This is a genomic window from Marinobacterium ramblicola (assembly GCF_019084545.1).
Classification (GTDB): Bacteria; Pseudomonadota; Gammaproteobacteria; order Pseudomonadales; family Balneatricaceae; genus Marinobacterium_D; species Marinobacterium_D ramblicola.
In genome coordinates this window covers 57,672-115,342 of sequence record NZ_JAHREP010000011.1, presented here as the reverse complement: position 1 = coordinate 115,342, position 57,671 = coordinate 57,672, and the positions used below count along the sequence as shown (strand labels likewise).

Annotated in this window: 50 protein-coding genes and 1 riboswitch (2 of these 51 cut by a window edge); of the genes, 17 read left to right on the top strand and 33 right to left on the bottom strand. The window is 60.7% G+C overall.

The genetic code is table 11. The features are described 5' to 3' along the window. Both KQ940_RS10340 and KQ940_RS10335 read left to right on the top strand, forming a co-directional pair. Nucleotides 1-534: the 3' portion of a helix-turn-helix domain-containing protein gene (locus KQ940_RS10340; protein ID WP_217413491.1), read on the top strand. The gene continues 519 nt to the left of window position 1, outside the view; only the last 534 of its 1,053 coding nucleotides appear in the window; its start codon lies off the left edge, out of view; the stop codon is at nucleotides 532-534. Beyond that, on the top strand, nucleotides 535-915 hold the full coding sequence (locus KQ940_RS10335; RefSeq protein WP_217413490.1) for a PIN domain-containing protein: 381 nt from the start codon (nucleotides 535-537) through the stop codon (nucleotides 913-915). 110 nt (nucleotides 916-1,025) lie between these two features. On the opposite strand, the gene KQ940_RS10330 is transcribed toward KQ940_RS10335, so the two are convergent. Beyond that, the gene (locus tag KQ940_RS10330; protein WP_217413489.1) at nucleotides 1,026-1,916 is read right to left on the bottom strand and encodes a LysR family transcriptional regulator; all 891 of its coding nucleotides are present in this window, start codon (nucleotides 1,914-1,916) and stop codon (nucleotides 1,026-1,028) included. Nucleotides 1,917-2,152: 236 nt separating this feature from the next. Between KQ940_RS10330 and KQ940_RS10325 the strand changes: the two genes are divergently transcribed. The 3 genes from KQ940_RS10325 to KQ940_RS10315 all read left to right on the top strand — a co-directional run bounded on the left by KQ940_RS10325 (nucleotide 2,153) and on the right by KQ940_RS10315 (nucleotide 4,830). Next, a complete protein-coding gene (locus KQ940_RS10325) occupies nucleotides 2,153-3,262 on the top strand; it encodes an S-(hydroxymethyl)glutathione dehydrogenase/class III alcohol dehydrogenase (protein WP_188748848.1) in 1,110 nt (369 codons plus the stop codon). 77 nt (nucleotides 3,263-3,339) lie between these two features. Then, nucleotides 3,340-4,206, top strand: coding sequence for an S-formylglutathione hydrolase (gene fghA, locus KQ940_RS10320; RefSeq protein ID WP_217413487.1), 867 nt, complete (start codon nucleotides 3,340-3,342; stop codon nucleotides 4,204-4,206). A 73-nt stretch (nucleotides 4,207-4,279) separates the two neighbouring features. Beyond that, nucleotides 4,280-4,386, top strand: a riboswitch (SAM-I-IV-variant riboswitch). A 63-nt stretch (nucleotides 4,387-4,449) separates the two neighbouring features. After that, nucleotides 4,450-4,830: a hypothetical protein gene (locus KQ940_RS10315; protein ID WP_217413485.1), complete on the top strand. Its 381-nt coding sequence runs from the start codon at nucleotides 4,450-4,452 to the stop codon at nucleotides 4,828-4,830. A gap of 46 nt (nucleotides 4,831-4,876) precedes the next feature. On the opposite strand, the gene KQ940_RS10310 is transcribed toward KQ940_RS10315, so the two are convergent. Then, entirely contained in the window at nucleotides 4,877-5,353 is a 477-nt protein-coding gene (locus tag KQ940_RS10310; RefSeq protein WP_217413483.1) for a peroxiredoxin, read from the bottom strand. A 102-nt stretch (nucleotides 5,354-5,455) separates the two neighbouring features. Next, on the bottom strand, nucleotides 5,456-5,905 hold the full coding sequence (locus tag KQ940_RS10305) for a 3D domain-containing protein (RefSeq protein WP_246589950.1): 450 nt from the start codon (nucleotides 5,903-5,905) through the stop codon (nucleotides 5,456-5,458). Between the two features lie 90 nt (nucleotides 5,906-5,995). On the opposite strand from KQ940_RS10305, the gene KQ940_RS10300 reads away from it, so the two are divergent. Then, nucleotides 5,996-6,646, top strand: coding sequence for a 2OG-Fe(II) oxygenase (locus KQ940_RS10300; RefSeq protein ID WP_217413481.1), 651 nt, complete (start codon nucleotides 5,996-5,998; stop codon nucleotides 6,644-6,646). 169 nt (nucleotides 6,647-6,815) lie between these two features. After that, nucleotides 6,816-8,195, top strand: coding sequence for an ATP-dependent RNA helicase DbpA (dbpA, locus tag KQ940_RS10295; RefSeq protein WP_217413479.1), 1,380 nt, complete (start codon nucleotides 6,816-6,818; stop codon nucleotides 8,193-8,195). Between the two features lie 45 nt (nucleotides 8,196-8,240). Here the strand turns inward: dbpA and KQ940_RS10290 are convergent, their stop codons facing one another. From KQ940_RS10290 to KQ940_RS10245, 10 genes are all read right to left on the bottom strand, one after another. Further along, on the bottom strand, nucleotides 8,241-12,089 hold the full coding sequence (locus tag KQ940_RS10290; RefSeq protein WP_217413477.1) for a type I restriction endonuclease subunit R, EcoR124 family: 3,849 nt from the start codon (nucleotides 12,087-12,089) through the stop codon (nucleotides 8,241-8,243). Next, entirely contained in the window at nucleotides 12,086-12,496 is a 411-nt protein-coding gene (locus tag KQ940_RS10285) for a nucleotidyltransferase substrate binding protein (protein ID WP_217413475.1), read from the bottom strand. The genes KQ940_RS10290 and KQ940_RS10285 overlap by 4 nt, the downstream gene beginning before the upstream one ends. A 19-nt stretch (nucleotides 12,497-12,515) precedes the next feature. Beyond that, nucleotides 12,516-14,018: a restriction endonuclease subunit S gene (locus KQ940_RS10280; protein WP_217413473.1), complete on the bottom strand. Its 1,503-nt coding sequence runs from the start codon at nucleotides 14,016-14,018 to the stop codon at nucleotides 12,516-12,518. Next, nucleotides 14,002-14,421 carry an HI0074 family nucleotidyltransferase substrate-binding subunit gene (locus tag KQ940_RS10275; RefSeq protein WP_217413472.1) on the bottom strand — a complete coding sequence of 140 codons (420 nt, stop codon included), beginning with the start codon at nucleotides 14,419-14,421 and terminating at the stop codon, nucleotides 14,002-14,004. The genes KQ940_RS10280 and KQ940_RS10275 overlap by 17 nt, the downstream gene beginning before the upstream one ends. A 23-nt stretch (nucleotides 14,422-14,444) precedes the next feature. Continuing rightward, nucleotides 14,445-16,028, bottom strand: a complete 1,584-nt coding sequence (locus KQ940_RS10270; protein WP_217413471.1) for a type I restriction-modification system subunit M — start codon at nucleotides 16,026-16,028, stop codon at nucleotides 14,445-14,447. 65 nt (nucleotides 16,029-16,093) lie between these two features. Beyond that, nucleotides 16,094-17,011, bottom strand: coding sequence for a restriction endonuclease (locus KQ940_RS10265; protein WP_217413470.1), 918 nt, complete (start codon nucleotides 17,009-17,011; stop codon nucleotides 16,094-16,096). A gap of 118 nt (nucleotides 17,012-17,129) precedes the next feature. Further along, the gene (locus KQ940_RS10260; RefSeq protein WP_217413469.1) at nucleotides 17,130-20,036 is read right to left on the bottom strand and encodes an HD domain-containing phosphohydrolase; all 2,907 of its coding nucleotides are present in this window, start codon (nucleotides 20,034-20,036) and stop codon (nucleotides 17,130-17,132) included. Nucleotides 20,037-20,175: 139 nt separating this feature from the next. Then, complete coding sequence (locus tag KQ940_RS10255) at nucleotides 20,176-21,180, bottom strand: serine/threonine protein kinase (RefSeq protein WP_217413468.1); 1,005 nt, start codon at nucleotides 21,178-21,180, stop codon at nucleotides 20,176-20,178. 103 nt (nucleotides 21,181-21,283) lie between these two features. After that, nucleotides 21,284-21,571, bottom strand: a complete 288-nt coding sequence (locus KQ940_RS10250; RefSeq protein WP_217413466.1) for a hypothetical protein — start codon at nucleotides 21,569-21,571, stop codon at nucleotides 21,284-21,286. Between the two features lie 59 nt (nucleotides 21,572-21,630). Then, entirely contained in the window at nucleotides 21,631-23,079 is a 1,449-nt protein-coding gene (locus tag KQ940_RS10245) for a TrkH family potassium uptake protein (protein WP_217413464.1), read from the bottom strand. A 738-nt stretch (nucleotides 23,080-23,817) separates the two neighbouring features. Between KQ940_RS10245 and KQ940_RS10240 the strand changes: the two genes are divergently transcribed. Continuing rightward, a complete protein-coding gene (locus KQ940_RS10240) occupies nucleotides 23,818-25,278 on the top strand; it encodes a TrkH family potassium uptake protein (RefSeq protein WP_217413463.1) in 1,461 nt (486 codons plus the stop codon). A gap of 68 nt (nucleotides 25,279-25,346) precedes the next feature. On the opposite strand, the gene KQ940_RS10235 is transcribed toward KQ940_RS10240, so the two are convergent. From KQ940_RS10235 to KQ940_RS10195, 9 genes are all read right to left on the bottom strand, one after another. Further along, nucleotides 25,347-26,372, bottom strand: coding sequence for an FAD:protein FMN transferase (locus tag KQ940_RS10235; protein ID WP_217413462.1), 1,026 nt, complete (start codon nucleotides 26,370-26,372; stop codon nucleotides 25,347-25,349). Between the two features lie 30 nt (nucleotides 26,373-26,402). Next, on the bottom strand, nucleotides 26,403-27,095 hold the full coding sequence (locus tag KQ940_RS10230) for a response regulator (RefSeq protein ID WP_343222646.1): 693 nt from the start codon (nucleotides 27,093-27,095) through the stop codon (nucleotides 26,403-26,405). Further along, nucleotides 27,092-28,645 (bottom strand): ATP-binding protein, encoded by a 1,554-nt coding sequence (locus KQ940_RS10225; protein ID WP_217413461.1) that lies wholly within the window; start codon nucleotides 28,643-28,645, stop codon nucleotides 27,092-27,094. The genes KQ940_RS10230 and KQ940_RS10225 overlap by 4 nt, the downstream gene beginning before the upstream one ends. 4 nt (nucleotides 28,646-28,649) lie before the next feature. Further along, entirely contained in the window at nucleotides 28,650-30,026 is a 1,377-nt protein-coding gene (gene trkA / locus KQ940_RS10220) for a Trk system potassium transporter TrkA (RefSeq protein WP_217413460.1), read from the bottom strand. A gap of 215 nt (nucleotides 30,027-30,241) precedes the next feature. Further along, nucleotides 30,242-30,814 carry a DNA-J related domain-containing protein gene (locus KQ940_RS10215; protein ID WP_217413459.1) on the bottom strand — a complete coding sequence of 191 codons (573 nt, stop codon included), beginning with the start codon at nucleotides 30,812-30,814 and terminating at the stop codon, nucleotides 30,242-30,244. A 35-nt stretch (nucleotides 30,815-30,849) separates the two neighbouring features. Continuing rightward, nucleotides 30,850-33,675: an HD domain-containing phosphohydrolase gene (locus KQ940_RS10210; protein WP_217413458.1), complete on the bottom strand. Its 2,826-nt coding sequence runs from the start codon at nucleotides 33,673-33,675 to the stop codon at nucleotides 30,850-30,852. Between the two features lie 194 nt (nucleotides 33,676-33,869). Then, nucleotides 33,870-34,583, bottom strand: a complete 714-nt coding sequence (locus KQ940_RS10205; RefSeq protein WP_217413457.1) for a DUF1223 domain-containing protein — start codon at nucleotides 34,581-34,583, stop codon at nucleotides 33,870-33,872. Nucleotides 34,584-34,720: 137 nt separating this feature from the next. Continuing rightward, on the bottom strand, nucleotides 34,721-35,644 hold the full coding sequence (locus KQ940_RS10200; protein WP_217413455.1) for a sodium-dependent bicarbonate transport family permease: 924 nt from the start codon (nucleotides 35,642-35,644) through the stop codon (nucleotides 34,721-34,723). A 36-nt stretch (nucleotides 35,645-35,680) separates the two neighbouring features. Beyond that, the gene (locus KQ940_RS10195) at nucleotides 35,681-35,854 is read right to left on the bottom strand and encodes a hypothetical protein (protein WP_217413454.1); all 174 of its coding nucleotides are present in this window, start codon (nucleotides 35,852-35,854) and stop codon (nucleotides 35,681-35,683) included. 363 nt (nucleotides 35,855-36,217) lie between these two features. Between KQ940_RS10195 and KQ940_RS10190 the strand changes: the two genes are divergently transcribed. Both KQ940_RS10190 and KQ940_RS10185 read left to right on the top strand, forming a co-directional pair. Then, nucleotides 36,218-37,144, top strand: a complete 927-nt coding sequence (locus tag KQ940_RS10190) for a LysR family transcriptional regulator (RefSeq protein ID WP_217413453.1) — start codon at nucleotides 36,218-36,220, stop codon at nucleotides 37,142-37,144. Nucleotides 37,145-37,557: 413 nt separating this feature from the next. Then, on the top strand, nucleotides 37,558-38,085 hold the full coding sequence (locus tag KQ940_RS10185) for a M48 family metallopeptidase (RefSeq protein WP_217413452.1): 528 nt from the start codon (nucleotides 37,558-37,560) through the stop codon (nucleotides 38,083-38,085). 5 nt (nucleotides 38,086-38,090) lie between these two features. Here the strand turns inward: KQ940_RS10185 and KQ940_RS10180 are convergent, their stop codons facing one another. After that, nucleotides 38,091-38,954: a PA4780 family RIO1-like protein kinase gene (locus KQ940_RS10180; protein ID WP_217413451.1), complete on the bottom strand. Its 864-nt coding sequence runs from the start codon at nucleotides 38,952-38,954 to the stop codon at nucleotides 38,091-38,093. A gap of 266 nt (nucleotides 38,955-39,220) precedes the next feature. Between KQ940_RS10180 and KQ940_RS10175 the strand changes: the two genes are divergently transcribed. The 5 genes from KQ940_RS10175 (at nucleotide 39,221) to KQ940_RS10155 (ending at nucleotide 43,913) form a co-directional block, all read left to right on the top strand. Continuing rightward, on the top strand, nucleotides 39,221-39,985 hold the full coding sequence (locus KQ940_RS10175; protein ID WP_217413449.1) for an NYN domain-containing protein: 765 nt from the start codon (nucleotides 39,221-39,223) through the stop codon (nucleotides 39,983-39,985). Nucleotides 39,986-40,062: 77 nt separating this feature from the next. Next, nucleotides 40,063-40,818, top strand: a complete 756-nt coding sequence (locus KQ940_RS10170; protein WP_246589948.1) for a TFIIB-type zinc ribbon-containing protein — start codon at nucleotides 40,063-40,065, stop codon at nucleotides 40,816-40,818. Between the two features lie 66 nt (nucleotides 40,819-40,884). Then, nucleotides 40,885-41,382, top strand: coding sequence for a DinB family protein (locus tag KQ940_RS10165; RefSeq protein ID WP_217413448.1), 498 nt, complete (start codon nucleotides 40,885-40,887; stop codon nucleotides 41,380-41,382). 86 nt (nucleotides 41,383-41,468) lie between these two features. Beyond that, a complete protein-coding gene (locus KQ940_RS10160) occupies nucleotides 41,469-42,698 on the top strand; it encodes a cystathionine gamma-synthase family protein (RefSeq protein ID WP_217413447.1) in 1,230 nt (409 codons plus the stop codon). Between the two features lie 105 nt (nucleotides 42,699-42,803). Beyond that, the gene (locus KQ940_RS10155) at nucleotides 42,804-43,913 is read left to right on the top strand and encodes an aminotransferase-like domain-containing protein (protein ID WP_217413446.1); all 1,110 of its coding nucleotides are present in this window, start codon (nucleotides 42,804-42,806) and stop codon (nucleotides 43,911-43,913) included. Nucleotides 43,914-43,994: 81 nt separating this feature from the next. Here KQ940_RS10155 and KQ940_RS10150 read toward each other — a convergent pair whose 3' ends face one another. Next, complete coding sequence (locus tag KQ940_RS10150) at nucleotides 43,995-44,879, bottom strand: LysR family transcriptional regulator (RefSeq protein ID WP_217413445.1); 885 nt, start codon at nucleotides 44,877-44,879, stop codon at nucleotides 43,995-43,997. Nucleotides 44,880-44,991: 112 nt separating this feature from the next. Between KQ940_RS10150 and KQ940_RS10145 the strand changes: the two genes are divergently transcribed. Next, nucleotides 44,992-45,633, top strand: a complete 642-nt coding sequence (locus tag KQ940_RS10145) for an NAD(P)-dependent oxidoreductase (RefSeq protein WP_217413444.1) — start codon at nucleotides 44,992-44,994, stop codon at nucleotides 45,631-45,633. A gap of 7 nt (nucleotides 45,634-45,640) precedes the next feature. On the opposite strand, the gene KQ940_RS10140 is transcribed toward KQ940_RS10145, so the two are convergent. Beyond that, nucleotides 45,641-46,360, bottom strand: a complete 720-nt coding sequence (locus KQ940_RS10140; protein ID WP_217413442.1) for an alpha/beta fold hydrolase — start codon at nucleotides 46,358-46,360, stop codon at nucleotides 45,641-45,643. 8 nt (nucleotides 46,361-46,368) lie between these two features. After that, the gene (gcvA, locus tag KQ940_RS10135) at nucleotides 46,369-47,286 is read right to left on the bottom strand and encodes a transcriptional regulator GcvA (RefSeq protein ID WP_217413549.1); all 918 of its coding nucleotides are present in this window, start codon (nucleotides 47,284-47,286) and stop codon (nucleotides 46,369-46,371) included. Nucleotides 47,287-47,414: 128 nt separating this feature from the next. Between gcvA and KQ940_RS10130 the strand changes: the two genes are divergently transcribed. Next, a complete protein-coding gene (locus KQ940_RS10130) occupies nucleotides 47,415-47,600 on the top strand; it encodes an RSP_7527 family protein (protein WP_217413440.1) in 186 nt (61 codons plus the stop codon). Between the two features lie 110 nt (nucleotides 47,601-47,710). Here the strand turns inward: KQ940_RS10130 and KQ940_RS10125 are convergent, their stop codons facing one another. From KQ940_RS10125 to tkt, 7 genes are all read right to left on the bottom strand, one after another. Next, entirely contained in the window at nucleotides 47,711-50,857 is a 3,147-nt protein-coding gene (locus KQ940_RS10125; RefSeq protein ID WP_217413438.1) for an efflux RND transporter permease subunit, read from the bottom strand. Beyond that, nucleotides 50,847-51,914 carry an efflux RND transporter periplasmic adaptor subunit gene (locus KQ940_RS10120; protein WP_217413436.1) on the bottom strand — a complete coding sequence of 356 codons (1,068 nt, stop codon included), beginning with the start codon at nucleotides 51,912-51,914 and terminating at the stop codon, nucleotides 50,847-50,849. Before KQ940_RS10120 ends, KQ940_RS10125 begins: the two co-directional genes overlap by 11 nt. Nucleotides 51,915-51,949: 35 nt before the next feature. Then, the gene (locus KQ940_RS10115; RefSeq protein WP_217413434.1) at nucleotides 51,950-53,326 is read right to left on the bottom strand and encodes an HD-GYP domain-containing protein; all 1,377 of its coding nucleotides are present in this window, start codon (nucleotides 53,324-53,326) and stop codon (nucleotides 51,950-51,952) included. A gap of 195 nt (nucleotides 53,327-53,521) precedes the next feature. Then, entirely contained in the window at nucleotides 53,522-54,586 is a 1,065-nt protein-coding gene (gene fba, locus KQ940_RS10110) for a class II fructose-bisphosphate aldolase (RefSeq protein ID WP_217413433.1), read from the bottom strand. Nucleotides 54,587-54,788: 202 nt separating this feature from the next. Next, nucleotides 54,789-55,952 carry a phosphoglycerate kinase gene (locus tag KQ940_RS10105; RefSeq protein WP_217413432.1) on the bottom strand — a complete coding sequence of 388 codons (1,164 nt, stop codon included), beginning with the start codon at nucleotides 55,950-55,952 and terminating at the stop codon, nucleotides 54,789-54,791. A 65-nt stretch (nucleotides 55,953-56,017) separates the two neighbouring features. Next, the gene (locus KQ940_RS10100; RefSeq protein WP_217413431.1) at nucleotides 56,018-57,037 is read right to left on the bottom strand and encodes a type I glyceraldehyde-3-phosphate dehydrogenase; all 1,020 of its coding nucleotides are present in this window, start codon (nucleotides 57,035-57,037) and stop codon (nucleotides 56,018-56,020) included. Between the two features lie 72 nt (nucleotides 57,038-57,109). Beyond that, nucleotides 57,110-57,671, bottom strand: the final stretch of a protein-coding gene (tkt, locus tag KQ940_RS10095; protein WP_217413430.1) for a transketolase. 1,433 nt of this gene lie beyond the right edge of the window; 562 of the gene's 1,995 nt are visible here — the last part of the coding sequence; its start codon lies off the right edge, out of view; it ends in the stop codon at nucleotides 57,110-57,112.

Here is a 57,671-nt window from a genome sequence, read left to right as displayed (position 1 = left end):
CTGCAGGCACAGATCGAAAGGCAACCGGTGATGGTGGTTTCCAGCCAATGGCCGGGATGCCGCCAGCGCTTTACTCTGGCCCATGAACTGGGACACCTGCTGCTGCATGGCCGCTTGCCCGGTCATCTCGATGAGGAGAAAGCATGCAACCGCTTTGCTTCCTCTTTCTTGTTGCCGGCCATTGGCGCATTCGAGCACCTGGGGCATAAACGTCAGAATATCGATTGGAAGGAGCTGTACCTGCTCAAGCAGGAGTATGGCCTGAGCATGGCCGGTTCACTGTATCGCTGCAAAGACCTGGGAATTATCTCCGCCGAGCGCTACAAGAGCTTAACTATCGAGTTCTCCCGCAGAGGTTGGAAAAGAGAGGAACCAGGTGAACCCTACCCCGCAGAGCGTACCCAGCTGTTTGAACAACTCGTCTACCGGGGTGCCGGCGAGGGCTTGATATCCGATTCGAAAGCAGCCGAACTGTTACTGATGCCGCAGGCGATGTTCCGAAAATCGAAAATGATGGAAGGAGCCGTCGCCTAGATGCAGGTGCTTATCAGCGACGCCAATGTCCTGATTGACATGGAGGCCGGACAGTTGCTGGAGCTGATGTTTCAGCTACCCTTTCAGTTCAAGGTGTCCGACCTGCTCTACCATGACGAACTCTCCGATCAACATGCCCATCTGCCTGGACTGGGACTTGTTATTTCAGAGCTGACGGCCGACGGCATGCTGGACGCTTTCAGGATGACCCAAACCTACGCAGGCCCCAGCCGATATGACTGTTTTTCCCTGGCCCTGGCCAAACAGGAGAACTGCCCTCTTCTGACCGGAGATGGCGATCTGCGCCAAGCAGCAGCACAAGAAGCCGTTATCGTGATGGGTACGCTAGGGTTGTGGAGCAACTTGTTGTCCACGACCTGATCAACAAAGACGATGCCAGAAAGTCCTACGCATTAATGAAATCAGCTGGCAGCCGTCTCCCTTGGCAACTCGCCTTTGCCCGGTTGGACCAGCTTTAACCCTTCCCCATATCACTGTACTCGCCAGGGCAGGGTCTCAAACTGCTCGGTCAGATAATCACAGAGCAGCTTCAACCGCGGCAGCTGCTGCCGTGCCTTGGGGTAGACCAGCCAGACGCCGGAGTGGCGATAGCGGTAGTTCTCCAGCAGGCTGATCAGCTCGCCGCGCTCCAACTGCGGCTCGACGTAGTAGTCGGGCAGTTGGGCGATGCCGAGGCCTGCCTGCACTGCGGACAACACGGCGGGCCCGGAGTTGGAGCGCCAGTTGCCGTGCACACGAAGCTCCCGGCGCTGGCCGCGATCCTGAAACAGCCAGGTGGGGCTGGTGCCGAGCAGGCAGTTATGGTGCGCCAGCTCGCTCAGGGTATGCGGCGCGCCGTGGCGCTCCAGGTAGTCGGGCGAGGCGCAGAGGTATTCGCGCCGGTCACACAGACGCCGCGCCAGCAGGCTGGAGTCCTCCAGCGTGCCGAGGCGGATCGCCAGGTCATAGCCATCGCGGATCAGGTCGACCAGCTGATTGCTCAGGTGAAGATCGATCTCCAGCTTGGGGTAACGGCGCATGAACTCCGGCAGCAGCGGGGCGATAAAGCGCTCACCGAAGGTGGCGGCGCAGGTCAGCTTCAGCAGCCCAGCGGGTTCGGATTGCTGACGGCTGATCCGCTCCTCGGCACTCAAGAAGCCCTCGAGCAGCTGGTGGCAGTGCTGGAAATACTGCTCGCCCGCCTCGCTGAGGCGGATCGAGCGGGTGGTTCGAAAGATCAGCGGCGTGCCCAGATGAGCCTCCAGCTCCGCCACCCGGCGACTGATATGGGAGGCCGACACACCTAGCTTGTCCGCTGCGCCGGAGAAACTGCCCTGCTGTACAACCGCCACATAGGCCTCAATTGCATCCCACCGCCGCACGCCGGACTCCTGCCAAAAATCAGATTTATGCCAGCATTATTGCTATATGGCAAAAATAATTTGTCATCTGTGCCGAGATGAAATCCGACTCATTAACTACACTTTGCATTCACATTCGTTACCCGCTCCTGCGTCCACATGCGCTCGCGGGATACCGTACATCCTGTAACCCCGCTCCTGCGCTTCCATGCGCTCGCGGGATACCGTACATCCTGTACATAATTTAGGAGAGAATCATGAAATCACGCGCTGCCGTGGCCTGGAAAGCAGGCGCACCGCTGACCATCGAAGAGGTGGACGTTCAGGGCCCGAAGGCCGGTGAAGTACTGGTACGCATCGTCGCTACCGGTGTCTGCCACACCGACGCTTTCACCCTGTCTGGCGCCGATCCCGAGGGTATCTTCCCGTCGATTCTCGGCCATGAGGGTGCGGGTATCGTGGAAGAGGTCGGTCCGGGTGTGACCACGCTGAAGCCGGGCGACCATGTCATCCCGCTGTACACCGCTGAGTGCGGCAAGTGCAAATTCTGCCTGTCCGGCAAGACCAACCTGTGCCAGGCGGTGCGCGCTACCCAGGGCAAGGGCCTGATGCCGGACGGCACCAGCCGTTTCTCGCTGAACGGCGAAACCATCTACCACTACATGGGCACCTCCACCTTCTCCGAATACACCGTAGTACCGGAGATCTCCCTGGCCAAGATCAGTATCGACGCGCCGCTGGAGAAGGTCTGCCTGCTCGGTTGCGGTATCACCACCGGTATCGGTGCGGTACTGAACACCGCCAAGGTTGAACCGGGTTCCACCGTGGCCGTATTCGGTCTCGGCGGCATCGGTCTGTCGGTCATACAGGGCGCCCGCATGGCGCAGGCCAGCCGCATCATCGCCATCGATATCAACGAATCCAAGTTCGAGATGGCCAAGCAGTTCGGTGCCACCGATTGCGTCAACCCGAAAAACTTCTCCGATCCGATCCAGCAGGTGATCGTCGATATGACCGACGGCGGCGTCGATTACTCCTTCGAGTGTATCGGCAACGTACAGGTGATGCGCTCCGCGCTGGAGTGCTGCCACAAGGGCTGGGGTGAGTCGATCATCATAGGTGTTGCCGGTGCCGGCGAAGAGATCTCCACTCGTCCGTTCCAGCTGGTCACCGGCCGTGTCTGGAAAGGCTCCGCCTTCGGTGGAGTCAAGGGCCGCAGCCAGCTGCCGGGCTACGTCGAGGACTACATGAACGGCAAGATCGAGATCGATCCGTTCATCACCCACACCATGGGCCTTGAGGATATCAACAAGGCGTTCGATCTGATGCACGAAGGCGAAAGCATCCGCTCCGTCATCCTGTTCTGATTGAATTGGTAGCAGCGCCGCCCAGTTCCGCGGGCGGCGCTGTGCTATCCGAGACGCTCCTCAAGGAGAATCGCCACATGTCTGATCTTTCTACCAATCCTGCAGCCCCTGAGCTGATCGCCTGCAACAAGAGCTTCGGCGGCTGGCTCAAGCGCTACAAGCACCAGTCCAGCAGCACCGGCACGGAGATGATCTTCGCCATCTACCTGCCGCCGCAGGCGCAGAATCAATCGGTGCCGGTACTTTACTGGCTCTCCGGCCTGACCTGCACCGACGAGAATTTCACCCAGAAGGCGGGCGCCCAGCGTCTGGCGGCCGAGCTGGGCATGGCGATCGTCTGTCCGGACACCAGCCCGCGCGGCACCGATTTCCCCGGCGAGCACGACAGCTACGACTTCGGCTCCGCCGCCGGTTTCTACGTCAACGCCACCCAGGCGCCCTGGTCCGCAAACTACCGCATGTACGACTATGTGGTGCAGGAGCTGCCGGCACTGATCGAGGAGCACTTCCCGGTCACCGACGCGCGCGCCATCAGCGGCCACTCCATGGGCGGTCACGGTGCATTGATCTGCGCGCTGAAGAATCCGGGCCGCTACAAGTCGGTATCCGCCTTCGCGCCGATCAGCAACCCGATCAACTCCCCCTGGGGCGAGAAGGCGTTCAGCGGTTACCTCGGCGATGACCGTGAAAGCTGGAAAGCCTGGGACAGCTGCGAACTGATCGCCAACGCGAAAGAGCGTCTGCCGTTGCTGGTCGATCAGGGCGAAGCGGATGACTTCCTGACGGAACAGCTGAAGCCGGAAGCGCTGAAGCATGCCTGTGAAGCGGCGGGCCACCCGCTGACCCAGAGATTGCAGCCGGGTTATGACCACAGCTACTTCTTCATCGCCACCTTCATCGGCGACCACCTCGAACACCACGCCAAGGCGCTGGGGCTCAAGTAAGACCCGATCGGAGCGGGTAATTCCCGCTCCAATCTTGATTTCGCCGCCACTCCCGGATAACTTATCCCCTGCTTTTATGCATCAAGAGAAGGGCTGACGTCCTCGCCAACCTGCCTACCTGGGCAAGGTGGTTGCCGCCAAGCGGCGATGCGGTCGATACCGACAACCAAACAGGTATCCGCACTCAAAACGTCAGCTCCCAAGACAGCCTTCGCCCCAGTGCGAAGACAAGAGGAGCAGGACATGTTCGAAGCACATTACTTTTCTCAAGAGCCATCTCAAGAGCTATATCACGCGCCATCTCAAGCGCTATCCCAACCCGGGTTCCCGCTATTCAGCGCGGCAGCCGAGCCAGCTCTGACCCGCCGTCTGCACAGCCATATCCACCAGTGCCCGCTGCACGTCTGGGCTGCGCAGGGCAAGCGCAAGAATGACCAGAGCATCCCGCAGCCGCGCTGGTTTCTGTACATCGAATACTGCCGCCGAAACGGTGCCCGTGACTGGGTGCTGATCGAGCGCTCACGCGCTCAGCCGCTTGATGACCTGTTCGCTGAAGTACCCTGGCTGGAGCTGCCCGGGATAGACCCCAAGCGTACAGGTGACTGGCTGGATCGGGTGTGTTGAGCCGTAGAAACAGATCGGCCCGCCGGAGCGGGCCGTCAGTGAGCGATCAGAGTGCCGCCAGAATGGTCTCTGCGCTGCTCTGATCGACTCCCTTGTCGTCGATATTGAGCAGTTCGACCTTGCCGTCGTTGACGATCATCGCGTAGCGCTTGCTGCGCACGCCCAGACCACCCGCCGTCAGATCCTTATCCAGCCCGACCGCCTTGGCAAACTCGGCGCTGCCGTCGGCTGCCATGATGATCTCGTCGGCGTTCTGCGACTTGCCCCAGGCGTCCATGACAAAGGCATCGTTCACCGCGGTGCAGACAATACTGTCCACCCCCTTGGCCTTGATCTTGTCGGCATTGACAACGAAACCAGGCAGATGGGTCAGGGTGCAGCCCGGCGTGAAGGCACCCGGCACCGCAAACAGCACCACCTTCTTGCCTGCGAACAAATCCCCGGTGGTCATCGACTCCGGTCCCTTCTCGCCCATGACCTTGAACGTTACCGACGGCAGTGTATCGCCAACCTGAATAGACATTTGAGACCTCCTTGAGCACAGCTATTGTTGACTGAGTTACTCGGGATTCTAGCAGTACAACGCTCTACTGCCCATTCCCTCACGCCACATCCTCTGCATGCGTCAGGGCTCGTTCTCGGCCACAACCCAGCTGATCTGCACCTTGCGCACACCCCATTGCAGGGCCGCCTCCAGATCCTCGCCCATATAGATGTCGATCTTGCGCTCCCAGCGTGAATGCATCCGGTCCAGCACCACATAGCGCCCCTTCAGGCCCTTGATCCGCACCTCGGTGCCATGAGTCAGCCCCTCGCGTATCAGATCGTCCGACACGGCAATCGCCTTCATGCCCGGCTTAAGCTTGTCCCCCCAGGCGGCGGTACGGGGCGCGGAGTTGGTCTGCTCGGGTAGCGAGTTGTAGGCTGATGCGGTCACCGTCATCGTGATCGGTTCCGATTCCGCGACACAGCGATAGACCGCCAGCATCGGCAGCAGGCAGAGCAGCCAACACCCGTAACGGATCGCTTTTTTTGCATCGGTTCGAAAACGCTCGATCACGACTGTTGATACCATTTGTTTGCAGGTTTAAAACATTTCGCGTGACTAGCACAGGATTTGGGGCTATATAGAGTTCCCCTTCCCGGAGTGTCGCCACGAACGCTCATGAACAGTATACCGAATACACCTGACGAGAGGTTGTTCGACCGCATCGCCGATGCGCTGGTCAACCAGGGTTACATCATCTGCGACCAGGCCCTCGATAGCGCACTGACCTCAGCCCTGCTGCACCGCGTTCAGCACCTCGACGACCAAGCATTTCAGCGCGCCGGGGTAGGCCGTGAACAGGCACAGCAGCTTAACGACCGCATCCGCCTCGACCAGATCCGCTGGCTCGAACAGCTGGATGCCAGCGAAGCCGCCTACCTGGCGTGGATGGAGCGGCTGCGCGAAGGGCTGAACCGACGCCTGTTTATGGGCCTGTTCGACTACGAATGCCACTTTGCCCACTACCCGCCCGGCGCCTTCTACAAACGCCATCTGGATGCCTTCCGCGGCCAGACCAACCGTATCCTGACCACCGTATTCTACCTCAACAGCGAGTGGCAGGACGACGACGGCGGCGAGCTGCTGATCTACCCGGGCCAGGGCGACTGCGTACTCGAGCGGGTCGCACCCCAGTCCGGACGGCTGGTGGTGTTCCTCAGCGATCGCTTCCCACACGAGGTACTGCCGGCGCGCATGGATCGATACAGCATCGCCGGCTGGTTCCGCGTCAATGCCAGTATCGGTAACCAGATCGACCCGCCGCGCTGAACCGACCGGTTGCACTACCACTACCCGATACAGTGCCGGATAGACCGCTCGGGGTCGATCCGGTTCAATACCATGACCACTAAACTGCGACGCATCTGCTATACTTCGCCGCTTTGACCCGCAGGCGCCACAGGCGTCCTGACCGCCAACCCCTTATCCCGGAACGCCCGTGACTCAGACTCGCTTCAGCAGCCTCGACCTGCCCGCCGCGCAACTCGCCAACCTCGAATCGATCGGCTATGCGCAGATGACGCCGATCCAGCAGCTGAGCCTGCCGGTGGTGCTGGCCGGGCAGGATCTGATCGCCCAGGCGAAAACCGGCAGCGGCAAGACCGCCGCCTTCGGTATCGGCCTGCTGACCCGTCTGATTCCGCGACTGTTCGCGGTACAGGCGCTGGTGCTCTGCCCGACCCGCGAGCTGGCCGATCAGGTCGCAAGGGAGCTGCGCCGACTGGCGCGCTACCTGGACAACATCAAGATCGTGACCCTCTGCGGCGGCACGCCGATCGGCCCGCAGATCGGCTCGCTGGAGCACGGCGCCCATATCGTCGTCGGTACCCCGGGGCGGATCAAGGACCACCTGCGCAAGGGCACCCTGGTGCTGGATCGGGTCCAGTGCCTGGTTCTCGACGAAGCGGACCGGATGCTGGATATGGGCTTCGCCGAGGATATCGGCGCCATCATCGACAGCACGCCGGCCTCACGTCAGACCCTGCTGTTCTCCGCCACCTACCCGAAGGATATCGAGCAGCTCTCCGCCCACTACCAGCGTGAGCCCGAGCGGGTCACCGCGCCGGAGCAGCACAGCGCGGTGGAGATCGAACAGCGCGCCTACCTCTGCGACGAACCCTACAAGGCCGACACCCTGATCGCACTACTGCAGCAACAGACACCCGACGCGGCGGTGATCTTCTGCAACACCAAGGCGCGTTGCGACGAATACGCCCAGGCGCTGAAAACTGCCGGTTTCCAGGTCGGCGTGCTGCACGGCGATATGGAGCAGCGCGAGCGCGACCAGCGCATCACCCTGTTCAGCAACCGCAGCCTGACCCTGCTGGTGGCCACCGACGTGGCCGCCCGCGGCCTGGATATCGACGCCGTCGACCTGGTGGTCAATATCGACCTGCCGCGCGACCCGGCGGTCTACACCCACCGCATCGGCCGCACCGGCCGCGCCGGGCGCAGCGGCACCGCGCTGAGCCTGGTCGGGCCGAAGGAGAGCCTGAAGCTGGAGCGGATCAACACCATGCAGTCGGCGCCGATCGAGGTGATCGAGCTGCTGCCGCAGCCCGATCACGACTTTCGCCCGCCGCGCGCACCGATGCGCACCCTGGCGATCGCCGGTGGGCGTAAGAACAAGCTGCGTCCCGGCGATATCGTCGGCACCCTGACCGCCGGCGGCCAAATCTCCGGCGATGATATCGGCGATATCGCCATCGGTGACTTCACCGCCTATGTGGCGGTGAAACGGGAGCTGTCGGAGATCGCGCTGGACAAGCTGAAGTCCCGTACCATCAAGGGCAAGAGCTACCGGGTGCGCAAGCTTTGAGGATAAACGGCAACGGCAGATTCCGGACAGCCGTCACCCTGCCCTTTAATTGCGTTCGCGTTTGATGCGAGCCAGTTCGGCGGCGATCTCGTCGGTCAGGATGACGCTGGATTCCGGGGCGTTGCCCTTTCGACCAAAACGCTTTTCCACATCGGCCCTGAGCTTCTCCAGTCCCTGCGCCGCTTTCGGGTAGGCGGCCAGGAAGGCCATGACCGGGCCGCCGACGGCGACCGTGTAGCCCCAGGCGTTGAGTACGAATTCGAGCACTGTGCTGCCTTCGCGCGCTTCCGACAGGGACCAGAACACGGCCTGCCCGTTGTCGGCGTTGGCTGAGCCGAACGCCAGGCCGTAGCTGCTTAGTTGCTGCTGGAAGTCGGTGGTCAGGGCGATGTAGTCGGTCAGTACGTCGTCGCTGACGATCCCGTGACCGAGCAGGTCGCCGGCCGGCGGATAGTTCTGCAAGCTGGTCAGTTGCCGACGGTAGGGGGTGTCCAACACGATGGTGAAGTGCACCAGCGGCGTGTTCTGTTGCGCACGTGCGACTTCGTCGGTGAAGAAGATCTCCAGATCGCCGATGCGGTGTGCCAGTTGCGCCAGGGTATCGACATCGTAGTCGGCCGGGTCCTCCGCCAGCGGCAGGCTGCCGGTGTCGTCGTCGTAGGTGTGGATGATCTCCTTCAGGTCGCCCAGCACGCGGGAGTAGAGCGTCTTGCGCTCCATCAGCTTCGGCTTGTAGGCCATCGCCGAGAACACCTGCTCGCGCAGCGGGTCCTTGCCGGTGAAGTTGTACTGGTCGATCATCCGGTAGACAGCCTCCTTGTCCAGTCCCTCCCGCTCGCACAGCCGGTGCACCGCCAGACGCCGCTCCTTGCTCCAGAAGCCGACGAAGATCTCCTGCAGGTCCTGCTCCGGCGTGAGGTCGGGCATATAGTCGAGGATGAACTTTTCGATCAGTTCGCGCTTGCTGCGCAGTTGCGCCTCTTTGCCCAAGGTATCGAGCAGCGACTGCATCGCCTGGCGGCTCTCTGCCGTATCGCCCCGGCTCTGTTTATGGCGCAGATCGTCGAGCAGCTTGAGGGTGTAGGCGACATTTACTTCGTCGCGGTGGATCAGTTCCAGCTCGAAGTCCAGATCGTCGATGATCGAGGCGCCCGGTTCGTTGCTGCGGCTGCGGTCGTGGATATCCAGATATTTGCTCTTGAAGTCCTCGAAGGTCTGCTCGGCCAGTTCCAGATCCTGCCAGTCGAAGTCGGTAAAAGGTTTCAGCTTGTTTAGGATCCGGATCAGCCGTCGGAACGCCTTGACGAACAGCGCCTGGTCGTCCTCGCTTGCCAGGTCGTCCACCGCCTCGGGGGTGGCGGCGATGCTGAACAGCTCCTGCAGCAGGCTGTTGAACTGTTCCACGTAGAACTCGTAGGGCTCCATCAGGATGGTGTCGGGCTGGTCGGTATCGCAGAACATCCCGATCGCTTCGTCGGTGTTGTCCTTGAGGTTGCGGAAGCAGACGATATTGCCCTGGGATTTCAGTTCGCCCAGTATGCGGTTGGTGCGCGAGAACGCCTGGATCAGGCCGTGGTGTTTCAGGTTCTTGTCTACGTAGAGGGTGTTCAGTTTCTTGGCGTCGAACCCGGTCAGGAACATGTTCACCACGAGCAGGATGTCGGCGCGATCGCGATCCTTGAACTGTTCCTTGTCGCGCTCCTTCATCCGCTTGGCGATGTCCTTGTAGTAGGTGTAGAACGCCTTGCTGTCCTTCACCGAGTGCGCCGTCTTGTAGAGGGCGTTGTAGTCGGCCACATACTGCGCCAACTTGTCGCGGCTGTGCCTGTTGGCCGGGTCGTCGGTCTTGATATCGAAGTCGGGCTCTTCGATCAGGCCGTTGGCGTCGGCGTCCTCTTCGTTGGTTCCGAAGGTGAATATGGTCACCACACGCAGATCGTGTTCGCCCGCCTCGCGCTTGCGCTTGAAGCAGTCGTAGTACTTGATCAGCTGCTCCTTGCTGCCGACGCACATCATCGCCGAGAACTGTTTGTCGTAGGTCTTGCGGTTGTGGTTGGCGATGATCCAGTTCACCACCCCTTCGATACGTTCGTCGCTCTCGAAAAACTCCTTGCGATTGATGGCGTGCACCTGCTCGTCGATCAGGCTGCCGTCCTTGCGCCGGAGCTTGCCCCAGTATTCGATGGCGAACTTGAGCACGTTTTCGTCCCGGATCGCGTCGGTGATCACGTACTGGTGCAGGCGGTCGCCGAACAGATCGGCGGTGGTGCGCTTGCCGTGTTCGTTGGCCGCCGCGTTCCCGGGGAAGATCGGCGTGCCGGTGAAGCCGAACATCTGCGCCTTGGTGAAGAAGCCGGTGATGTTCTTGTGGGTCTGGCCGAACTGGGAGCGGTGGCACTCGTCGAAGATGAACACCACCCGCTTGTCGCGCAGGGCATCCATCGCCTGTTCATGGCGGGTGCGGGAGATGGCGTTGTTGAGTTTCTGGATGGTGGTGACGATCAGTTTGTTGTCGCCCGCCATCTGTTTCACCAGAGAGGCGGTGTTGTCGGTGTTGTCCACGCAGTCGGGACTGAAGGCGTTGAACTCCTTGGTGGTCTGGTAGTCCAGGTCCGCCCGGTCGACCACGAACACGACCTTGTGCACCTTGGGCAGTTGGGTCAGGATCTGCGCCGCCTTGAAGCTGGTCAGTGTCTTGCCGCTGCCGGTGGTGTGCCAGATATAGCCGTTCTTGCGCCCCTCTTTCACCCGTTCGACGATCTTCTCCACGGCGTAGTACTGGTAGGGGCGCAACGCCATCAAGATCTTGTCCGACTCGTGCAGCACGATGTAGCGGGCGATCATCTTGGAGATATGGCAGGGTTCGAGAAAGGCGTCGGTAAAGGCGTCCAGCTTCTTGATCGCCCTGTTTTTCTCATCGGACCAGAAGAAGGTCTGCTTGTACTCTTGCTTGCGGTTGTTGGCGTAGTACTTGGTGTTGACGCCGTTGGAGATCACGAACAGCTGCACGTAGTTGTAGAGGCCGTTCTCGGCCCAGAAGGAGTGGCGCTGGTAGCGGTTGATCTGGTTGAACGCTTCCTTCAGTTCCATGCCGCGCCGCTTCAGCTCGATCTGCACCAGCGGCAGACCGTTGATCAGCAGCGTCACGTCGTAGCGGTTTTCGTAGCGGCCCACCTGGGTGACCTGGCTGGTGACCTGATAACGGTTGCGGCACCACTCCACGCAGTTCATGAACTGCAGATAGCAGCTCGAGCCATCGTCGAGGGTGAGTTGGTAGCGGTCGCGCAGGGTCTTGGCGCGCTGGAACACGTTGCCCTTGTCCAGATGGTTGAGCACCTTGTCGAACTCGCCGGCGCTGAGCGGTGTGCCCGCCAGCGCGGCTTCGTTGTGCAGCGACAGTTGTGTCTTCAGGTTGGCCTTGAGCTGTTCGGACGTATCGATACGGACACGCTCGTAACCCAGCCCCTGCAGACGCAGAATCAGGCTCTCTTCCAGCTGCGCTTCGGACTGAATACCGCTCTGCGCGTACTCCAGGCGCTGCTCCTGCATGCGTTGGCGGGCACGGTAGTCGTCGGCGTTGTAGAATTCGATGCCGACGCGCCGGATATGGTCCAGCAGTTTCTCGTTGTCGATATAGGCGACCAACGACAGATCGATACTCCAGGGGATGTGCAGCTCGTCCAGCTCACGCGACACCCGTGTCAGCAAGCTGAAGGTGGGTTCCTGTTTCAGATAGAGCGTCAGGTCGATATCGGAACCGGGGCGAAAATTGCCCTTGGCACGGGAGCCATAGAGTACGGCGCGCTCGATCTGCTCGTAACGGGCGAACACCGCCTGAATCGCGGCGATGGCGTCGGCGGGCAGTCCTGTATCGGCACCGGATAGATCCTTCATGATTCCTGCTCGGCCAGTTCGTTGAGTTTGCGGTTGAGACGGCAGAAGCTGTCGTAATAGTTGTCCACGATGGCGGTAACGATCTTGGCCGTTACCTCCTCGTTATAGGTGTGCGAACTGAGATTGCGGCTCTCTATCATCGCCAGCCACGCCTCGCCGTCATCGACCAGCCCCACTTCGAACGCCTTGCGCGCCACATTCTTGGAGCCGAACAGATCCGTATAGCCCTGATTTTCCAGAAAGTCCTTCTGGGTTTTCCAGGCCAGCTCATGGTTGTATTCGAACGACTGGATCAGCCCCTGCTCCTCCAGCTCGTTCAGCGACTCGCGCTCCATGAACTTGCCGAGCTGCGCCAGCGCCCGGTTCCAGTTCTGCAAACGCTGTATCCAGCGAATATCCTCGGTCATATCGTTCTCCCGCCACTACTCAGACAAACATCTTTTGCAGCAGGCCTTTTTTGAAGGTTTCCAGTTGGTTGATCTGTTTCGATGTTGATTTTATTTTTTTATCAAAAACAGCCAAGAAAACAGAAATTTTCTGTTGCTCTTCAAGGATAGGAATCTCTGTTTTCCAACTACATAATGTCTTGTAGTAAAGCCTAGTCCTTGTTCCACCTTTCTTTTGTATCGCCGCAAACCGTTTAAACTCAATACTATTGTTCAATTTATTAAGCAGAAAATCGTTTTCCATTCCAACCGCTTTGAATACAGGGTACTCTTTACTAACAGCGATATCGCCATCTGTTTTATTTACATTAAATTTAAAGGTGAGATCATCACTCATATGTCTGTATACAAAGCATCCAACAGGTACAACGCCGTATTCGCCATCATTGGCCAACTCTCTATCGTTATAATATTCACTTTGCGGTTTTAATCCTTCCCGTGTAGAACTATATACAGGAAGAGTGGTTTTGGCATCTACCCGGCGTGACACTTCCTCCAGCTGGGAGCCAATTTGCACCCTTTTCCAGTCTGAAAAATCAGTGCCGTCATCCTTTTTAAACCGGATCTCTTGCGAGAATACCTTTTGCATCAGGCCGCGTTTGTAGGTTTCCAGTAGTTCGCGTTTGCGGCGCAGAGAATTTAGCTTGTCGTCGATGGAGCTTAGGAAGGTGGCAATTTTTTTTTGTTCTTCTTCACTCGGACAGTAAAACCTAAACGAAGAGTACTCCTTTGCATTAATTCCGGGTTGGCCAGATCTGATCGACTCAATTTTAATCCATTTGGAGAAGCTTGACCGTAATGTTTGAAAAAAGACAAAGCCTGGGAATGCTCCATCTATATGAAAACGAATAAGAAATCCAGCAAAATACAGATTCCCATCCTTCGAAGTATACAAGTAACTTTTTCCCGTACTTGCACCTGTCCGCGTGAATAGAAGATCCCCTTCCTTAAGCTTATATGAATCGTCTACATTACCCATAGGCGACGTTACAGGGTTTGGTGAATACTGATGTGTTTTATCATCGATATCCGTGATTCGAATATATTTCCTGACTCCATCAAAATCTACTGCTGGCGTATTTAATCCATACTCTGCCTGAGAGGATATCTCACCTAATGATACAGATTTCCACTCTTCAAAAAAGCCTTTAAACCTCAATTCAGGCACATTTGACTGAATCGGGAACACTACTTTTTGCTTATCTATGATCCCTTTAAACCCCGGATCAACCTTCTGCATATCCACAATATCAACCCTATAAGGCAAAGGCGCTTCATCGAATGCCATCTCAAGCTGCATCGATGTCCGCTTGTCCAGCGGCTGTTCGCACTCGATCGCCAGATCCAGATCGGAGTTGAATTTGGCCTGGTTTTTGGCGCGACTGCCGAACACCCAGACCTTGCACCGGGCGGGCAGGTGTTGCTGCAGGATCTGCCGGATAATCTTCAGTTCCTGGGCGGTCACATCAAACTTGATCTTCATTCTTTTCCGTCAGCGCCTGCAGCAGGAAGTCGGCCTCTTGATAGAAGCGAGGCAGCCCTTCCACGATTTCGATAGCGGTATCCCGATTGTAGCCGTGGGAGGTCTTGTTGCGGTTGTCGCGATACTCCCACCACTGGTCCCAGCTGTTTTCGACGATGCCGAGCGTATAGGCTTCGCGGATCAGGCTCTGGAAGCTCATCTCCTGAACCTCGCCGGGGTTGGCGGCAACCAGGCTCAAGTAGCGCCTGATCATTTTGGTGGACAGGTCGTAGCTGTATTCAAAGCGTTGGATACAGGAGTCCCGCACGAATTCGTTGGACGGGTCCTTTTGGTACTCGTCCAGCGCCACTTTCAGTGTGGCGATCGCTCTTGCCAATACACTCAGGTCCAGTTTTTCCTGCATGGAGCCCTCCTTAACGGCAGCCCTTATACCGGCGCGTCTATGCCCAGCTCATCGCAATAGCCGCGAATAGCCTCGTCTATTTCGACCATATCCCGGTCCAGTTGCTTCAGTTCGGCCGCCACGGCCGCGAGATCCACCGGCTCCTCCTCTTCGAAGGTATCCACATAACGGGGGATATTGAGGTTGTAGTCGTTTTCGGCGATCTCGCTCAGCGGTGCGATATGGCTGTATCGCGCCTCTTCGCGCCGCTCGCGGTAGGTGGCGACGATCTTGGCGATATCCCGCTCGCGCATGATGTTCTGGTTCTTGCCCTTCTCGAAGTGGGCGCCGGCATCGATAAACAGCACATTGTCGGGGTGCTCGCGGCACTTTTTCATCACCAGTATGCAGGTGGGGATGGAGGTGCCGTAGAAGATATTGGCGGGCAGGCCGATTACCGCATCGAGCCAGTTGCCCTCTTCGATGATGTAGCGGCGGATATGGCCCTCGGCGCCGCCGCGGAACAGCACACCGTGGGGCAACACCACCGCCAGGGTGCCATTGTCGGCCAGGTGGTGCAGCATATGCTGGACGAAGGCGAAGTCGGCCTTGGAGGCGGGGGCCAGTTTGCCGTACTGGGCGAAGCGGTCGTCGGTTTCGAACTGCTTGTTGGCGCTCCACTTGGCGGAGAAGGGGGGATTGGCCACCACCGCTTCGAACTTCATCCCCAGGTGCTGGGGTTCTTCCAGGGTGTCCTCCTGCTTCAGGTCGAAGTTGCGGTAGTGCACGCCGTGCAGAATCATGTTCATGCGCGCCAAGTTGTAGGTAGTGCGGTTCATCTCCTGGCCGTAGAAGTCGCCGACATGCTCGACCTCTTTCGCCACGCGCAGCAGCAGGGAGCCGGAGCCGCAGGTGGGGTCGTAGACTGATTTCAGCCGGCTCTTGCCGCTGGTAACCAGTCGCGCCAGCACGGTGGATACGGCCTGAGGGGTGTAGAACTCGCCCGCTTTCTTGCCGGCCCCGGCAGCGAACTTGCCGATCAGGTATTCGTAGGCGTCGCCCAGCACGTCGCTGTCGCTGTCGCTGAGGGCGAAGTCGATGCTGTCCAGGTGCAGCATAATCTTGGCGATCAGGTCGTTTTTTGCCTTTTCGGTGCGGCCCAGTTTGCTGGAGGTCAGGTCCAGATCTTCGAACAGCTGGTCGAAGTCGTCCTCGCTCTCGGTGCCCATGGTGGAGCGCTCGATGCTGTTGAGTACGCGGGTCAGATCGTCGAGGATGAAGTTATCGACGATATCGGTGCCGTCGGCGCTCTGGTGCGCACCGCGCCGGGCGATGCTGCCGAACAGTTCGGAGGGTTTGAGGAAGTAGCCCAGTTCCTCGACCGCTTCCTCCTTGATCGCTTCCAGCATCGCCTTGCCTTCGTCGCTCTTCTCGTCGATATCGAGGTAGTCGATGCCGTCCTCGCCAAGCATTTCGTTGGCGAAGTTGTGCAGGTGTTCCGAGAGATACTTGTAGAAGATGAACCCCAGGCAGTAGTCGCGGAACTCGTCGGCGTTCATCTTGCCGCGCAGTTCGTCGGCGATGTTCCAGAGCTTCTGCTCCAGTTTTCGTTTTTGATCTTCGGTCATGCGTTATTTATCTCGGTACTGCGTATGTAGATTGGACACCGGCGTACTCGTTGGCGGCCAGCAGCCTAGTCATTGAAATAGTCGGTGTCTATCGCTTTCACCTGAAAGGATTGTCGGGTGGATACGCCCAAATTGTAGGCAATCATCAGCTCCGCCAGTTTGCGGCCATCAATCAGCACCACGCGCTTTTCGATCATGCGGCAGTACTCAACCGCATCACGGCTGAACTGGCTGGTGGTGATAAAGACACCCTTGCGCGCACGTTTCATCTCCAGCGCGCCTACAAAGGCTTGAATATCGGGGCGACCGACACTGTTGTCGCAATAGCGTTTGGCCTGAATATAGATGGAGTCGAGGCCCAGCGGATCTTCATTAATCACACCGTCGATACCGCCATCGGCGGTCAACTGTGTGGCGCTGCCGGACTCTTCGCTCCAGCCACCGTAATTCATCGCTTGCAGCAGTTGGACGACCAGGCTTTCCAGAAATTCCGGGGGTTGCTGCTTAACCAGCTCCAGCAACTCTTCGGCCAGGGTGGTCTCGATCTCCGCAAATGCCTGTTCCAGACGCTCCAGTGGATCCTGCTCTTCCACGTCATTATCGCTTTTCCCGGTGCCACTCTGCGATTCCGGCTTCGCTTTGACGGTATGAAACTCGACAAACTCGGGATAACGTTTCAGGTAACGAACATCCACCCGCTGCGGACACTCCTCCAGCGCTTGCAACCCGCGGGCCGTTATCTGGATCTGCCCGCGCCCCGGTGCCTGCGTCAGCCCTGCCTTGTTCATATAGGTGCGCGCCCAAGCCAGACGGTTGTGGATATAGGTCTGTTTCCCTGAGGGCAGCCGCTCGCGCTTCTCCTCTTCCGTCAGCTGAAAGGCATTGCAGAGGTTTTCAACCACCTCTTTGAAGCGGTAAACCTGCCCATCTTTAACCATTTCCAACAGCGGACGCATACAAGCTTGAAAATCGGGGATAGACACGCTCACTCCTTGACGAAAACTCCAACATCAGGGTGCTAATCTATCAGTTACCCCAAAGCCAGACCACAGAATGCACTCGGCTCAGGCGCTATACGCCCAAGGCGTTCGAACTGCCGCGTCAGGCCGGTGTCTTGTCACCGATCGGCTGCTTGCGGCCATCCTCATCGCGCCGTGCCAGCAGCATCAGCTGGCGCCGGTCGACATTGGCCTCGTCGATCTGCCCCGCACGCAGGAAGCGCTTGGCATAGGTCAGGTAGATTCGCGACTCCAGGAACAGCTCGAAGATATCGACATCGAGATGCTGGTTGCTGGCCATCCTGGCCATGATGCAGAGCGACTCGGACAGGGTCTTGGCTTTTTTGTAGGGCCGATCCCAGGCGGTCAGCGCCTCGAAGATGTCGGCCACCGCCATGACCCGCTCCGGGATACTGCGCTCACCGATCTTCAGCCGTCTCGGGTAGCCCTTGCCATCCATCCGTTCATGGTGGTTGCCGGCGATTTCCGGCACCCGCTTGAGTTCCGGCGGCAGCGGCAGATTGCTCAGCATGCAGATGGTCTGCACGATATGGTCGTTGATATGGAACCGCTCCTCCCTGGTCAGCGTGCCCGCATTGATCGACAGGTTGTACAGCTCACCCAGGTTGAACGAGTACTCGGGTAACTCCATATCGAAGCCCCAGCGGTTATTGGGGTTATCGCGCTCCACCGGCGGTCGGCGGTCGCCCCATTCGACCAGGTGATCGGGACGGTCATCCAGCAGCCTTTCGATCACCGGCAGCTCCTCCAGGTGCACGCTCGCCGGCAGGCGCTCATACTCCTCGCGCGACAGCCCCAGCCGCCGGTCGAAATGCCGCGTCCAGGTCTGCTTGCCGATCTGCTCCAGTCGCGCCCTGTTCTCCGCCCCGCCGAACTCCGCACCGATGTTGGCGGCGGCGATAAACCCGAAGTCATCCTGCAGTTGCTTCTGCTTCTCCGCCAGCGCGCGCTGCAGTTCGACCGGGGGCCGCCCCTCAAGCATCCCCTGCAGGTAGGCGATCTCGGCATCGCGCCAGATCACCTCGAAGCGGGTGCGGATCTCATGGATGCGGTTGTAGATGGTCTCGAGCTTGGTCGCCTTGTCGACCACATACTCCGGACTGGTGATCTTGCCACAGTCATGCAACCAGGCCGCGATCCGGAACTCGTCACGCTCGGCTTCGGTCATGGCAAAATCACTGAACGGCGGCTTGTCCGAACTCTCCGCCGCCTCGATCAGCATCTGCGCCAGCTCTGGCACCCGCTCACAGTGGCCGCTGGTGTAGGGTGACTTGGCGTCGATCGCATCCGCCAGCAGGCGGATCATGGCGTCCAGCAGCAGGCGCTGGCGGCGAATCAACTGGCGGGTCTCGATCGCCGTGGCCGCCGAACCGGAGAGCTCATCCACCGCCCGCTGCACCAGCTCCATACTGACATCGGCCTCATGGGGCAGATCCAGCGCCAGAATACCCAGCAGCTGATTCTTACGCCCCATCAGCGCGGTCATCAGCACATCGCTGTGACGGTCCTCGGTAAACGCCTTGAGCACCAGCTGCTTCATATGCTCGACGTCCTTGCGGTCGTGTCGCAGCGTGGTCGGTGCATCGGGCAAGCCGCTCATCGCCACCAGCCGCAGCGAGGCCTGCTCATCCTCGAACAGGTAGAGCACCGCCGAGGTTGCCGCCAGGCTGTCCTTCAGATGGCGCACCACGCCGTTGAGCATGTAGTCCAGGTCCGGCTCCCGCGACAGTGTCAGGCTCATCCGCTGAAAGTGATGGATGGTGCGCGACATGCTGGCGAACACCCGGCCCAGAGCATTCAACTCCTTGATGCGCGAGTTCACCCTGACCGGGCGGGTAAAGTCGAAGTTGGCCACCGCGCGCATCTCGCGCGCGAGTTGTCTCAGCGGCAGAGACACCAGCCTGCCGGCCAGGGCACCCAGCAGCACGAGGATGAAGATCACCGCCAGGGTCCAGTACACCTGCTGCAGGCTCTGCGCCTTGGCCTCGGCCAGTACCCCCTGTTCGGGGAAGGCCATCAGCAGTTTCAGCGATGCATCCGGAAAGGAGGACAGGGGTATCCAGACGCCGAAGTAACGGTTATCACCGATATCCAGGGTCTGCAACTCCCCCGCCAGTTGATCCCGGTAGGCAAGCCGTTCGATCGCCGGTGAGTCGAGTTCCTGAACACTGGCCTGGCGCACCCCGCTATCGGTCAGTTTCAAGCCCCAGTAACGGTCAGCGAACGCCACCACCAGATCGGCGTAATCGATGATTGCCAACTGCGTCCCCGGCTTGCCGGCGATCCCGGCCAGCTGCGCCGACAGCCCATCGATCGACGCATCCAGCGCAACCACAGAGGCACCGTCCGCACTGCGCAGCGCCAGGGTCACACCGAGCTCATCCACGTTGGGCAACAGGTAGGGCGCACTCAGTTGCACCGCCCGCGACTGCGCTGTCCGTTGATACCAGGAGCGCGGTAGTGGGATGCCCTGATCCTCAACCCCTTTCTGGGTTTCAAGCAGTTGCAGCTGCTCGTCGAAAAACAGCATGTCCCCTTTCGCCAAGGGTTCGTCGCGGGTATCGACGACGAACGCGGCCCGCTCAGGCACATGCAAACGACGCCGGATGTCGGCGCTAGCCGCGCGGACGCGCACGACGCGAGCATCCGGATCGCCGGCATAGACGGCAACGACATTGGGATAGGTACGCAGGATATCGACCAGCACAGGCAACCGCTGCAGTCGACTGCGCTGATTGCGGGCGGTGGTGAAGGGATCGTGTGCCAGCACCCGAAGCGCACTTTCCAGGGGGGAGACGAGATGGCTGATTCGGCTGTCGACATCGTGCGCCAGCCGCTCTGCCGACTCGATGGTATCGGTTAACAGCAGGGCACGCTTGTCCAGGTAGGATTTGCCCACCAGTACCGTACTGAGTAGCAACATGCTCAGCAGAATGGCAGCGGTGATCAGCACCTGCAGCCGTACCTCTGCTCCTTTGCTGCTCGTCATGAGCGACCCCTGCCAAGAGATGTGTATTTAGATCCGTCTACTTAACGCAAAATCACCACCATTTATAGCACGTCCCCCGCTCGAATAGTGAATAACGGGCAGCGAAACATGGCGAGCCGGGAGCGAGGACGCATCCTGTCTATATCAGCTCCAACACCGGCTCGCGCAGTTTGGCGAACTGTTCACGCAACTGCAGCAGGTGCTCGCCCCAGTAGCGCTCGGTATTGAACCAGGAGAAGTTACGCGGGAAGGCCGGGTCGTCCCAGCGTCGCGCCAGCCAGGCGCTGTAGTGCAACATGCGCAGACAGCGCAGCGGTTCGACCAGGTGCAGCTCGCGCGGATCGAACTCGGCGAACTCGTTGTAACCTTCGACGATCTCGTTCAACTGCAGCTGCAGCTCGTTGCGGTCATCGCCGGTGAGCAGCATCCACAGATCCTGGATCGCCGGCGCCATGCGGGCGTCGTCGAAATCGACGAAGTTGGGGGTGTCGTCACGCCAGAGGATGTTGCCGCCGTGGCAGTCACCGTGGGCTCGGATATAACGCACGTTACCCGCCTGCCGGAACGCCGCCTCCACTTCACGCAGCAGGTCGGCGGTCAGGCTGACATAGGCCTGGCGCAAGGATGCGGGAATAAAGTCACGGGCGATCAGCTCGACGCTGTCATGGCCATAGCTCTGGATATCCAGCCTGGGCCGATGCTCGAAATCACGCACGGCACCGATCAGGTGGATGCGGCCCAGGGTATGGCCGAGCCGGTACAGGTGTTCCGGGTCGCTCAGTTCCGGCGCTCGACCGCCATGGCGCGGATAGAGCGCAAAACGGTACTCGCTGCCGTTGGCCGGGAAGCGGAACAGGCTGTTGCCCTCTGCGTCGCGCAGCGGTGCCACCACCGGCAGCTCCTGCTCCGCCATCTCGAAACAGAAGGCATGCTCCTCCAGGATCTGCTCGTCGCTCCAGCGCAGCGGACGATAGAACTTGGCGATCAGCGGCTGCGCCTCCTCTATTCCCACCTGGTAGACGCGGTTCTCATAACTGTTCAGCGCCAAAATCCGACCGTCGCTGAGATAGCCCTGGGACTCCACCGCGTCGATCACGGTATCGGGCATGAGCTGGTAGAAGGGCTGGCTCGGATTGTCTGTCATGAAGGCTACCGCTGCTATGGCTTCAGCGGCATTTTAGCTGTGCAGCGCATAGCAAGCGAGCTGCGTTTATCAATCAGCCGGTATCAGTTAGCGTCGATATGCCTTACGGCATACTTCCCGCAACTTGTTTTCCAAGAGGCGTAATCCTATAGCGGCGTTCCAGAGGAAACATCGGCAACACCTGAATCGCGACTTCCACCAGCCCCATCTCTTGCAATCGTTCGAGAACACCCCGTCGGCAACTCTGTTCAACCTGACTACCGACGGAGACCTGCAGCAAACATCGCCGCTCCTCCTGAGTCAGTTCAATCGGCGTGCTCATCTCCGATCCTCTGTATTCCTGCTCTGTAATGAAATCCTGGACAACAACAGCGCAGATAGCAATATTCAACAATCGGCACTGTCTTTAGCTCTATGCGCCCTACTCGCCACATTTCGCCACATTGCTTCCTAACCCCGCCAGAACACCGGCGTGAACAGCACCATGATACTCAGCAGTTCCAGCCGCCCCAACAACATCGCGAAACAGAGCACCCATTTCGCGGTGTCCGAGAGCGGCTTGAAGTTTCCGGCGGGGCCGATGATATCGCCCAGGCCCGGGCCGACATTGGTCAGTGCCGTGGCGGCGCCGGTCAGGCTGGTCATGTAGTCAAGGCCGGTCATCGCCAGAATCATGGAGGTGAACACCAGTGTCAGAAAGAACAGGAACGAAAAGGCCACCGCGGAGAAAATGATGTCGTCTTCAACCTCCTTGCCGTTATAAAGGATCGAAAACTGGCCACGTGGATGCACCTGCATCTTGATCTGGCGGTGCAGGAATAGATAAGACAGCTGAAAGCGGAAGATCTTCATCCCACCGCTGGTCGATCCCGAACAGCCGCCGATAAAGGTGACAAAGAAGAAGAAGATCAGACTGAATCCACCCCATAGACTGTAGTCTGTCGACGCATACCCCGTCGTGGTGATAACCGAGACGATATTGAATGTCGCCTGGGTCAACGCATCGAAGGGTTCGTAGTAATCGTACTGGATCAAGTAAAACGTCATGATCACGGCCAGTACGGCCACTATGACCAGAAAGCCGAACACCTGTTCATCGGCCAGCGCTTTCGGCGAAGGGTTCGACATGAACCGAATGAACAGCACAAAGGGCATGCCGCCAAGCAGCATGAACAGGATCGACACCCAAAGGATACCGTTATCGAAGCGCCCCATCGAACGGTCGTCGGTGGCATAACCACCCGTCGATACGGTCGTCAGGGCGTGGCTGACGGCATCAAACAGGGACATGCCGTTCAACCAGTAGCCCAGAATACAGGCTGCCGTGATGATGCTATAGACACCAAGCAGTAAACGGGCCAGATTACCAAGACGCGGCAGGGATTTATCGGACCAGTCCGACGATTCGGTCTGGAACAGACGCATGCCGCCGACCCGAAGGAACGGCAGGATTGACACCGCCATACCGATCACGCCCAGACCGCCGATCCACTGTAGCAAGGCGCGCCACAGCAGCAGGCTGTGGGGCATGTTTTCGAGGCCGCTCAGCACCGTGGAGCCGGTCGTCGTGATACCGGATACCGATTCGAAGACTGCATCGGTAATACCGATCTCTCCATGTCCGAAGATCAGCGGCAGCGCGCCTGCGACCGATAACAGCACCCAGCTGCAACTGGTCATCAGGTACAGTTGGCGCGGGGTAAGCGAAAAATGGTGCGAACGACAGCTCAACACCAGCACGGTCCCGGCAACGGCCGTGACAATGGAGGAGAACACAAAGGCGTAGGTTTCGCTATCTTGCTGAACCCAGCCGGTGATAGCCGGTATCAACATCAACCCCGCCATCAGCAACGAGAGCAGACCACAGACATACAGCACGGGTTTGAACAGTTTGAGCATGATCTCTTCCCTCGGTCGACCCTTGCATTGTCCGAACGGCACGCGAAAACAGTCGAATTACGAAACGGCGAAGAGTGTAAATTCTTCGTAAACGTCCTGTCTACTTGACAGAGTCAAGAATAACTCCAACATCTTCAATCATCTGCGTGACGAGCAGACCATCTCTTGACCCAAAGAGTCAGTGCAACGACAAGGGACAGTTTCACATACGTCGCGACGGCCGCCCAAAACATATCGCTTTTGGCATGCTCCGTTAGATAGCCGCCAGGAAATGCCGCCAGAGTAGCCAGTGCGGAAACGAGAAACCCGAGCAGGATTCCATATCGCCAAGAGATGAACATCACCGGAAATGCATACGGAAAAATGGAGTAAACCGGCTGTTGACTTCTCTGATTTACGATTGCCAGACCCAGCAACCATATTGATACCAGTAACGAGTCAAGAGCCAATCGCCAATGAGCGCTATTTTTTAGTGACATCTACAAGGCCATCGATAAGAACCGAATAAGCATCCAACACTAGATTCAACCAGGGTATAAATTCAACCTTCCCTCCACCCGATATTCGTAAGATCGTCGCCGACAGAACGGTTATGCCCGGCATCCGTAACGGCCCCCGATTCGGCTTTACGTTTTCTTTACGCCATTCCCGCCCGGCCATCTAGATTCGTTACGGCGCCCGTCGCTAGCCTTGCGTCAAGAATCCGCACCCACCACTGCGAAAGACTCGACTCAGCCGATGCAACCGACAGCCCGACTCGCCACCATTATTCATCTATGCAGTTTTCTAGTGCTGTTGTACAGCCTCTCCATGTTCGGTCCGATTCTGATGGGTCTGGTCTTTGTCGAGGCGGACCTTTCCTCCTTTATCATCACGCTGGCCGGCTCATCGACGATCGGGCTTGCCGGTTGGCTAAGCACGCGCAACGCCGACAAGAACCTGCGCACTCGCGATGGTTTCATGGTCGCCGTACTGTTCTGGATCACCGTGTCCATTATTAGCGCCCTGCCGTTCCTGCTGGACAAGCGACTCGACCTGCGCATCGTGGACGCGGTGTTCGAAGGGGTTTCCGGCATCACCACGACGGGCGCCTCGATATTGAACGATATCGACAATCAGCCCAAGTCGATCCTCTACTACCGTGCGCAACTGAATTTCCTCGGCGGGCTGGGAATCATCGTACTGGCCATCGCCGTGTTGCCCCTGCTCGGCATCGGCGGTGCCAAACTCTACCAGTCCGAGTTGCCGGGGCCGTTCAAGGAGGAGAAACTGACGCCGCGCCTGGCCGATACGGCCAAACATCTCTGGCTGATCTATACCGGCCTCGGTCTGGCATGCGGCATCGCCTATTTCCTGGCCGGAATGGACTGGTTCGAGGCGCTCTGCCACGCCCTGTCCACGGTGTCGCTGGGCGGTTTTTCGCCGCATGGCGATAGTCTGGGCTTTTACGACAACCCGGCAATAGAGCTGGTCGGCGGCATATTCTCGATTCTGGCGGCGATCAACTTCGCACTCTATTTCGCGGCGATCAGCAAAGTCAGCCTGATGCCGATCCTGCGTAATTCCGAGTTCCAGTTTTTCATTCTGATGGTGACTCTGGTGGTCGGCTTCACCTGTCTGGAGCTTTACCGCACCGGAACCTTCGACGCTCAAGGCTCGGCGGTACACGGTTTCTTTCAGGCCATATCGATCATGACCGATAACGGCCTGGGGGCCGGCGGCTACCCCTCCTGGCCCGCTCATATTGTTCTGCTGCTGCTCGGAGCCAGCTTCTTCGGCGGTTGTGTCGGTTCGACCTGCGGCGGCATCAAGGCGATGCGCTTTCTGATGCTGCATCGCCAGAGCAGCACGGAGATCAAGAAACTGATCCACCCGAACGCGACCTTCGTCACCAAGGTCGGCGGTAATCCGGTATCGGATCGCATGATTCAGTCGGTCTGGGGACTGTTTTTCCTCTGGATCTTCTTTGCCTGCGTGTTCGTCTGGGGGCTGGTGGCGTCGGGGCATGACTTCGTCACCGCCTTCGGCACCGTCGCTGCCTGCATCAACAACATGGGCGTCGGCTACGGCGACACCTCGTCGGGCTTCGGCACGCTGACCGATCCGGGCAAATGGCTGATGGCCGTCGCGATGCTGTTCGGCCGCATCGAGATATTCCCGATTCTCGTGATTCTGTCCAAGACATTCCGGCGATTCTGACCGCCATGAAGATTATCCGGCCGGGCGCCGCCAGGTCGGCTTGACACTCTTCTGACACCGAGCCGTCGTTACTCGATGTGCACGGACCCAAGGCTCTGCAGCGCCCGGCTGTAGGCCTCGGTCAACCGATCGCCGTTCTGGTCGATAAACAACGCCGGTATGCCCTGCTCATTGGCCACTTTCAGCCCCTGCTCGCGCCCCAGACACAGCAGGGCCGTCGACCAGGCATCCGCGGCGGCCGGTTCCGGATAGAGCACGGTGACGGACACGGTGGCATGCTCGACCGGTCTGCCGGTACGGGCATCGAGGATATGGCTGTAGCGTTTGCCGTCGGCATCGAAGTAGTGGCGATAGGTGCCGGAGGTCATCACGGCCAGGGGATCCGCGGTCGCGATGGTGATCACCTTCTCGACCTTCCGTTCGCCGGGCACCGGCCGCTCAATCGCCACCCGCCACGGCTGACCGTCGGGTTTGCCGCCCCGCGTCTGCAGTTCGCCCCCGATCTCCACCAGGTAATCGCGGATCCCCCGCTGCTCCAGCACCCGCGCCACCCGGCCGACGCTGTAGCCCTGAGCGATCGACGACAGGTCGATCTGGAGATCCGGTCGGGTTTTGCGCAGGCCGTCGTCACCCACCGACTCGACCTTGTCCATCCCGGTGGAAGCCAGTGTCTGGCCGATCGCGCCGGCGGACGGTGGCGAGAACCGGTCGTCACCGAAGCCCCACAGATCGAACAGCGGCTTAATGCTGAGGTCGTAACAGCCCTCGCTCGCCTGACTGACGCTGCGTGCCTGTTGTACCAGCGTCACGATCTCGCGCCCCGTCGTATGAGGCGTGAGATCCCGGGCGGCATTGAACTGCTCGATCGCCGAATCCTGGCGATAGCCGGACATGGCCTTGTCGATGCGCCCCAACTCATCATCGACCGCCCGCCGAAGCGCCGGCAGATCGACCGGCTCGGCCGCCCGGAAGCTGACGTGGTAGGTCGTGCCCTGGGCAAACCCCTCGAAGGCGTGCATCCGCTCCGGCTCCGAGCAGGCGACGATCAGGGTGAACGGCAACAGGGCAGCACAGGTTCTCAGGTGTCTGATCATGGCAAGGAAGGTCCGTGTGTTACTGGGTGGTTATTGCGAGGCTTCGCGGAAAACCAGGCGATAGCCCACCCCGGCCTCGGTGCGGATATAGCGTGGTTCGGCCGGCTCGTCGCCGAGTTTCTGCCGCAGATGGCTGACAACGATGCGCAGATAATGGGTGTCCTGTTCGTGGCCCGGCCCCCAGATCTCCTGCAACAACTGGGTCTGGGTGATAACGCAGTTGGGTGACTGCGCCAGCCGTGTCAGGACAGCATACTCCTTGGGCGTGAAATCGATGAGTCGACCGGCGACGCAGACCTGGCGTTTCGCCAGATCGATACACAGGTGACCATCATCAAGCCGTTTCGGCGCATCGGGCTTGTTGTAATCACGCAGACTGGCCCGGATACGCGCCAGAAACTCCTCGACACTGAAGGGCTTGGTGACATAGTCCTGCGCCCCGGCATCCAGAGCCCTGACCTTCTCCCTGTCGCCGCTGCGGACGGACAACACGATCACCGGCACCCGCGACCAGCCGCGCAACTCTTCGAGCACATGATGGCCATCCATATCGGGAAGCCCCAGGTCCAGGATGACCAGATCGGGCTGATGGCGGACGACGGCCGCCAGCCCTTGTTCGCCGTTTTCGGCTTCGACCACCTCATAGCCGTCGCTTTTCAGCGCGATCCGCAGCATCCGGCGGATCTGGGCTTCGTCATCAATAATCACAATCCTGGCGTTCACCTGGGTTCCTCATCCGTTTCACGGCTATCGTCGAACGGTGGCGGCGAATCGATCGGCAATTCAACCACGAACCGACTCCCCCGGTGCCCAGTTCCATCCATGACATGGACCGTCCCCCCATGCGCACCGATCATGCCCCGGCAAATGGCCAACCCCATGCCGGTATTCTGTTTGCGCTCATCGCCCTCGGACATGACATAAAACATGTCGAAGACCTGTTCGCGCAACGACTCTGGAATCCCGGGTCCCTTGTCTTCGATCTCGATCCGGCACCGCCCCTGACGCTGTCCTGCAGTAATCCGAACGGGTTCCTCCGGAGGCGAGAACCTCACGGCATTTTCCAGAATGTTGTACAGCGCCTGCTCGATCAAGGCGGCATGGACATACAGCAGGGGTTGCGAATCCATCGGGTGATATTCGATCCTGACATCGGGCGAATAGCGCCTGAGACGGGCAATCGTACTGCCGATGATATCCGCCAGGGGGATCCAGTCACGCTCGATCTTGAGGGTCCCGTGACCTAAGCGGGTCATATCAAGCAAATTCTGGATGTAGGCTTCGAGACGCCGGCTTTCATGGCGAATGGTGTCCAGCAGTTCCTGCCGGTCCTGCGGCGCCAACTGAATTTCCAGCAACTGCAGGCTCTCGGCGGCGCCCATCATGGCCGCCAACGGCGATTTAAGGTCGTGGGACACCGACGATAGCAGTGCCGAGCGCAGCCGCTCGACTTCGGTCGTGACACGGGCGGATTCCAGATCGCCGACCAGTTGTATGCGTCGCCAGGTATCGGACACCTGCTGCAGCATCGCACCGATCAACTCCTGATCATAATGATCCAGCCGTTTTTTGCCGTCTGCCCACTTCATGGCCACGATCGCGATGGCATCGCCGCTGTGGATGGGAAACAGCGTCCAGGCGGCACCGCTCAGGCAGTCGGTCAACCGTCCCGATGACACCCGATGCCGTCGACTCCACTCGATGGCGGCTTCGTCGTCCCGGCCAAAAGCGGAGCCCGCAGCGAGAAACCGGTGACGCACGTTGTCTTGGTCCCAGGCCAGCACACAGCACTCCGCCTCCAGCGCCCTGCCCATCTCCCGCGCCACGGCCAGCCATGCGGCCTCAGCATCTTCCGCGACCGACAGTTGCTGTCCCAGCAGGCGCATGGATTCAGAATAGCGATTGGCCATCTTCAGCAGGATGAACTGGCGCCGGATAAGAGAGGCCGCCGATCCGCAGATCAGGGCGATCAAGAGCAGGAACGACAGGGTGGTCAACTCGTCCTGACGCGCCACTTCCAGGGTGTAGCGCGGATCGGTCATGAAGAAATTGAAGCTCAAGAACGCCAGCATCGACGCAAAGATCGCAGCACCGGAGCCATATCCCAGCCCTGTTGCCACGACCGCAAGCACATAGATCAGAACCAGGTTGTAGTTTTCCACCCAGTATTCCAGCGGCACAGCCAGGGCCGTTGCGGCCAGAACGGTCAGTGCCGCAACGGCGTAGCCACGCCAGGCCCTCGTTGCAGTCGGGGAACGCTCGAATACACTCATCGTTTCAGAACAGGGCCAGACCCACCTGAAACAGCTTCTCCACGGCCCCCAAGCTCTGCTTGTTGGTCATGAAAAAGATCAGGTGGTCCCCCTCGACGATGCGCAGTTCGCCTTTCGCGATCAAGACCTGCCCCTCGCGCACTACGGCGCCAAGCACGACGCCGGCGGGCTGGGGCAGATCGACGATCCGCCGTCCGACCAGCCGTGAGTTGCGGCCGTTGCCCCGCGCCACCCCCTCCAGCGCCTCGGCGGTACCGTGACGCAGCGAATGGATACGCGCCATCTCGCCACGCCGTACATAGGTCAACAGGCCGCCGATGGTGATCTGCTGCGGCGAGATGGCGATATCGATCACGCCGCCCTCGACCAGCTCGATATAGGCGGGGTTGTTGATGATCGTCATCACCTTTCGCGCTCCCATCCGTTTGGCCAGCATCGAGGCCATGATATTGGCCTCGTCGTCGTTGGTCAGCGCGCAGAACAGATCGACGCGGTCGATCCCCTCCGCCTCGAGCAGATCCGCTGCCGAGGCGCTGCCGTTGACGACCACCGTTTGCGTAAGCTCCGCCGTGATCTGGTTGCAACGGGCAATATTGCGTTCAATTACGGTGACACTGTGGCGCGCCTCGAGCCGCTGCGCCAGCGCCTTGCCGATATTGCCGCCGCCTGCGATAAGGATCCGCCCATAGGGTGGCAGTTCGCCACGGCAGCGCGTAATTGCCTGCTGTACATGATCTGCCGCGACCAGGAAGAACAGTTCGTCACCGGCCTCTATACACGTGCCCCCTGCAATATGGATCGGCTCGCCCAAGCGGTAGATCGCCACCACGCGAATCCGTACTTCGCCCAGTAGCCGGCTCAGTTCACTCAGTCTACGCCGGTAGAGCGGAGCCTGCGTGTCGACCCGAATTGACACCAGTTTGACCCGCCCGTCGGCGAAGTCGAGCAGTTCCGTCGCCCCCGGGTAGTCAAGCAGTTGCTCCATGTAGGCGGTGACCAGTTGTTCGGGGCTGATCAGCACATCCACCGGCACGGCGTCGTCGCCGAACAGGCCGGTGGCGTATTGCTGATACTGAGGGGAACGGATGCGGGCGATCTTGCGCGGGGTGTTGAACAAGGTGCTGGCGACCTGACAGGCGACCATGTTGATCTCGTCGCTGCCGGTCACCGCAATCAGCATGTCACTGTCGGCACAACCGGCCTGCTCGAGCACGCTCGGATGCGACGCCACCCCCTCCAGGGTACGTATATCGAGTCGGTCCTGCAGCAGCCGCAGACGTTCGACTTCGCTGTCGACCACAGTGATGTCATTGTCTTCGCTGGACAGCTTCTCCGCCAGGGTGGCACCGACCTGTCCGGCACCGAGGATTATGATTCGCATGATGGAACACCGCCGACCGATCGGCTTCGATGAATAACAGTCCGCTATTGTCACCCAATCCGATATGAAAATTCGAGTGTAAGAATTACGTCAACGCGTAAAAATTGCGTAAAGACTCGGCCATAACCGCCCAGCGTACCGCCAGGCTTTATACCAGAGGAGCCGATAGCCACGACAGCTTGTGGCGGTAAAAGCGCGCTGCGGCGGCATGATCGTCATGCCATCAGCAGCTCATAGGCTTCGCGCACACGGCGAAACTGTTCGGCATCGCCGCCACGATCCGGGTGGTGACGCGCCGCCAGGCGGCGGTAGGCCCGGCGAATCGCTTCGGGCGCGGCGCCCGGCTCCAAGCCCAGCACCTGACAGGCCTCGTCGATGCGGTTATCACCGCAGTAGCGGCGCCAGAAGGCATCAAGCAGCCTGCGCACATAGGCATTGCTGCTCTTCTCAAACTCGCTCCAGTCGAGATAATAGCTACGCAGGGGGTGGGGTTTCGCCGGCACCTGCTGTGCCGAGGTGCTTCTGTTCTCAAGCGGGTGGAGCTGAATATGCAGCGCCGATATCGATATCTCGTAGCCCTGTTCGTACAGCACGGGTTCCAGGCGGTAGAGCGCGTTCATGACCAGGAAATGCTTGCGAAACAGCAGCAGATCCGCGGTCACGTCAGGATCGGCGTCGAGTTCGAGACCGTCGAACTCGAGCTGCTTCATCAGTGCATACTCGCTCAACCCGTCGGGGTACTGGTGCAGCAGTCGCGCTATCGGTACGAGCAGTGGGTTATCGACCATCGGTTCCTCGCAGGGCACAGCGGCGCGGCGAGGCGTTACAGCAGCCCCGCCAACGCCAGCAACTGACGCTTGTCGATCGAGTCGATCTGTTCCGGTTGCAGATACTTCTCAGCGTATCGGAGATAGGTGCCAGACTCCAGAAATAGCCTGAACAGTTCGCCGTCTATATGCCGATCCCGGGTCATGAAGGCCAGGAGACGCAGCGATTCAGACAGCGACTTGGCATCCTTGTAAGGGCGGTCCGCCGCGGTCAGCGCCTCGAAGATATCCGCCAGTGCCATGATCCGCTCGGGGACGCTCAGGCTGCCCGCCGCCAGGCGGCGCGGATAGCCCTCGCCATCCATCTTCTCATGATGGTTGCCGGCAATATCGGGCACCCGGCGCAGATCGCGCGGAAGCGGCAACGCGCTGAGCATGCGGATCGTCTGCACGATATGATCGTTGATCGCAAAACGCTCCTCCTCGGTCAGCGTGCCGCGCCGAATCGACAGGTTGTACAGTTCGCCCTGATTGAACGAGTACGCCGGCAGCGCCATGTCGAAGCCCCAGATATTATCGGGGTTGTCTTTCTCTACCGGCGGCCGCCGACCGTCCCAGGGGATCAGATGCTCGGACTTGTCGGCCAGCAGATGCTCGATCACCGGCAGCTCCTCATCCTGATTGGCGATGCGGTTGTACTCATCGCGCGACAGCCCCAGACGCTTGTCGAAATGGCGCACCCAGCGGCGGCGGGCGATTTGGCGCAGGCGCTGCTGATCCTCGTCCGACATCTGCTCACCGCCGATATTGGCCTGGGCGACGAAGGCAAAGTCATTGCGCAGCTCCTGCTGGGTACGCTGGCGGCGGGCGCGCAGCTCCGCCTCCGGCTCCCCGGTCACCACCCCCTTCAGGTAGGCGATATCGGCATCGCGCCAGAGCACCTCGAACCGGGTGCGGATCTCGTGGATACGGTTGTAGATGGTCTCCAGCTTGGTCGCCTTGTCGACCACATACTCGGGGCTGGTGATCTTGCCGCAGTCGTGTAGCCAGGCGGCAATGCGGAACTCGCGCCGTGCCGCCGGGCTCATCTTGAACTCGGCGAACTCACCCCTGGTGGCCCCCTCGGCCGCGTCGGCCAACATCTGTGCCAGCTCCGGCACGCGCTCGCAGTGGCCGCTGGTGTAGGGCGACTTGGCATCGATGGCATCGGCCAGCAGACGGATGATCGCATCGATCAGCGCCTGCTGCGCCTCCACTTGGTGCCGGGTTTCGATCGCCGTGGCGGCCGAGCCCGATACCTCATCGACGAAGCGGCGGAACGCCTCCTCCCCCAAGGTGGAATCCTCCGGCAGCCGCAGTGCCAGCACGCCCAGCGCTTCGCCTTCGCGATCGAGCAGCGGCGTGGTCATCACCCTGTCGCCATTTTGGCTGAGCGCCGCCCGCACCGTCTTACGCAGCTCGGCCATGCCACTACCGGCACAGGCCAGCTGTTCCGGTGCCCCGTTGAGACGGGCCCGGGCGGCCCGCTTCAGCGTGCCGTCGTCCGGGTCGAGCAGATACACCACCCCGGCCTCGGCGGAGGTGATATTGACCAGATGATCGGTCACCCGTGACAGCATCAGGTCCAGGTCCGGCTCACGCGCCAGGGTACGGGAGATGGCCTGGAAGCTGTTGATTGCACCCGACATTCGAGCGATCAGCTCACTGAGGTGATTAACCTCACGCACCGGCGAGGCGAGCTCCAGCCGCTGACTGAAATCGAACGCCGCCAGCGCACCGATGGCGTCCGACAGTTCACCCAGCGGGCGCGTCACGATACGGCCGATACGCCAGCCCAGCAGCATCAACACCAGCATGATCCCGGCAGACCAGATCAGCTGCTCCATCCCCTGCGCCTTGGCATCGGCCAGCAGCTCAGCCTCCGGTACGGCAAACAGCAGGTGTAGGTCAACATCCCGCGAATCTCCCATCGCCACCTTGAGACCGTACCAACTGCCCTCAGCAGTCTCGAACTCGCCCATCGCACCCATGCGACCATCCATCTGCGCCACCTGCACCAGCACCGGGACGCCGAGTTCGTTGAGCGAGATCAGCCTCAACCCCTGCTCGGCATCCATGCTGACGATACGGCTGAGATCGGGGTAGGCCACCACCCGGTTATCGCCGTTGACCACCGCCATCTGATTACCGGGCGTGGGTTGCAGCGAGGCGATCAGCTGGGACAGGTCATCGACCGAGGCATCGACACCGATTATCGCACCGTGCACCGGATCCCGGCGGGCAAGCGTTACGCCGATTTCGCCGGTGGTATAGAAGATATAGGGGCTGGTCAGGATCGTCTTGGCGGATGCCTTCGCATCCTTGAACCAGGGCCGTTCGCGTGGATCGTACAGATAATCCGGTTTGTCACGCGCCTCGACCAGCTGCAGCTGGCGGTTGTAGAACTGCCAGCTGCCGCGCAGCACCTGGCCATTTTCATCCCGCTCTACACTTTGCAGCATATACGTAGCGCTACCGGGTGCCTGCACCGCCTGCCGCGATGCCTGGCTGGTCAGGCCGCGCAGCAGCAGAAAGCTGCCATCGGGATAGCCGATATAGACCGCGCTGAGCACCGGGTTGGCCTTGAGCGCCTCCACCAACACCGGCAGGCGGGAACGGCGCTGCTCCAGCGATTCTGCCCGGCTCAGCGGATCCAGCACCAGGATCTGCAGCATGCTCTCGATCGGCTCCAGCAGGCGCTGCAGATGGGTATCCAGGTTATCGGCCAGCTGTCGGGCGCTGGTCTCCGAGGCCGCAATCAACGTGTTGCGATTGCCGGTATAGGATTTCGCAATCAGTGCCAGGGCCAGCACCAGCATACTCAGTACAATTGCCCCACTCACCAGCAATTGGAGTGGTAAACCGGAACGCTTTCCTTGCATCGTTTTCGCCTGCTATCAGGTTCGGTCAAGTCGACACTATGATTCAGACGCCCCCGGATTGGCAAGAAACGGCAATGCTTAGCTGATTTCCGAGCAAAATCGACAAACAGCAGGGCAAAATATCCGGTTTGCCGTTTAAAAACGGAAAAGTCGCCCTAGTCGAGATACCCGCCGGCCACCTGCCGCGGCAACATATCCCCCTTGGCCGTGACCCAGGCCACCAACGCGGTGCGCGACTGCCCCTGCGCCTGAGGCCGCGGCAGACTCAGCAGCCACTCTCCCCGATCCGAGTCCTGCTGCCAGAAGCCGAGCACGACGAAATCATGCTCCAGCCGACGCCCCCGATTCTCCCCCCCGCTGACCTCGGAGCTCAGCCCCATCCCCAGATAGGCCAGATTAAGCGTCAAGCTGTCGGCATCTGCACCAGAGTAGACCGCACTGAGCTTACCCCTGTCATACTCCAGCACCAGTTCCGCCCCCTTCAGAGTCGTGCCCGGCAGCTGTCGCGGCCCGCGAAACCAGGCACTCCACTCCCGGCCGTTGACGACGAAGCCAGGTGTATACGCCTGGCTGATCAGCCCCTGGCGGGCGTAGTCACGCTGACGGGCACTGAATTCGGCGCTGGAAAATCGGTCCGCCCAGCCCAACCGATTCCAGTAGTCGACATGAAAGGCGACCGGGTAGAGGGTCTTGAACAGCTCGGGCCGCGCACCCAGGTCGCGCAGCCAGCGATCCGCCGGCGGACAACTGCTGCACCCCTCCGAGGTGTACAGCTCGACCAGCGTCGAGCCCGGTGAGGAGTGAAAAGTTTCCGCCGCTACCGGCAGGGCGGGCAAATAGCAGAGCACTACGCCAATCAACAGTTTCATGTTTCCCCCATCCATCTAGACAGAATGAATTCGTCACCACGCTGCTATCGGGCCCGATAGCACAGTGCCCAATCGGCACTGTCCTGGGTTAGTCGAAACAGGGGGGAAATACTTACACCGGCAACGTTAACCGCCGATCACTGCACGATCACCGCCAGATACAGCGGGATCCCCACCAGCACGTTGAACGGGAAGGTGATGCTCAGCGATGCGGTAATCGACAGGCTCTGATTGGCCTCCGGCAGCGCATTTGCCATCGCCGCGGGCACCGCAATATAGGAGGCACTGGCGCCAAGCGTCGCCAACAACACCGTACCTCCGGCAGACAGCCCCAGCACACTGGCCAGCCCGGCACCCAGCAAGGCGCCGACGAGGGGCATGAGGACGGCAAAGCTGGCGATAAACGAGCCGAACTGCAATATCAGCCCCACCCGCGATGCGGCCTGGCGCCCCATCTCCAGCAGGAAGAGTGCGAGTACGCCGTAAAACAGCGTGCCGAAGAAGGGCATCAGCTTCGATGTCTGCGCGGCGCCCAGCCAGCCGATGATCAGCGATCCGACCAACAGCAGCACGCCCTGGTTCAAGAACATCTCATGGCAGAGCGATTTCAGCCCCTTGTGCGCACCGGCGCCGCGCGCCAGCAACAGCCCCACCGCGATTGCGGGCACCTCAAGCAGGGCAACAAAGAGGGCGAAATAGGGCTCGAACGCGATCTGGTTGGCCTCCAGCACCGCCAGTGCGACCGCGAAGGTGCCGACACTGATCGAGCCATAGTGCGCCGCCACGGATGCCGAGTCCTCCCGCGTCAGCCCGCCCACTTTCCACAGCACCGGGAAGGCGATCAACGGCAGCAGCGCGCCAAAGGCGATCACCGCCAGCGATTGCCAGAGCAGCGCGCCGCTGGCGTTCTCCGCCAGCGCGATACCGCCCTTGAGTCCTATGGCGATCAGCAGAAAAATGGTCAGGCTCTGATAAAGCCCCTTGGGCATCTTGATCGGCGCGCCCAGCAGCTGGGCGATCGCACCGAAGACGAAAAACGCCGCCACTATATCCAACCCCATGGTTTACCCCTCAGCTCAACTCTTCACCACGACCAATCATTCCGCAGCTACACGCAGCGGCACAGTACGCAGTACAAGCGAGAGACCACCCACCAGAAGCGCAACGCTAATCAGACCCCATCCGGGCAGGGATTGCATCACCAGGGCGGTACCGAGGGTTAACAGCAGCAGTGTGGTGAACAGCTCAAAAGCCAGACGTTTATCGATCAAAATTCAACTCCTTTGGTTGCAGGATTTGGGTGCAAGGTTTGGTTCTCAGATTGCGTCATCGCCGCTCCTGCGCATCCATGCGCCCGCCGAGTACCGTACGTCCTGTACATAAGAAGGGCGCTTCCATGAGCGCCCTTGCAAGGTCAGCGGGGTTGCGGTGGCAACGGAATCGGCTTCTGTGGCCAGTCCGCTGCGACCTGATCATCCGCTTCGTCAAACTGATGCTTCCACATAAGAGATCCTCCTCTTTTGACGCGGGCGCTTGCTGCCCACTTGCTGAGCAGTTTGCACCAATCAAAACATAGATAAAAATCGATAATTACTATATTTTACATAGACATTAATAAATGAATTGAGCCAAAAATGGCCAGATTGCACGCACGGGTCGGCACCATTCGCCAGCTGGAGATACTGCTCGCGGTATCTCGGACAGGGTCGATCACCAAAGCCTCGAAGCTATTGCACCTGACGCAGCCCACGGTCTCCGTGCAGCTGAAAAAGCTGGCGGACGATGTCGGCGTGCCACTCTACGAGCAGCTGGGCCGCAAGCTGCTGTTTACCGAAGCCGGACTGGAGCTGGTCAAAAGCGCGCGCGAGATCATGGAGAGTTTTGACCGGCTGGAGATGAAACTGTCCGATCTTCAGGGCCTGAAGGCCGGTACCCTGCGGCTGGCGGTGGTGACCACCTCGAAATACCTGACGCCCCACTTCCTCGGCGAGTTTGTCAAAACCTACCCCGCCATCGACATCGTGCTGAAAGTGGCAAACCGGCGGCAGATCATCGAACACCTGGAAACCGGCGAGTACGACTTCTACGTATTCAGCCATCCACCGGAAAATTACGAGCTGGAGCTGGTGCCCTTCTCGGCCAACCCGCTGGTCCCCATCGCCGCCCTGTCGCACCCGCTTGCCCGGGAGAAGAAGATCCCCTTCGAAGTCTTCGCGCGCGAGCCGTTTCTGATCCGGGAGATGGGCTCGGGCACCCGCTACGCCATCGACCGACACCTGTCGGCCAAGGGGCTGGAGCTCAACGTGCGCATGACCATCGAGAGCAACGAGGCGATCAAGCACTGTGTGATGTCGGAGCTGGGCGTGTCGATCCTCTCCCGCCACACCCTGGCGCTTGGGGGCAGCAGCGGTTTGAAGGAGCTGGATGTGGAACACCTGCCGATCCGCTCCGAATGGTACCTGGCACGGCTCGCCAACAAGGAGATGTCCGTGATCGCTTCGACCTTTCTCGACTACGTGCAGGCGAAAGGAGAGCTCTTCGCCGAGCTGCTGGCGACCTGAAACGCGTCCCCAGATAGGCAGATAGCGGTACCGCGGGATTGCACTATTTCACAATCTAGAAAACAGGTGGCGAACCGAACTCAGCTGATACAGCCAGTCGTTTTCCAGCAGCAGTTCTGGGCGCTGCTTGAAAACAACTGGACACAGCACGGCGACTCTAAGTAAAACAAATCAACACTTCCTTAACTTATCCATGCGGTTAGTTAAACAAAACGAGCTTCCTTTAACTAACAACTTTACTAAGTAAAGGAATAGGAAAGCCAAGCCTCGGTTAAGTCTCAAACCAGCAGCCGCAGCGCACCGTTTAAGGTGTAAACTTCTCGTCTGTATACCGGACGTAGTAGCGCCTAGTGTTATCAACATAGAATACCAAGCTGAGTCCTGTTTGTATGGTCGATCACACCTCCCCTCCCATGAACGAACCCAAACCATCCAATTCCCCCTCCAACTACCTCAGCTGCTACAGCCCCGAGGTCCAACAACAGGCGCAGGCGCTGCTGGACAGCAACAAGTCGGGCGCCTGGTTACTGAAAAAGTATCCACAGACCCATGAGCTGGGCTCGGAACGGGCGTTGTACGACTATGCCCAGGGGATCAAGAACCGGTTTATGCGCAGTTCGTCACCGATCAGCAAGGTGATCTACGACGACAAGATCCACGTCATCAACAACGCGCTGGGCCTGCATACCTACGTATCGCGGGTGCAGGGCAGCAAGCTGAAGGCGAAGAACGAGATTCGGGTATCGTCGCTGTTCCGCCGGGTGCCGGAGCCGTTGCTGCGGATGATACTGGTGCATGAGCTGGCACATCTGCGCGAGAAGCAGCACGACAAGGCGTTTTACAAGCTCTGCTGTTATATGGAACCGGACTACCATCAGCTGGAGTTCGAGCTGCGCTTGTATCTGTGCCACCGCGATCGGTTTGGGGATCTATGGGGATGAGGGCGTTACTGCTCCTCGCCCTGCAGTTCCGCCCGCTGCCGCTCACGCCGCGTCTCCTCTTCGCGCAGGATCTGCTGGATCTCGGCCATCACCGAATCCACGTCCGCCTCGTGTTCATCCTCCACCACCAGGCCGGTCAGTTCCGATTCGTGGGTCAACTCACCGGCTTCGAACAGGTTCCACATCTCGGCGGCGTAGCGGGTTTGCAGCAGCTCTTCGGCATACTGGGCGTAGTAGCGCGTCATGTTGTCGACGTCACGTTCCAGCATGGCGCGGGCGTTGTTGTTGGCCGCCGCATCCACCGCCTGGGGCAGATCGATGATCACCGGGCCGTAGTCGTCCACCAGCACGTTGAACTCCGACAGGTCGCCGTGGACCAGCCCGGCGCAGAGCATCCGCTTGACGTACTCCATCACCATCAGGTGATCCTCGCGGGCCTGCTCGGCGGACATGGCGACATCGTTCAGGCGCGGGGCGACACGGCCCTCGTCATCGGTGACCAGCTCCATCAGCAGTACGCCGTCGAAACAGCCGTAGGGTTCGGGCACCCGCACACCAGCGGCGGCGAGCCGGTAGAGCGCATCGACCTCAGCGTTCTGCCAGGTCTCTTCGGTCTCCTTGCGACCGAAACGTGAGCCCTTCTCCATGGCGCGGGCACGGCGCGAGTTGCGCACCTTGCGCCCCTCCTGGTACAGCGCGGCCTTCTTGAAGCTGCGCTTCTCCGCATCCTTGTAAACCTTGGCGCAGCGGATCTCATCGCCGCAGCGCACCACATACACGGACGCTTCCTTGCCGCTCATCAGCGGCCGCAGAACCTCGTCGATCAGGCCATCTTCCAGCAGCGGGATAAGGCGTTTAGGCGCTTTCATGGTTCACTGAGTCCCCAGATACACGGTGGTGGTCGCCACGTTACACGTTCTCCATCGCCCCCGGTCTATGCCGATCTTTAAGGGCTGGGTGTCGATCTGTTCAAGTACTGTGTTCATCCGCGCATTCTACGTGTTGCCGGGGCGACAGGATACCGGCCCGCCGGGTTCGGTCGGATTTAAAGGCACCCGCTGATCGGCTTCCGTTACAGTACGCCGGCCTGTGCTAAACTCGGTCGATATCGGCAACCGGCAAGAGACGGGACAACATGGCTAACGGCGACAAGGTAACGGACAACGAACGGCCCCTCGCCGTACTGATCGATGCGGATAACGCGAACCCCAATATCGTCGACGGCCTGCTGGCCGAGGTGGCAAAGTTCGGCATCGCCAGCGTGAAACGTATCTACGGCGACTGGACCACGCCCAATCTCGGCGGCTGGAAGTCGGTGCTGCTGGAGCACTCGATTCAGCCGATCCAGCAGTTTCGCTACACCACCGGCAAGAACGCGACCGACAGCGCGATGATCATCGATGCGATGGATCTGCTCTATACCGGCCCCTTCAAGGGCTTTTGCATCGTATCCAGCGACAGCGACTTCACCCGCCTGGCCTCCCGCCTGCGCGAAGCGGGCAAGGTGGTCTACGGCTTTGGCGAGATGAAGACGCCCAAGCCGTTCGTGGCGGCCTGCGACCGGTTCATCTACACAGAAGTGTTCACCCTACAACAGACCGAAAGCGAGGAAGCCGCAACGACCACCGCGCTGTCCAGGCAGCCCGCAAAAACGCTGAGGAGCGATGCAAAACTCCTGCTGCTGCTCCGCACCGGCATCGACTCCGCCTCGGATGACAGCGGCTGGGCACACCTGGGGCCTGTCGGCAGCTACATCGCGAAGGCGAGCCCCGATTTCGACCCCCGCAACTATGGCTATCAAAAGCTGAGCGAGCTGATCGAGGCGATCGGTCTGTTCGAGCTGCAGCGGGACGGCAAGGTGCTGTCGGTACGGGATGCGCGCAAGGGGAGCAAAAAATAGGGTCGCTTCATCCCCCGTGACCCGCCGTCCGCTTTATCGGACAATAGACCTATCCAACAGCAGGATGCGGTGATCCGATGCAGTGTCCCAAATGCGGCTACCTCCGCCAGCAGGAAGACAACCATGTCATGGCCGGTGTCTGCCCCCGATGCGGCATCGCCTATGCCAAGTGGAAAGGACCGGAACCCGCGGCTCGGGAACGACCAGCCGAGGCTGAACCCGATAACCTGATCATTGAAATCACCGAACCCTGGACCCGACGGGTATTCAGCCGACTGACCGAACTCCCCGAGCGGGTGGACTCGCTGACCTTCTGGGGTCAGGTCGCGCTGTTTACCGCGTTCTTTGTCTGGGGCTGGTCGTTCATCCTCGGCGGCATCGACTGGGTCTCCATCGGCGGCTCCTTCCTGCACAACGCCAACCTGCCTTTCCACGAGTTCGGCCATGTGCTGTTCAGCCCGTTCGGCCGTTACATGGCGATTCTGGGTGGTAGTCTATTTCAGGTGCTGATGCCGCTTGGGTTGATGCTGGCGTTTATCCTTCAACGGCGCGACAATTTTGCCGCCTCGATCATGTTATGGTGGTGCGGGCAGAACTTCATCGATGTCTCGCCCTATATCGCCGATGCCCCCTACCGTGCTATTCCGCTGATCCGCGGGATGAGCGAGGATTATCACGACTGGGGCAACCTGCTGTCGATGAGCGGCACACTGCACCGGGCGGGAACCTATGCCAGCCTATGGTTCGGCACAGGGGTTGTATTGATGCTGCTGAGTTTTTGCTGGGGTGCCTGGCTGCTCTATCGCCAGTATCAACATCCGAGCAGTTCTTGAAGCGAGCGGCATCAAACCGGGCATAATTCGGTCAGTCGACCGTCATGAGCTAAATGGAAGGGCCACATGAATGCAGTACAGACACTCACACGTTACAAGGCTTGGGCCGATGATCTGTTTCTGTCGACGGTAGCCGAACTGCCCGAATCGGAGCTCATCGCACCGCGCCCCATCAGGTTTGGCAGCATCATCCACACGCTGAACCATAGCTATGCAATGGATTTCGTCTGGAAGTGTCACCTGACGGGTCAGCCGCACGGCCTGACAACACGCAACCCGACCACCCCGCCCGCCATGAGCGACCTCGTCATTGATCAACATGCGATCGATCGCTGGTTTATCGACTATGCGGATACCCTGACCGACACACAATTAAAGGAAGTGGTGCCATTTGAGTTCATTGGCGGCGGTGAGGGTGCGATGTCACGTGAAGATATAATCCTCCACGTCGTCAACCATACGACGTATCATCGGGGACATGTTGCCGACATGCTATACACGCTCGATGTTTTTCCACCCACTACGGACTTGCCGGTCTTTCTCCGCAGTTCGGTGGACAGCTGACCGTTCATTTCAACCGGCGTCACGTCGAGGCGCGACTCAGGTTAACAGCTACAGTTATCGACCGGCTATCCAAGGCAGTTATCAAGATGAAAGATAAGGGTTTTACCACCAAGATCGTACACGGTGATCGCGAATCGCCGATCGAACACGGCTCGGTGCACAAGCCGGTGCACAATGTCGTGCTGTACGGTTACAAGAGCGCGGAAGAGCTCGCCGCGGTGTTTCAGAACCGGCAGCCCGGTTACTCCTACGGCCGCCAGAACAACCCCACCACCACCGCCCTGCAGAGCAAGATCAGTGCGTTGGAGGCGGGCAGCGACAGCGTCTGCTTCGCCACCGGCATGGCGGCAATCGCCGCGACCTGCCTGACGCTGCTGAAAGCCGGAGATCATCTGATCTCCAGCCAGTTCCTGTTCGGCAATACCAACAGCTTTTTCCAGACCCTGACCCAGTTCGGCATCGACGTGACATTCGTCGACGCCACCGACGCGGCCAACGTGAAGGCGGCGCTGCAGCCTAACACTCGCATGGTATTTGTCGAAACCATCGCCAACCCCTGCACCCAGGTGGCAGACCTGCAGACGATCGGCGAGTTCTGTCACCAGCAGCAGCTGGTCTACGTGGTGGACAACACCATGTCCTCACCGGCGCTGTTTCGGCCGAAGGCGGTGGGCGCCAGCCTGAGCATCAACTCGCTGAGCAAGATCATCGCCGGTCACGGCGAGGTGCTCGGTGGCTCGGTGACGGACCTGGGCCAGTACGACTGGAGCGGCTACCCCAACATCAACCCCTCATACCGCACCGGCGATCCGCAGAAATGGGGCCTGCAGCAGATCCGCAAGAAGGGGCTGCGCGATATGGGCGCCACGCTGGCACCGGACTCCGCCCACCGCATCGCCATCGGCGCCGAGACCCTGGCCCTGCGCGTGGAGAAGGCGTGCAGCAATGCCCAGGCGCTGGCCGAGTTTTTCGATCGGCATCCGGCGGTCAAGCGAGTGTACTACCCAGGTCTCGCCGACCATCCGCAGAATCGGCGTGCGCAGGAGCTGTTCAGCGGTTTCGGCTCGCTGATGAGCATCGATCTGGTCGACGACGACACCTGCTTCGAGGTGCTGAACAAACTGCAGTGCGTGGTGCTGTCCAGCCACCTGGGTGATAACCGCACGCTGGCGATCCCGGTCGCCCATACCATCTTCTACGAGATGGGTCCTGAGCGCCGCGCCTCGATGGGGATCTCCGAAGGCACCATCCGCATCTCGGTCGGGATCGAGGATCAGGCGGACCTGCTCGCCGATTTTGCGCAGGCGTTGAGCTGATCACGGCAAGTCATGCCCGGTATCAAGGTACCGGGCGTGGTCGCGCAGACGGGCAATATCCCGCCTCCGGTTGCACTCCTGCCCCGTTATTGCCAGTCTGAATAGATGGCGCTACAGATTCCGAAACCCGAAGAGATTATCGACCTGGGGATTGGCCAACCCGACCCCGACCTGCTGCCGACCGCACTGTTCCGCTCCCTGAGCTTGCGCAGAGAGGACCTTGCCTATGGCGAGGAGGCCGGGGACGGCCGGTTCAGGTACACCCTGGCCAATTGGTTGAGTGGTGAATATGACCATCCCGTCGATGCCGACCAGCTAATGGTGACGGCCGGTACAAGCCAGGCTCTGGATCTGATCTGCACCCGGCTGGCCCGTCCCGGTGACACCGTGCTGGTGGAGGATCCCAGTTATTTCATTGCGCTGAAGCTGTTCGCCGAACACGGACTGAAACCGGTCGCCATTGCGATGGATGATCAGGGTATCCGACCGGATCTGCTGGAGCCGGCGCTGCAGCAGCACCAACCCGCCTTCATCTACACCATACCGAGCTACCATAACCCCACCGGCGTCACCCAGCCCAGTGAACGGCGTGAACAGCTGGTGGCACTGGCCAAACGCTACCACTGCCCGCTGCTGGCGGACGAGGTGTATCAATGCCTCTACTTCGACCGCAAACCGCCCCCTCCCCTGGCCTGCTACGATCCACAGGCGCCGGTCCTCTCCCTGGGCAGTTTTTCCAAGATCCTTGCGCCGGGGCTGAGACTGGGCTGGATCCAGGGCTCCGAAGCAACTCTGCTGTCACTGTTGAGCTCGCCGTTGTTCAAGAGTGGTGGCGGGTTGGCACCGGTGAGCTCGGCACTGGTTGAGCCGCTGATCGCCAATGGCGAGTTCCAGCAATATCTGGTCGGATTACGGCAAACCTACCGGTCGCGGCTGGATCTGTTATACCGGGGTTTGTGCAGCGCATTTGGCGGGCGCGTACAGATCGCCAGGCCCGACGGTGGTTATTTTCTCTGGGTCAGCTTTACCGATGGCAACGAACCGATACGCAGGTTGGAGGCAGCAAAGGCTGAGGGGGTCGGCTATTTTGCTGGCCCGCTGTTCTCGGCAGACAAAGGTTGCGCCAACAGCATGCGCCTCTGTTTTGCCTGGTACCCGGAGACGGAGCTGACTACAGCCTGCAACCGGCTGGCGTCCCTGTTCGAAGCACGATAAGCCGCCGCTGTCGCGCCATTGATCGGCCTGCGGGGATCGGATCAAGCAGCGACGCGCGGTCCGGCAACGGTTGCTCGGCGGTTATGCACTCAACCACTGACGGTAGAAATCCACAAAGGCACGCACCTTGGCCGGGACAAAGGCGCCGGGCGGAAATACGGCGTAGATGCCGCCACTCGGCAGCTGCCAGTTGGGGAGCAGCCTCTCCAGCCCAACCTCCTGCCAACCCGGATAGCTGGGCATGACCGACAAACCGGCACCACACTGAATCAGGCTGCGCAGGGCGGCGGTACTGTCGACCCTGAAGTGGCTATGCATCTGCACCTGGATCCGCTCTGCGCCCTTGGTAAAACTCCAGGTCAGCGCACTGGGCAGCGGGGTGAACTCGATCCAGCGGTGCCGACTCAGTTCTCCGGGATGATGCGGTTCACCCATTTCGTCGAGATAGGCCCGCGAGGCGACAATCATCTGCTCAAACTCACCCAGCTTCTGCGCTCGCAGACTGGAGTCTTTCAGCCACCCCATACGGATCGCCAGATCGATCCCTTCGCGAACCATATCGCTGACCTTGTCGCCGCTGCGCAGTTCGACATCGAGTTCGGGGTGTGCCCTGCCAAAGGCAGCCGCCGCCGGCGCCAGGCTTTGTGCCATATGGTCTACCGGTGCGGTGATACGCAGGGTTCCGGTCAGGCTGCGGGCACTGGTACCCGCGTCGGCAAGCGTTTCACCCAAGCGTGCCAACAACGGCTGGCAGGCCTGGTACAACTGCTGGCCCGCTTCGGTCAGGCTGACCTGCCGCGTGGTGCGGTTAAACAGCGTCAGTCCCAGCCGCTTTTCCAGCGCGCGGATATTGAGGCTGACCTTGGTCTTGGTACAACCCAGTCGCTCGGCTGCCGCGGTAAAGGAGCCCGCTTCCGCGGTAGCGATAAACAGCGGCAGCGTGTTCAGATCCAGTTCGTTCAGCATCGCACGACCGTTACGAATTCAATAACAATGAATTATCGTTTGACCTATTTTTCAAATCAATAGCACCAAGCACAATGTCCCTCATCACACATAACTGCATGAGGAAGTCATCATGAATATCGCACTGATCGGTGCCAGCGGCTTTATCGGTTCTGCCCTGCGCGAGGAGGCCCTGAGCCGGGGCCATAGCGTCACCGCCCTGGTCAGCCGCCCGGAGCGGCTGACAGCACAGCCCGGCCTGATCGCCCAGCAAGTGGATGTCCTGGATACCCGGGTACTGGGCGAGCGCCTGGCAGGGTTCGATACGGTGCTGAGCGCTTTCTCCGGGCATGCCCAGCAGGATGTACAGGGCTACTATAGCCAAGGATTTGACAGCATTCTGGCCGCCGCCAAGGTCGCCGGGGTGAAACGCCTGTTGATGGTCGGCGGCGCCGGTTCCCTGGAGGTGGCGCCCGGCGTGCAGCTGATCGACACGCCCGATTTCCCGGCTCAGTACAAGGGCACCGCGGAAGGCGCCCGATACGCACTGAACAGGCTGCGCGCACAGAGTGAGATCGCCTGGACCATGCTGTCACCGGCGGCGATCATCGCCCCCGGTGAGCGGACCGGCCGGTACCAACTCGGCAGCGACCAGCTGCTGAGTGATAGCGAGGGCAACAGCCAGATCTCGGTACAGGATTACGCCAAGGCGATGATCGATGAGCTGGAGACGCCACAGCATCTGAACAGCCGCTTTACCCTGGCCTACGCCTGACACGAGGCTATAAGCCCAGCCACTCCCGCAGCGCCACCGTGACCGCCCTCGGTCGCTCCATGGTGCTCATATGGCCCGCGTCCTCAATCACCCGCAGCACAGCGGCCGGGGCCAGCTCAGCCATCGCCTCGTGGCGTTCGAGCGGGCTCCAGCTATCCTGCCGGCCGACCAACAGCAGCGTGGGGCAGTGCAGGGACTGCAGCACCGGAGTCGCATCGGGCCGCTCGAGCAGAGCGCGGATCTGGGCATGAAACAGCTCCGGCGTCTTGCGCGCGATCATCTCCAGGATCGACTCCATCAGTTCGCGATCGCGCAACCGGTCCGGATGCACCATCCCCTGCGCCCAGACCGCCCCCATGGCGCGCATCCCCTCCCGTTGCGCCTGCTCGAGCAGGGCCAGGCGCTTCTGCCGTTCGGGCTCGCCGGCGGCACCTGCCGGGCGCGCCTCGTAGCCGGTATCGAGCAGGGCGATCCGCTCAACCCGTGCAGGCGCCCGACGATACACCTCCAGCGCAACGCGCCCGCCCATGGAGTGCCCGGCCAGCGCAAAACGCGCCGGTGCCTGTTGCAACACGATATCGGCCATCGCACCTATCGAATCGGCGGCGCCGTAATCGACGACACGGCACTCCAGATCGCGCAGATCGGTTATCTGTTCCTGCCAGACCGCCTCATCGCAGAGCAGCCCGGGCAGCAGCATCAGGGTCGAGATAGGTATTTGCGTCATCTGCCTGGTTATTCCTGCTTGCCGCCGGCATGTGCGGCGATATCCATCTGCATCTCCTCGATGATCCAGTCGCGAAACGCGCCCATGCCGTAGGTCAGCGCCCGGTTCTTCTTGTACACCAGGTAGAAGGCGTTCTGGGTGTCGAAAGCCAGGTCGAAGGGCGCGGCGAGCTTGCCGGTCTCGATCTCGCGCTCGACCAGCACCCGGTCCGCCAGCGCGATGCCGATCCCCTCGGTGGCGGCGGACACCGCCAGCGAGGTGCTGGAGAAGGACATGGTACGGGTCGCGTCGGACAGGCTGACGCCGATCTCGCGCAGGGCCCGGTTCCACTCATGTCGTCGACCGGTAATGTAGATCAACGTGTGTTTGACAATGTCCTGGGGCGCCTTCAGCGCGTTGGGTCCCTCCAGGAACGACGGCGCGCATACCGGGGTCTGTACGATATTGCGCAGCAGATGCTCCTCTACCCCCTCCCAGTTGCCGCGACCGTAGTACACCGCCATATCGGTATCCGAGTGTTCGAAGTCGATATAGCCCATGGTTGAGCTGAAGCGCAGCTCGACGTCGGGAAAGCGCTGCTGAAAACGGGTAATTCGTGGTACCAACCAGCGGGTCAGGAAAAACGGCGCAACGCTGATATTGACCGCCGAGCTGTTGGTGGAGGTCATCATGCGCCGGGTGGCGCTCTCCAGCTCATCCAGCGCCATCTGTACCGAGCCCAGATAACGCTCGCCGGCGCTGGTCAGATATACCTGGCGTTTTTCACGCCGGAACAGCTTGAGGCCCAAGAATTCCTCAAGCGACTTCAACTGATGGCTGACCGCCGAGGGTGTTACGCAAAGCTCCTCGGCAGCCTTGTTGAAACTGCCGTGACGAGCCGCTGCTTCAAACACTCGCAGGGCGTTAAGGGGGGGTAGGCGTCTAATGGCGAGCTCCTTTTCGCTGTTTAGTTTTTCTCAACTATAGACTGAAAAAGCGTCGTTTGCCCAGCTAAAACTACAACCTTAGTATAAGCAGCATAAATTGATGCTGAACACACACGCAGGAGTACACCATGGACAACTTTGAAGTGAAATATGACCAGTTCAACCGCGTTGACATCGACTACTACATCGAGCGCGCCCGTGTCGAACGTTCTGCCTACATCGCCAGCCTGTTCCGCAAGGCTTTCTTCAAGAAGTCTGAAAAGGGCAGCAAGGTACGTGTCGCTTACAACCTGCAGCAATCACCGGCGCTCTAAGCCTGTGATTGCGGCTCGGTAATCTACCACCGACCGCACGCCTTATCCCATCTTCGGCAGATCCCTGCCAACCAGAAAAGATCGGCGACAACTCCATAACAACGCTGGGTTTACCCAGACGCCTTTTCTGCCCCGGCAGAATGCGCATCCGACGGTCGATCCGCCCGCGCCAGCAACGAATAGTTGACCGGCACCAGCAGCAGTACCACCAGCATCGAAAAACTGAGTCCGCAGACGATACTCACCGCCAACGGTCGCAGCATCTCGGCTCCCTCACCAAATCCGACCGCCAACGGCATCATCCCCACTACCGTGGTCAGGGTGGTCATCAGGATCGGTCGCAGCCTTAACCGCGCCGCCTCGGCTATCGCCTCGTTGCAGCTCATGCCGCGATCCCGTGACAGCTCGATATACTCCACCAGCACGATGGCGTTATTGACCACGATGCCGGCGAGCATGATCAGGCCCAGCCAGACCGGCATCGACAGTGGCAAACCAAGCAGGTTGATCCCCACCGCCACGCCGATCAGGCCGAACGGCACGCTGGTCATGATCACCAGCGGGTTGCGCAGCGACTCGTACTGCACCGCCATCACCACGAACACCAGGAACAGTGCCAGCGCCAGCAGGATGCGGCTGGTCTGCTGCCCCTGCTGCAGCGTCTCCAGGCCGCCGCCGTCATACAGGGTGTAGCCGGGCGGCAGTTCCAGCTCCGCGGTGACCTCGGCGATGCGCTGATAGACACCGCCCAGGGTGGCGTCCTCGGTCAGCGAGGCGCTGATCTCGACGATACGCATCTGCCGATCGCGCTTGATCTCGGCCGGGGTGCGAGTCAGCTGCAGGTCAGCCACGCTGCCGAGGTAGACCGGCGGACGTCCCGCACTGCCGGGAAACAGTAGAATCGATTCCAGATCCTGCGGCGTCGAGGCTTCCTCGCGCGGCAGGCGCAAGCGCACGTCGTAGCTGCTGTCGCCGTCGATGAAGTCGGTGATCACCCGTCCCTCCAACGCGATCGCCATCGCGTCGGACAGATCCTCCACCTCGAACCCGAGCGCCGCCGCGCGATCGCGGTCGATACGGATCTCCAGCTCCTGCTGCGTCTCCTCGCTGGACCAGCTCAGATTGCGCAGCCCCGGCACCCCGCTCAGGCGATCGACCACCTGCCGCGCCAACAGGTCCAGCTGTTGCAGATCCTGGCCGCTGATCCGCAGGCTGACATCATCATCGCCGCCACTGGTGCGCAGGCCACGGATGCCACGCTGGCGCATCCGCACCTTGAGACCGGCGAACTTGAGTGCGTCGATCTCCTGAGTGACCCGCCGTATCCACTCGTCGGAGCTGACCCTGCGTTGATTCAGCGGTGCCAGCTGGACCTGAATCCGGGCGCTGTTGCTGCGTTCGCTCGCCGAGCTGCCGAACACGGCGCCACCGCTGGTGGTGAAGACCGAGTGGGTTTCCGGCTGCCGGCGAATCAGCTCCTCGATCCGCACCACCCGCCGGTCCAACTCATTCAACCGGGTACCGGGGTCGGCGGTAATGTACATATAGATCTCGCCGTTATCGAGCGGCGGCAGGAACGCCTGCTTGCCGCTGAGGAAGGTGGGCAACGCCAGCCCCAGCATCAGCAGGAATGCCAGCAGGGTGATCAGCCGCGCCTTCAACACCACCAGCACCAGCTTTGCATAGCGCTCGCCAAGCCGCGCCATCAGACCGTCGATAAAGCGTCGTACCCGCCCCTCCTCGACCGTATGCACCCGTGCCGCCAGCGCCGGCACCAGGGACAGCGCAATCACCATCGAGGCCAGGATCGCCGCCGAGATGGTGAAGATCAGTTCCCGAAACAGCAGCCCGATCAGGCCACCGATAAACAGGAACGGCAGTACCGCGGCCAGGTTGGTACTGGTCGAGGCGATGATCGCCGAGTTGACCTCGGCCGCCGCCACCGCCGCATCGCGGCCGCGATGCTCGCCCATGCGCTGGTGGCGGTAGATGTTCTCCAGCATGACGATGGTGTTGTCCACCAGCATGCCGACGCCAAGCGCCAGGCCGCCGAGGGTCATGATGTTCAGGGTCAGCCCGCCGAACCCCATCAGCACGAAGGTGACCATCACCGCAATCGGGATGGCACTGCCGATGATCAGCGTGCGACGCAGATTGCCGAGGAACAGGTAGACCACCGCCATCGACAGCAGGGCGCCGCTGATCACCGCCAGCGTCGAGTTGTTCAGTGCCTGACGTACGAACACCGACTGATCGGACACCGGCACGATCTCGATATCCTTGGGCAGCTGGTTATTGCGTTCCAGCCAGTCGAGCTGACCCTGCACCGCATCGGCCACCGCCACGGTATTGGCGGTAGGCTGCTTCTGAATCGACAGTTTTACCGCCGATACACCGTCGGCGCGGATCCTGATCCGCTCCTCCTGATGGGTGTCGAGCACCTGCGCCACCTCGCCAAGGGCCAGGGTGCTGCCATCCTGCAGCCGCAGCGGCAGCTGTGCCAGCGCCTCCACCGACTCAAAACGGCCGCTGATCTGCCCGGCCAGCTCCTGCTGGCTCATGCGCAGGCGACCGGCCGGATCCTGGCGGTTGCCGCGCTCGATGGCATCAATAATATCCTGCATCTCCAGCCCGAGCCCGGCCAGGCGCTGTTGATCGGGCAGGATCTGGATCTCGCGTACCAGACCACCGCCCACCTCGACCGCCGCCACGCCGGGCAGGTTGATGAACCAGTTGGCCAGGGTGTCCTCGCTCCAGCTGCGCAGCTCCACCGGGTCGCGCAGCGGCGAGCTGATAGCGAACTCCATCACCGGGATCTGCGCCGGATCGAGCTTGAAGATCACCGGGTTATCCACCGTGTCGGGCAGTTGACGCCGAGCCCGGTCCAGCCGCGTACTGGCATCGCGCAGGGCGATATCGATATCCTTGCCGTAGGGGAAAGCCAGATCCACCGAGCTGCGCCCCTGCTCGGTCTCCGACTGGATCGACACCGCGTCCTCGGTGATCGCCAGCTGCTCCTCCAGCACCTTGGTCACCTGATCCTCCATCACCCGTGCCGGTACGCCGGAGTCGGCCACGCGAACGCGGATCTCCGGGTAGATCAGGTGCGGCAGCAGATCCACCGACAGCCGCCCCAGCGCAAATACGCCGAGCACGATCACCGCCAACGCGATCATCGTCACCCCGACCGGATGGCGGATCGACCAGCCGGCCAGGCCGCCGCCATGTCTCAGCAGGTCATGCAGCTCATTGCTCATCGCTGCCGCTCTCCTGATCTGGCGCGAGGCTCACCACCTCGACCTGCTGCCCCGGCACCAGACCGAGGAAGCCACGGGTCACCACCCGCTCACCCGACACCAGGCCGTCCAGGATCTCGATGCGATCGGCCAGGCGGCTGCCGGTGACCACCTCACGTCGTACCACCTCTCCAGCCTCGTTGACGATGTAGAGGAAGCTGGCGGTGTCGAAGCGGAGCGCACTGAACGGTACCAGCAGGCGCTCGCGGGCGGCGGTCTGCAGCTGCACGCGCACGAACTGACCCGCCCTGGCCCCTTCAGGCACCGGGTCCAGGCGGATCTCCAGCGTGCCGCGCCGGGTCACAGGATCGACCTGGGGATAGATCCGGCTGACCAGCGCCGGCTTGGGATCGAAGCCCAGCGCGTCGATGGTCACCGCCACCGAATCGCCCTGTTTCAACTGCGCCAGGATCAGCTCGGACAGGCTGACATCGACCACCAGCACCTCGGGATCGGCCAGCGTCAGCAGATGGTCGTAACGTTCGGCGACATTGCCCGGCTCGCTCATCCGCGCGGTGATGACGCCGGCGAACGGCGCCACGATCTCGGTGTAGGAGAGCCGGGTCTGCAGCAGCTCGAGATCGGCACTGGCCACCTCGGCCTCGGTCTCCCGCCGCAGCAGCTCCTCACGCGATACCAGGCGGTTGGCGGCCAGCTCACGCAGCCGGGCCAGATTCTGCTGCGCCTCGCGCAGGCTGGCGCGCGCCCGGTTATATTCCGAGCGCAGCAGCCGATCGTCGAGCTTGACCAGCAGCTGACCCGCCTCGACCCGATCGCCCGGATACCAGGGCAGCTCAGTGATCTGCCCCGCCTCCTGGGTGTGGATCTCCACCTCGCGCAGGTGGCGCAACGTCCCGCTGCGGCTGCGCTCCAGCGCCACCCGCGTCGGCTCCACCTGAACCACCTCAACCAGGTGCGCCTTGCTACCGCCCGGCCTGCCGCCACTCGGCGGTGTGTCCTGACCACAGCCGATCAGCGCCAGTCCGGCAACAAAACAGAGCACAACGGTGCGCTTCATACTGAACAACTCCTTGGGCGAATGCCTTTACCCCGCTAGGCGGTGGCCGGCAACTCCTGATCCATCTTCAATCGCTGCAGCGCCAGCTTCAGTGCCTCGAAACAGCGGGCATCGATGGCGGTGCCGACCTCCTGATGCATGATCTCCAGCGCCTTCGGCACCGGGATCGGACCCCGATAGGGACGGTCGGCGGTGATCGCATCAAAGATATCGGCGGTAGTGATAATACGGGTTTCCAATGCTATCTCCTCGGCGCCGACACCACGGGGATAGCCCTTACCGTCCAGACGCTCGTGGTGCGCCGCGGACACCCGGGCCAGCTCGGAGAAGGCACTGATGCGGGAGAGGATCTCTTCGGTAAAACGTGCGTGATCCCGCATCGCCACCCACTCCTGATCATCCAGCCTGCCGGGTTTGTCAAGGATAGAGTTACTGACACCCAGCTTGCCGATATCGTGCAGCAGCGCACCGCGCTTGAGCCAACGCCGTCGTGCCGGGTCGATCTCCAGCGCCTCGGCGATCAGGTCGGTGTACAGTCCCACCCGCTCACTGTGACCGGCGGTATAGGGACTTTTGGAGTCGACCACCTGGCCGAAGGCCGCGGCGATCTCATCCATATAGTCGTCGTCCAGCGGGATCTCGGCATGGGCCGGTTCCAGCGACAGCACCCGAGCGGCCAGCGCCTCATCCTGCAGCGCGGACCAGAATCCGGCGTCGTGCGCCACCTGCTCCAATGCGTCGACCAAACTTGGATCGAACCAGCTGCCACGGCGTGTGCGCACTTCGTCCAGAGCGGATGCGGCTCCGCCTCCAGCCTGGAATACATCGACCACCTGCGCCAGCAGTGCGATGCGCGCATAGAGCGGGATCGCCTCGCCGGCAATGCCGTCGGGTTTGCCCTGCCCGTTCCAGTGCTCATCGAGGGCGTGAATTCCCGCAGCCACCGGCTCGGGGAAACGCAGCTGGCGGGCGATGGCGGCTCCGCGCTCGCAGCGGGTCTGGATCAGCTCCGTGGCCAGCTCCTCGCCATTGCGGATGATGTTGAGCAGCGAGCGGAAACGCTCGGCAACACCGGCCGTCAGCCCGGTGTGCCCCAGCACGAAGCGCACCACCTGCGACAGGCTGCCGTCCACCTGCTTGAAGTCACGTTTGAAGCGCAGATCGTCGGTTTGATACAGCTCGCAGATGCGTGCGGCATTGCTGCTGCAGCCCAGATCCTTGAGCAACAGGGTGTAGTAGAGCTCCCAGCGCTGCTCGGCCGGCATCCCGATCTGTTCGGCGATCCGCATGCCGATCCAGCAGCAGCGCATGCAGTGGCCAGCCGGTTGCCCCTCGGTCATATCCAGTGCATGGCTGAGTGCGGCGATCAGCTCAGCCAGCTTGAGACCGCCGACGGTATCGAAGCGTTGCATTCCCCCTCCTCAGAATAGATCGTCCCCCACTCTCTATACGTAGCGACAAAATGATCGGATCGACCCTCCTTGCTCTATCCTGCCCGACGACGCACGGGGTGGGAAGCGGTCTTTACTCAGTCACCGATCAGGCTGAAGCCCTTTGCACAACGAACAAGGGCGGCCCATGGGCCGCCCTTGTCGAAACAGGTCAATTCAGTTGACCTTGGCGTCCAGCTTGCCGGCCTCGTAGGCCACCGCCATATCTTCCAGCGAGATCGCCTTGATCTTGCTGGCATTGCCGGCGGTGCCGAAGGCTTCATAGCGGGCGATGCAGATATCGCGCATGGCGCTGATGGTCTCCTTGAGGAACTTGCGCGGGTCGAACTCGGACGGGTTCTGCGCCATGAAACGACGCACCGCTCCGGTTGACGCCAGGCGCAGGTCGGTATCGATGTTGACCTTGCGCACGCCGTACTTGATCCCCTCGACGATCTGCTCCACGGGCACACCGTAGGTTTCCGGGATCTCGCCACCGAACTCGTTGATGATCGCCAGCCACTCCTGCGGTACCGAGGAGGAGCCGTGCATCACCAGGTGGGTGTTGGGGATGCGGGCGTGGATCTCCTTGATGCGGCCGATCGCCAGGGTGTCGCCGGTGGGCGGCTTGGTAAACTTGTAGGCACCGTGGGAGGTACCGCAGGCGATCGCCAGCGCATCCACGTTGGTGGCCTTGACGAACTCGGCGGCCTCGTCCGGGTCGGTCAGCATCTGGTCGTGGGACAACACGCCCTCGGCACCGATACCATCCTCTTCACCGGCCATGCCGGTCTCCAGTGAGCCCAGGCAGCCCAGTTCACCCTCGACGGAGACACCGCAGGCGTGCGCCATCTCGACAGTGCGACGGGTCACGTCCACGTTGTACTCGTAGCTGGTCGGGGTCTTGCCGTCGGTGCCGAGGGAACCGTCCATCATCACCGAGGAGAAACCGAGGGCGATGGAGCGCTGGCACACCGCCGGGCTGGTGCCGTGGTCCTGGTGCATGCACACCGGGATATGCGGAAACTCTTCGATCGCCGCCAGGATCATGTGCTTGAGGAAGTTGGAGCCGGCGTATTTGCGTGCCCCGGCGGACGCCTGCACGATCACCGGCGAGTCGGTCTTGGCCGCCGCTTCCATGATGGCACGCATCTGTTCCAGGTTGTTGACGTTGAAGGCCGGGATGCCGTACCCCTGTTCGGCTGCATGGTCCAGCAGCTGTCGCATGGAGATCAGTGCCATGGTGTCACCCTTTTAATTTGGTTAATCAAAAATTCTGTTCTGCTTGGTACGTTTGACTCATGCGGGCACAGGTCGAGTCTGCTCAGGGACGCTGTGAATACCTCCCTGTACGCTTCGACCGCCGCTTCCCTGCGGCGGACGACCCTGAACAGACCCGACCTGTACCCTTGCCCCGGCTTGTGTGCCATCGGCCTTGATCTGTTTACTGCCCGCGCTGCTCCAGCATCGCCACCGCCGGCAGGGTCTTGCCCTCGACGAACTCGAGGAAGGCGCCGCCGCCGGTGGAGATGTAGGAGACCTTGTCGGCGATCTCGTACTTGTCCACCGCCGCCAGGGTGTCACCACCGCCAGCGATGGAGAAACCTTCACTCTCGGCGATCGCCAGCGACAGGGTCTTGGTGCCCTCGCCGAACTGGTCGAACTCGAACACGCCCACCGGGCCGTTCCAGATAATCGTCTTCGCGCCCTTGAGCAACGCCGCCAGGTTGGCCGCCGACTGCGGGCCGATATCGAGGATCATATCGTCCTCTGCGACATCATCGACCGATTTGACGGTAGCTTCGGCCGACTCGGAGAACTCCTTGGCCACTACGACATCCACCGGCAGTGGAATGTTCACTTTTTCCATCAGCGCCTTGGCGGTGTCGACCAGATCATGCTCGCACAGCGATTTGCCCACCGGCTTGCCCGCCGCAGCGAGGAAGGTGTTGGCGATACCACCACCGACGATCAGCTGGTCGCACTTCTCCGACAGAGCGTTCAGAACTTCCAGTTTAGTCGACACCTTGGAACCGCCCACAATGGCGGCCATCGGCCGGGCCGGGTTGTCCAGCGCCTTGCCCAGTGCGTCCAGTTCGTTCGCCAGCAAGGGACCTGCACAGGCGATCGGCGCAAACTTGCCGACACCGTGGGTCGAAGCCTGGGCGCGGTGCGCGGTACCGAAAGCGTCCATCACGTAAACGTCGCACAGCGCTGCCATCTTTCTGGACAGCTCCTCGTTGTCCTTCTTCTCGCCCGGATTGAAGCGCACGTTCTCGAGCAGCACCAGCTCGCCCTCGTTCAGCTCGAAGCCGCCGTCGAGCCAATCCTTGACCAGCGGCACCTGACGACCCAGCAGCTTGCCGATATGCGCGGCAACGGGTGCGAGAGAGTACTGTTCGTCGTATTCACCTTCGGTCGGCCGTCCCAGGTGCGACATCACCATCACCTTGGCGCCCGCTTTCAGCGCCAGCTCGATGGTCGGCAGCGAGGCGCGGATGCGCGCATCGGAGGTCACCTGGCCATTTTTCACCGGAACGTTGAGATCTTCACGGATCAGCACGCGCTTGCCCGCCAGATCCAGTTCGCCCATCTTCAGTACGCTCATCGCAGTTTCCCGTTAGTCTGTATAAGTTGTTATAAAACGCGTAAGCCGAACCGCCCGCGGGCGGCTCAGCGCAGATGCAGCCAGTGCTGGGCCACATCCAGCATCCGGTTGGCGAAACCCCATTCATTGTCGAACCAGCACATCAGTTTCAGCATCCGCTCGCCGGCGACGCGGGTCTGGGTACCGTCGACCACACCGGAGCGCGGATCGCGGTTGAAGTCTACCGAAGCGTGGGGCTCCTCGGTATAACCCAGAAGTCCCAGCAGCGGACCCGACTCGGCTGCCGCACGCATCAGCGCGTTGACCTCCTCGGCGCTGGTATCACGCCTGAGGTTCAGCGACATATCCATCAGCGAGACGTTGATCGTCGGCACGCGCACATGCAGGCAGCGGAAACGCCCTGCCAGTTGCGGCAACAGCCGGTCGATGCCGCGGTCGAGCCCGGTATCCACCGGGATGATCGACTGCAGCGCACTGCGGGTCAGGCGCAGGTCGGTGCGGTGGTAACTGTCGATCACCGGCTGGTCGTTCATCGCCGAGTGGATGGTCGTGGTCACGCCGTGCTCGATACCGAAATGGCGGTCGAGCAGGTCCAGAATCGGGATCACGCAGTTGGTGGTACAGGAGGCCGCCGAGACGATACGATCCGACGCTTTCAGGCTATGCTGATTGACGCCGCAGACGATGGTGGCATCCACGTCGGCCTGCGCCGGCTGGGAGAACAGCAGGCGCGCGGCACCGGCGGCCAGATGCTGCTCCGCCATGGCACGGCTGCTGAACGAGCCGGAGCACTCCAGCACCAGATCCACGGCCAATTCGTCCCAAGGCAGTTTCCTCGGGTCCTCCTGGTTCAGCACCCGAATACGGTCGTCGGCGATCAGCAGCGACTCGCCGTCATTGCTGACCGGCAGCGGAAAGCGACCGTGGGTGGTGTCGTAACGGGTCAGGTAGGTCACCGTGTCGATATCGGACAGCTCGTTCAGCGCCACCAGCTGCAGCTCATGCTGCAGGCCGCGCTCATAGATCGCGCGCAGAACGCTCTGACCTATACGCCCGTAACCGTTGATCGCAACCCGATAGGCCATACCGTTGTTACCGAACCAGAATCTTAAGAGGTGGTAGCGGAAACGGGGCGACTGAGCGCCGCCCCGGATACATCAGATCAGCGCCTTGGCCTGACCGACGACCTTGTCGACGGTGAAGCCGAAGTGCTTGAACAGCTCGCCGGCCGGGGCCGATTCGCCGAAGCTGCGCATGCCGATGATGGCGCCGTCGAGGCCGACATACTTGTACCAGAAGTCGGCGTGAGCCGCTTCGATGGCGATACGTGCGGTCACGCTAGGCGGCAATACGCTGTCGCGGTACTGCTTGTCCTGGGCATCGAAGCGCTCGGTACAGGGCATGGATACGACGCGCACACGACGCTGTTCGGCGCGCAGAGCTTCAGCGGATTCTACCGCCAGTGCCACTTCGGAGCCGGTGGCGATCAGGATCACTTCCGGTTCGCCATCGCAATCGCTGAGGATATAACCGCCACGCAGCACATCGTCGAGCTGGGCTTCGCTGCGCGGCTGGGCCGGCAGGTTCTGACGGGAGAAGATCAGCGCGCTCGGGCCGTCGGTGCGCAGTACGGCGGCTTTCCAGGCGATGGCGGATTCCACCGCATCGCAGGGACGCCAGGTGTTCATGTTCGGGGTCTGACGCAGGTTGGCGATTTGC

Coding starts and splice junctions, on each gene's coding strand:
- KQ940_RS10105 (WP_217413432.1), bottom strand. CDS start 55,952: ATGAGCGTACTGAAGATGGGCGAACTGGATCTGGCGGGCAAGCGCGTG.
- KQ940_RS10285 (WP_217413475.1), bottom strand. CDS start 12,496: ATGACCGAGGATATTCGCTGGATACAGCGTTTGCAGAACTGGAACCGG.
- KQ940_RS10315 (WP_217413485.1), top strand. CDS start 4,450: ATGTTCGAAGCACATTACTTTTCTCAAGAGCCATCTCAAGAGCTATAT.
- KQ940_RS10180 (WP_217413451.1), bottom strand. CDS start 38,954: ATGAAAGCGCCTAAACGCCTTATCCCGCTGCTGGAAGATGGCCTGATC.
- KQ940_RS10215 (WP_217413459.1), bottom strand. CDS start 30,814: ATGGTCGATAACCCACTGCTCGTACCGATAGCGCGACTGCTGCACCAG.
- KQ940_RS10305 (WP_246589950.1), bottom strand. CDS start 5,905: ATGGTATCAACAGTCGTGATCGAGCGTTTTCGAACCGATGCAAAAAAA.
- KQ940_RS10155 (WP_217413446.1), top strand. CDS start 42,804: ATGGCGCTACAGATTCCGAAACCCGAAGAGATTATCGACCTGGGGATT.
- KQ940_RS10190 (WP_217413453.1), top strand. CDS start 36,218: ATGGCCAGATTGCACGCACGGGTCGGCACCATTCGCCAGCTGGAGATA.
- KQ940_RS10125 (WP_217413438.1), bottom strand. CDS start 50,857: ATGAGCAATGAGCTGCATGACCTGCTGAGACATGGCGGCGGCCTGGCC.
- KQ940_RS10290 (WP_217413477.1), bottom strand. CDS start 12,089: ATGAAGGATCTATCCGGTGCCGATACAGGACTGCCCGCCGACGCCATC.
- KQ940_RS10165 (WP_217413448.1), top strand. CDS start 40,885: ATGAATGCAGTACAGACACTCACACGTTACAAGGCTTGGGCCGATGAT.
- KQ940_RS10270 (WP_217413471.1), bottom strand. CDS start 16,028: ATGACCGAAGATCAAAAACGAAAACTGGAGCAGAAGCTCTGGAACATC.
- KQ940_RS10310 (WP_217413483.1), bottom strand. CDS start 5,353: ATGTCTATTCAGGTTGGCGATACACTGCCGTCGGTAACGTTCAAGGTC.
- KQ940_RS10130 (WP_217413440.1), top strand. CDS start 47,415: ATGGACAACTTTGAAGTGAAATATGACCAGTTCAACCGCGTTGACATC.
- KQ940_RS10280 (WP_217413473.1), bottom strand. CDS start 14,018: ATGAAGATCAAGTTTGATGTGACCGCCCAGGAACTGAAGATTATCCGG.
- KQ940_RS10140 (WP_217413442.1), bottom strand. CDS start 46,360: ATGACGCAAATACCTATCTCGACCCTGATGCTGCTGCCCGGGCTGCTC.
- fba (WP_217413433.1), bottom strand. CDS start 54,586: ATGGCACTGATCTCCATGCGACAGCTGCTGGACCATGCAGCCGAACAG.
- KQ940_RS10300 (WP_217413481.1), top strand. CDS start 5,996: ATGAACAGTATACCGAATACACCTGACGAGAGGTTGTTCGACCGCATC.
- KQ940_RS10235 (WP_217413462.1), bottom strand. CDS start 26,372: ATGATCAGACACCTGAGAACCTGTGCTGCCCTGTTGCCGTTCACCCTG.
- KQ940_RS10170 (WP_246589948.1), top strand. CDS start 40,063: ATGCAGTGTCCCAAATGCGGCTACCTCCGCCAGCAGGAAGACAACCAT.
- KQ940_RS10240 (WP_217413463.1), top strand. CDS start 23,818: ATGCAACCGACAGCCCGACTCGCCACCATTATTCATCTATGCAGTTTT.
- fghA (WP_217413487.1), top strand. CDS start 3,340: ATGTCTGATCTTTCTACCAATCCTGCAGCCCCTGAGCTGATCGCCTGC.
- KQ940_RS10175 (WP_217413449.1), top strand. CDS start 39,221: ATGGCTAACGGCGACAAGGTAACGGACAACGAACGGCCCCTCGCCGTA.
- trkA (WP_217413460.1), bottom strand. CDS start 30,026: ATGCGAATCATAATCCTCGGTGCCGGACAGGTCGGTGCCACCCTGGCG.
- KQ940_RS10205 (WP_217413457.1), bottom strand. CDS start 34,583: ATGAAACTGTTGATTGGCGTAGTGCTCTGCTATTTGCCCGCCCTGCCG.
- KQ940_RS10150 (WP_217413445.1), bottom strand. CDS start 44,879: ATGCTGAACGAACTGGATCTGAACACGCTGCCGCTGTTTATCGCTACC.
- KQ940_RS10245 (WP_217413464.1), bottom strand. CDS start 23,079: ATGCTCAAACTGTTCAAACCCGTGCTGTATGTCTGTGGTCTGCTCTCG.
- KQ940_RS10120 (WP_217413436.1), bottom strand. CDS start 51,914: ATGAAGCGCACCGTTGTGCTCTGTTTTGTTGCCGGACTGGCGCTGATC.
- KQ940_RS10255 (WP_217413468.1), bottom strand. CDS start 21,180: ATGACAGACAATCCGAGCCAGCCCTTCTACCAGCTCATGCCCGATACC.
- KQ940_RS10335 (WP_217413490.1), top strand. CDS start 535: ATGCAGGTGCTTATCAGCGACGCCAATGTCCTGATTGACATGGAGGCC.
- KQ940_RS10115 (WP_217413434.1), bottom strand. CDS start 53,326: ATGCAACGCTTCGATACCGTCGGCGGTCTCAAGCTGGCTGAGCTGATC.
- KQ940_RS10160 (WP_217413447.1), top strand. CDS start 41,469: ATGAAAGATAAGGGTTTTACCACCAAGATCGTACACGGTGATCGCGAA.
- KQ940_RS10100 (WP_217413431.1), bottom strand. CDS start 57,037: ATGGCCTATCGGGTTGCGATCAACGGTTACGGGCGTATAGGTCAGAGC.
- KQ940_RS10200 (WP_217413455.1), bottom strand. CDS start 35,644: ATGGGGTTGGATATAGTGGCGGCGTTTTTCGTCTTCGGTGCGATCGCC.
- KQ940_RS10325 (WP_188748848.1), top strand. CDS start 2,153: ATGAAATCACGCGCTGCCGTGGCCTGGAAAGCAGGCGCACCGCTGACC.
- KQ940_RS10275 (WP_217413472.1), bottom strand. CDS start 14,421: ATGCAGGAAAAACTGGACCTGAGTGTATTGGCAAGAGCGATCGCCACA.
- KQ940_RS10260 (WP_217413469.1), bottom strand. CDS start 20,036: ATGACGAGCAGCAAAGGAGCAGAGGTACGGCTGCAGGTGCTGATCACC.
- KQ940_RS10225 (WP_217413461.1), bottom strand. CDS start 28,645: ATGAGTGTATTCGAGCGTTCCCCGACTGCAACGAGGGCCTGGCGTGGC.
- KQ940_RS10145 (WP_217413444.1), top strand. CDS start 44,992: ATGAATATCGCACTGATCGGTGCCAGCGGCTTTATCGGTTCTGCCCTG.
- KQ940_RS10185 (WP_217413452.1), top strand. CDS start 37,558: ATGAACGAACCCAAACCATCCAATTCCCCCTCCAACTACCTCAGCTGC.